This is a genomic window from Sulfurimonas paralvinellae, from assembly GCF_014905135.1.
Taxonomy (GTDB): domain Bacteria; phylum Campylobacterota; class Campylobacteria; order Campylobacterales; family Sulfurimonadaceae; genus Sulfurimonas; species Sulfurimonas paralvinellae.
Window position 1 is genome coordinate 1954150 of record NZ_CP041406.1, and the last position, 57671, is coordinate 2011820.

Consider the following 57671-nt stretch of genomic DNA (forward strand, 5'->3'; position numbering starts at 1 on the left):
TTGTTTGACTCTGTAGCACACGATGTAAAGATGATATCATCATCGTCACTTGCATTGAGTGCCGTATAGACTTGATCAATCGCTTTTTTTAGGTATGGGTGTGTTGCCGTACCGAACTTATGCAGTGAACTCGGATTTCCGTAAAGTTCGCTGAAAAACGGCTGCATTGCTTCTACTACCTGTGGATCACACATCGTAGTAGCATTGTTATCTAAATAAACTTGCATATTCATTTACCTCTTTATAGGGTTCAATTTTTAAATGAGACAATTTTTGTCTTCTTTTACTTTTGACATGATAATAGCTTTGTCATTATGATTTGCTTAAGCCAAACTGAGTTTATATCCTATTTAAGAATTCAGACATGAAAAATGCAGTTTTTTAAAAGAATGCTTATGCTATAATCGCGAAATTATTTATACTATTAAGAGGTTCATCATTATGGCTCAAACTATAACTGAAAAAATATTCTCCGAGCATGTCGGCAAAAAAGTATATGCAGGCGAAATCGTTCGTTCACCGATTGATATGGTTATCGGTAATGACATTACAACACCTATCTCCATCAAAGCATTTGAAGAGAGCGGTGCAGAGAAGCTTGCAAATCCTGACGGATTTTCTATCGTACTCGATCACTTCATTCCTGCAAAAGACATCGCTTCTGCAAATCAGGCAAGAATTTCAAGAGATTTTGCAAAAAAACACAATCTCAAAAATTTCTTCGATGAAAAAGATATGGGAATCGAGCATGCACTGCTTCCTGAAAAAGGACTCGTCGTTCCTGGTGATGTCATCATCGGTGCAGACTCTCACACATGTACACACGGTGCACTTGGAGCCTTTTCAACAGGTATGGGTTCTACCGACCTTGCATTTGCCATGATCACAGGCGGCAACTGGTTTAAAGTGCCTGAGTCTATTAAAGTCGTACTTTCTGGAAGACCCGGAAAATATACAACAGGAAAAGATATCATCCTTGAAATCATCCGCATGATCGGTGTAGACGGTGCACTTTATAAAACTTTGGAGTTCACAGGAAGCACAATCGAGCACTTAAGCATGGATGACAGATTTTCTATGTGTAATATGGCCATTGAAGCGGGTGCGAAAAGCGGTATCGTAGCTGTTGATGATATCACTCGTGAATTCCTCTCAGACAAAGAGCTTGCACGTGAGCCAAAAGAGCACTACTCTGACGCAGATGCCTCTTATTCACAGATACTGGAGATAGATGTTGCCAACCTTGATCCGGTTATTGCCTATCCGTTCTTGCCGTCAAACGGTCACTCTGTTGTTCAGGCAGTGGCTGACAAGATAAAAGTGGACCAGGCTTTCATCGGGAGCTGTACAAATGGCCGTTTAGCTGACTTGAAAGTAGCGGCAGAGATTTTAAAAGGCAAGAAAGTACACCCAGATGTTCGACTTATCGTAACACCGGGAACACAAAAGATCCTGCGTGAGGCAAATCATCTAGGCTACATCGACATCATCGTTGATGCCGGCGGTGTTGTCAGCAACCCGACCTGTGGTGCTTGTCTTGGCGGTTACATGGGAATCTTGGGAGACGGAGAAGTTGCCATCTCTACAACGAACAGAAACTTTGTAGGCCGCATGGGCTCACGCAGTTCAAAAGTCTACCTGGCAAACTCAGCTGTTGCAGCCATCTCTGCAATCACAGGATATATCACAGATCCTAGATAAGAGTGAGCCTTTGCTCATTCTTTTATGATACAATCTCATTATCACTTTTTAAGGACATTTATATGAAACGTTTACTTTTACTTCCCGCACTCCTTTTAGGAACTGCTTCTTTTGCATCAGATGCAAAATATGAAATCTCACCAATGATCGGTTATGACATGGTTGAGGGAAATGTCGGCATTAAAGGCGATGATCACTTTTTAGGCGGCTTAGAACTGCAATACAACTACAAAGACTCAAAGATAGCACCTGAGATCTCTGTGCTTTACTCTCCAAATGCAGATTACGATGGCAGCGGAGATACATCTATTACACGTACACTCTTAAACGGTGTCTACTCATTTGACAAAATCGGTGATATCACACCTTTTGCAAAAGCCGGTCTCGGTTATGAATTTGTCGGTACAGAAGTTAAAAACTACAATGAAGACGGTCTTGTTCTTGATGCAGGTGCCGGAGTGAAAGTTCCTTTTGCAAAATCATGGGCATTTAAAGCCGAAGCGCTGTACTTGGCAAAAGTAAGCAGTGCACATAATGACAATGCTGACAACAACCTCATTGCAATGGTCGGCCTTACATACTCTTTTGGAGCCAAAGCAGAGGAAGCACCGAAGGAAGAGCCAAAAGTTCAAGAAGTTGTAGAAGAAGTTGCTGTTGTCGCAGTAGTTGCTCCTGAAGTTGACAGCGACGGTGACGGTATTTATGACAAACTTGACAAATGCCCAAATACTCCGGCAAACACAACTGTAAATGCAGAGGGATGCCCTGTTTCTATGGATGATGACCATGACGGTGTTCTCAATGCAGACGATATCTGTCCAAATACTCCGGCAGGTGAAGCAGTTAACTCTGATGGTTGTCCTGCGACAGTTGCGCTCAATATCAACTTTGAGAATAATTCTGCTGCAATAAAAGCAGATTCCAATGCACGTCTTGACAAATATGCAGATTTTCTTAAAAAACACACAAACTACTCTGCAAAAATCGTCGGTTACACAGACAGCAGAGGAAGTGAAAGCTACAACAAAAAACTTTCACAAAGAAGAGCTACTGCAGTCATGAGAGCACTTGTTGCACGTGGTGTTAATCCTGAGCAACTCAGTGCTGTAGGAATGGGTGAAGCAAATCCTGTAGCAGACAATTCGACAGCAGAAGGTCGTGCACAAAACAGACGTATAGAAGCGGAACTTACAAGAAAATAATTATGTTCGACATCCCCTGCGTCATCTTTGCAGGTGGCAAAAGTTCGCGAATGGGAGAGGACAAAGCGCTTCTCCCTTTTGCTTCTTACAAAACACTCACCGAATATCAATACACCAGACTCTCCAAGTTCTTTACAAATGTTTATATCTCTTGTAAAAACAGCAAAAATTTTGACTTTAGCGCTCAATTCATTGAAGATAATAAAGCGGTGAAACTCTTTGCACCGACAGCCGGTTTTTTAGCAGCGTTTAAAACCTTGAACACAGATGCCTTTTTCGCTCTCAGCGTTGATGCTCCTTTTGTCGATGAAATAATTATCTCCAAACTAATTCACGCGGATGATCCGGCCGTCGATGCGACGATTGCCAGAACACCAGAAGGGCTGCAACCACTTTGCGGTATTTATCACAGAAGTCTCGAAAATGAGTTTCAAAAAATGCTTGAAGAAGAGAACCACAAGCTTGGATATCTTCTCAAAAATGCACATACCAATACCATCACATTTCATGACACAACACCTTTTTTAAATATGAACCATCCCGATGATTACAAAAAAGCACTCCAGCTCCTAAAAACTTCAAATTATTAACACCTCTTTGCTATAATAGTAAAAAAGCAAAAAGATTTACATATGAACTTAACACATTTAGATGAAAACCAAAGACCGAAGATGGTCGATGTGAGTGATAAAAATGCCACAACAAGGGTTGCTGTTGCCAGCGGTATTATAGAGATGAGTCAAGATGCCTATAATGCGATTGTCAGCGAAAAGACAAAAAAAGGGCCGGTTCTTCAGACTGCCGTTATAGCAGCCATTATGGGAACAAAGCAGACAAGCACACTCATTCCGATGTGCCATCCGCTGAATCTCTCAGGCATCAACTGTGATGTCGAAGAGCTACCCGAACTGCCAGGATTCAAACTGACAGTAACTGCAAAACTGACAGGACAGACAGGTGTGGAGATGGAAGCACTCACCGGTACATCTATAGGGCTGCTTACGATCTACGATATGGTAAAAGCAATAGATAAAGGGATGATTATCCGTAACGTTCAGCTTGAAAGTAAATCAGGAGGCAAAAGTGGAGACTTTAAACGATAAACTCGCAGGGAAAAAACTGGAACTCGAATATCCGTGCAACTGGTGCTATAAAGTCATTGCAAGTGAAAAAGAGACGCTTGAAAAAGCGGTCAAAGATGTTATTGAGGAACGAGAGCATAAGCTGACAACGTCCAATACATCAAAAGGCGGAAAATATGTCAGTATGAATCTTGATCTGCTTGTGCATAACGAGGATGACAGACAGTTCATCTATGATGCCCTCAAACGTCATCAAGATATAAAAATGGTACTTTAAGGAGTAAACGATGCAAAAAGAAGAACTACAGAAAAAACTGCAAGAAGCCTATAACAAAAGATATAAAACGATTGAAAAAAGAGTCAGCAGCGCACTACATGATGCACAATTAGATGAAGAGAATCTCTCGCTTGAAGAGATCAAAACGATTGCAAATCTTTTTATAGAAAAAGAGACTCAGCAGCTTGAAGATGATGTTGAGAAACTCCTTGAACAAAAAGAGGCGATTGAGCGGGCATTAGAGAAAAAATCAGAAGAGCTGCAAGAGAAGAAATATGAAGTCTTTCATGCACTTGAAGAAGAGTTCGCAGCCGATAAAACAGTATTGGTCAAACTGCATCAGATTAAACTACAATCAATTGATCTCTACGATATCCTCTCTGAAATGGTAGAATCTGCCATCATTACCGCACTTGAAAAAGACAGTGATGGCGATATTACAGAACCGACAAAAGAAGTCATCAAAGAGATCACCTTCGAGTCCATTAAAGAAGGTTCTCTCAATACCATACGTGTCAGAAAAATTCTATCGACTATTTTAGCTACAGCCATTGAAGTAGCCGAAGCGACACCAAACAGAGCCGAAGAGATTCTCAGCGCGACGCTCAAAGGAATGCGTTCCGGACTTATTCAATCCATAGACAGATTTAAAAAACGTCTTGCTTATATGCCGGTTGAAGCAAAACATATCCTTATCGAGGATTATGATACCATCATAGAAGATCTCAATCAAACCGATACACTCTTCTCTCAAGTCGTTGTCACGCAGGCGAGTGAAAGCTCACAAATGATCAGAAAGATCCTCATCGATCTTAACAGTGCGATGCAGTATGATCTTGAAGAGCTTGTGCATATATCCAAAGAGACGGCTGAGGTGATGAAGGAGCGTTTCTCATCTCTTGCAAAAATGGCTGTCAAAAAAGCGGATTCCGCACTCAAGTCACCAAAGGCAAAAGAGGCAAAACGCATGGGCATTCAAGCCTTTTCTGTCGCTAAAGAGGCTTTAGGCCAGGCGATTAAGTCTGCAAAAGATGCCATAGATAAAAAGTAGCTTAAAATAATAAATTATAATATATAACTAAAAAGTGATAATTATATTTGTATTATAATTTATTACAAATTCTCGAGTATATTCAAAGGATACACATATGATGTTACACCCAGCTACCGCTCACTTTGCCATGGTTCTTCCAGTCGTCGCTTCTGTTTTTGGAGTGATCTATCTTTTTATAAAAACGGAAGGTATGTCAAAAATATCTTCACGCGCAACACTTATCGCTGCACTTGCAGTCATAGGTGTTTGGTATACCGGAAACCAGGCCGGTCCTCAGATCTTTGAATTTTTAAGTCCTGATGGAAAACATGAACTGTTGGAACACAAAGCACTTGGGCTCTATCTTGCAATTGCAATGGCCGTTATCGCACTTATTAAAATTGCCGGCTGCAAAATGAAAAAGTTTGGCATCGAAGCACTTGCCATTATTCTTTTACTTGGTGCCACAGGAACTATTTTTCTTCAAGGAAAACATGGTGGAGAGATCGTATATAATTACGGAATGCCTTTTAAAGCATATATGATGCAGAGTACACTGAACGAAGCTGCCGCAACTGCTGAAGATACAGATGATGATTCGGAAAAAGTAGAAGCTTATGAAGATGCCATCGATGAGATCAACTCAATCTCTGAAGAAGTAGATGCAGTTTATGGGAACAAGCCTGCTGAAGATAATGAAGGCGAAGACGAGTAATAGCTCATGAGTAAAAACAGCAATATAGATACAGTAGCACAAGAAGCTATGAAAAAAGCACTTGAAGCGTACAAAAAAGACAAAAATTCTGTAAAAGAATTTTATCCATGCAGTCAAGAGATTTCAACTTGGCTACAAACAAAAGCAAAATGATGAATATTTTATGCACAGACACATTTGAAAATCAACTCAAAACACTTCTTGAAGAGTTTGTAGATGAAGATCTTTCAGCATGCAAAAACTTTAAGATGTATCTTGATACTATTATTTTAAATATGCCTACAAAAGTTCAAAAGTTCAAAAAATCCATCTATTTCGATGATGACAATATCAAAGACATTGAACACCAAGGATTGATAATTCCTTTCTACATTGACGAAGACAATGAAAACTATCTCATCTTAGGTATCGTAAAAAAATAAGTTTTTCTCATACTAAATAACTTAAAATTATCATAAAGATTACCATGGGAAATATTTATATTTTTTATATGTTTCCATGGTTACCAATTGAAACATGCGCTTCTATTTATTTCCTCAATATCACATTTTTATCTCATAATTTTGTATAATAAAGTTTGCTATATATTTATGGTTAAACAAAAGACGGCATAATGCCGAAGTAATCAATTCTTTGTAGTGACTTTTTACAAAGAACTAGTAATATAACTATGACAAACAATCTTAATAAGGAGAAATTGTGGATATTAAAAAATCTCAACAAGACTTAGGCTCTTTGAACGAAAAGAGTACAAGTACTGACAGAAGAGACTTTTTAGCAAAATCAGCAGCACTCTCAGTGACTGCTCTTGCTGGAACAGCTCTTCTATCATCAAACGCACAAGCAGATGATCCGGCTATTGTCGAACCAACTACTTGGGGAACAAAATGGGGTGATCCTGTAACAAAAAATCTTTACGGAATGCCTTCAAAATATGAGCATAACGTAACAAGAAGATATACAAAACTTCTTGCTTCTGGAAACTACAGAGCTTCTATCGCAGTTACTCCTATTCAAGAATCAATGGGAATCATCACGCCAAACGGTCTTTTCTTTAGCCGTTGTCACGGTGGTGTTGCTCATATTGATCCAAATGAGCACAGACTGATGATCACCGGCTTGGTAGAAAAACCTCTTGTTCTTACTATGAAAGAACTTAAGCGCTACCCAAGTGTTACACGCACACACTTTATCGAGTGTCCTGCAAATGGTGGTCAAGAGTGGAGAGGTCCTCAATACAACTCAGTGCAATTTGCAAAAGGTTTTATGTCTTGTGCAGAATGGACAGGGGTATATGTTAAAGATATCCTTGCAGACTTAGGTGTAAAACCGGATGCAAGATGGATGCTTGCAGAAGGTGGAGATTCATCTAAAATGGGAAGAACTATTCCTATGGAAAAAGTCCTTGATGATGCAATGATCGTTTGGGGACAAAATGGTGAAGCACTTCGTCCTGAGCAGGGTTATCCTATCCGTCTACTTGTTCCGGGATGGGAAGGAAACCTTTGTGTTAAATGGCTCCGCCGTTTAGATTTCGCAAGTGAACCTTGGTACTGTAAAGAAGAGACTTCTAAATATACGGTCTTAAAGCCTACCGGAAAAGCTATCCAGCACTTCTATGCGAATGAAGTAAACTCAACTGTTACTTCTCCATCTCCAGAAATTGACTGGTCTGATTTAAAAGACGGTGATACTGTAGAGATAGAAGGTCTTGCATGGTCAGGCATGGGAACTATCACGGGTGTTGATATCTCATTTGACGGTGGTAGAAACTACGTTCAAGCTGAACTCAAAGGCTTAGTGCTTCCAAAATGCTGGACACGCTGGAGCTATGTTCATACATACAAAAAAGGTGAAGAACTTCTTCTTACATCTCGTGCTATGGATGATGCAGGCTACATTCAACCTACAATCGATCAAGAAGAGCTTGTAGTTGGTGTAGAGGCAGTTTACCACAGAAATGCGGTTGAGACTTGGAAAGTTGAAAAAGACGGAAAAATAACTCACGTAGAAGTACGCTCTCAATTGGATCGTAAACCAAACGGCGAGCTATTTGTTGAAGGGAAGGCGTAATAATGTTTAAATTAAATAAAAAACTATTAGTATCAATCTCTGCAGCTGCAGCCCTTTCATTAGGACTCTCTGCATGTATGGACAATGCTTCACCTGCAGGTGCAAGTACACCTACAAAAGTTGGCATTGACGGTGGTCTTACATATCCGGTTGTCAATGGGAAAACAGGTCCTTACCATGTAAATGAAAAAGCACATAGCGGTGCTATCAAATTCGGTCGCAAACCGACAGAAAAAGAGTATGAAGAGTGGAATTCAGACGTAATGGCTGACGGTACTGGCTTACCAGAAGGTGAAGGTACGGCAGAAGAAGGTTCTGATATCTATGATGAAAAATGTGTTATGTGTCACGGTGACTTTGGTTCAGGTGGCGGTGGTTATCCATCACTTGCAAAAGGAAATGCTTATGAATTGCATGAAACACTGAAAAACCAAAGAATCAAACCAGATACTGATGGTCCGGTTCGTGTATTTGGTACATACTGGCCACAAGCAAGCACTTTATGGTGGTATATCAAAGATGCTATGCCTCATCCAATGACTGATTCACTTACAGATAATGAAGTTTATGCTCTTGTTGCATACATTTTAAATACAAATGAGATGGAAATCGATGGTCAAGAAGTAGATGACGAGTATGTACTCAATCGTGAGAAATTCTTGAAGATCAAAATGCCAAACAGAGATGGTTTTGAACCAAAAATTGAAGGACCGCAAGGACCGGAAAATGTTCGTAAGTTCTTCGCAAACCCTAAAAATTTCGGTGCTCAAAAAGTAAAACCGAGTGAGCGTTGTATGCATAACTGTCAAGAGCCAACTGCAAAAGTGGTTTACATTCAAAATGGCGGTATCAAAGACTTCCATCCACCACTAAGCGACGTGCGTGATCTTCCAAAAGAAGAAAATAAAGGTTTCGATGCTGCAAAATCATATGAAGCAAACTGTGCAATGTGTCATGGTGCAGAAGGCATGGGTGCTCCTGTCCTTGGAGACAAAGCGGCATGGTCAGCTGTTTTAACTAAAGGAAAAGCTAAAGTTTACTCTAATGGTATTCATGGTATAAATGGTATGCCTCCAAAAGGTGGTGCAAGTTTATCAGATAATGATTTCAAATCTGTTGTTGATTATATTATCAACAAAAGCAAATAAACTCAAACAAAGGAAAAATAATGGAAAGAAGACAATTTTTAAGTATGACTTTAGGTGCTGTAGCTTTAGCTGCAGTTCCGGCAAGCGTAAGAGCGGAAGATTTCAGAAAATCAAAGCCAACTGTATGGACAGCAAAAACTGTTGATGATGCTATCAAAGCTATGTATGGTTCAACTGCATTGACAATGGAAGGTGTTAAACTAAAAGCACCTGATGTTGCAAGTAACGGTGGAGCAATTCCTGTTGATTTTTCAACTGACAAAGATATTACATCTATCGCTGTTTTCCAAGATGCCAACCCAGAAGCAGCTGTAATGGTTGCAGAGTCAACTAAATATAGTGTAAACAAATACTCTATCAAAATCAAAATGGCTAAATCTGGTACTATTACTGTTGTTGCTCAAGGTAAAGACGGTAAGCTTTATGCTGCTAAGAAAACTTTAGATGTTGCTCTTGGTGGATGTGAAGGTTAATCCTTTTCACTTTAAAAATAAAAATAAATATTAAGGAAATAAAATGGCTGGAATTAAAGCAAAAGCAAAATTAAAAAATGGTTCAGTTTCTGTTAAAGCAATGATCAAACACCCTATGATGACATACAACATGGCTGAGAAAAAAACAGGAAGCAGAGATAATGCAAACTTCATTACACACTTAACTGCGACACTTAATGGTGAAGTAGTAGCAGATATGTCAACTTCACAGTTCTTATCTAAAAACCCTATCTTCAAATTCCAATTTAAAGGAATCGGAGCAAAAGGCGATAAAGTAGAGCTAGTAGCAGTTGACCTTAAAGGAAAAACGTACAAAGGTAAAGCTAAAATTAAATAATCTTTGATTTTACCTCTCTAAAGAGGCACTATATACTGCCTCTTTATGCTCTCTTTTTGAAACTTCAAAAATTACATAATAGTATTTCTCTAACACTCTTTTTTCAAATTCTATAAATCATATATAAGATAGTAGATTTTGTAAAAAAAGTATTACAATATAAAACAAATGGATGATATATGCAAGGAAAAGTAGTAAAAATTTTTATTACAAAAGATGATGAAAACAAAACACGTTTAACACCCCAAGAGATTCAAGTAGATCCTGAAGGCATCATAGGTGATAAATTTTACGCAAAAGACAATCAACGGGCTATTTTAATCACTGCAACAGACAGCTACAAACTTACACAGGAAAATAATATTAACTTAGAGACCGGCTCTTTAGGGGAGAACCTTCTTATTGACATAAATCCCTATCATCTCACTCCAGGATCACGTTTTATAGTTGGTGATACAACTCTTGAAATCACACAAAACTGTACACTTTGCAAAGGTCTTTCGACACTTAACGCTCAACTGCCTAAACTTCTTAAAAATGACAGAGGTATTTTTGCAAAGGTTGTCTCCGGTTCTTCAATTATAAAGATTGGTGATACTGTAGAAATCTAGTTTCATTAATATTAATTATAGATAATTGATGTTACAGTATAGCGATTATTTTAATTGAAGGATGAAAAGTGACAAAAGTATTCACACAGTTCACTAGTATACTCGCTATACTTCTAATATTTGTGACGCTAAGCAACGCCAAAACTGTACAGGACGTACAGGTCTTTACGACAGAAAACAAAGATCATAAAGTTACACCCAAGTCAATAGAAGCCGCTTTTGAAGCTGTAGGACTTAGTATAGCCGGAAACAATGACATGAATATCCCTTTCTCAAAGAGATTTGGAAAACTTCATTATAAAATCTATAATCTTGCTATGTTCAGTAATGATGAGCTGACATTCAAACTAATAAAAAAATACCCTGGGTTCGGTGCATTAACACCCCTTACAATGTCAATCTGGGAAGATACAGATGGCAGCATAAACATCTCTACGCTCAATTTTAACGGCATGGCACGAGCAACACAGATTCCTTCTAACGACCCAGATTTAAGATCCTATGCAGCACTTGTTCATAAAGCTCTGAGAAAAGCAATGCCGCAAGGTCACTTCAAAAAACTTTTTTTCAAACCGACACATCAAGGAAAACCTCTACAGGTCAATTTTACAGCTGATGTAGAGCTCGAAGATGATACAACGATAGATGACTTTATTGATGATTTTGAAGCCGAATTTGAGGGAGAGATGGAACCTTTAGGCTTTTTATTCCCAAACTATACAAACCTGCAGGAAGAACTTTTTGAAGATAATGACTATGATGCATATGACTTCTACCATACATATTCCATCTGTAAATTTGATGTGATATATCCTGTATCAAAATTTCATCCTGAAGCAGGAGCATGGGCACCATGTTCATTTTACATATATAAGAAAAAAGGTGAAAATAAAATGCATATGGGATTTTTAGGTGTTGAGAACTGGATTACAACACTTGATATTCATGATAGAGCATCCATCAACGCGCTTAAAGAAGCGCAAGGAATGATTAAAAAAATACTCCAAGAGCAGACAGACTAAAAGTCGTCGTTTTCAAAGGCTCCTGCTGATTCTCTTTCAAATTTTTCATCTTCCTCTTTTTGAAGCTGTGCTTTTGTCAGTACGGCTTCATGTAGAAACTGCCCAAAAAATGTTTTTGATTCCGTTTTTGCAAGAAAGAGATAAATACCTGCAAAAAGAGCAACAGCAGTTACAATAGCGATCGTGGCCTGTATAGGATTGAATCTTTGAATAGGCTCTTTGACACGCATTTCACAGACACCGCCAGGACAATGCTCTGGATTTTTTCTAGTGATCCACTTGTAAATCATACACCCTACACACACACCAAATGCTGTCTCTAAAAACATTAACGTCAGACAAAGGACACACAGCATAACTTTGTAAAAAGTAATATCCCAATGCAGTACGAACCAATTCATCATAAACCATGAAATAAACCAGCCAAGCGACCAAGCAAAGCGTTTTTGCAGGCCACCGACATACTCCGGTTTTTGATTGCGAACGATATATTTTCCAAGTAGCAATGAAGGAGAATAAGTAGGGCTCAGCGTTCTTGCAAAAAAATCGATAAATAAAAATGCCAAATAAACACGTGCAACGATAATATGGTTATAACCGATTCCAACAAAGATAACAATCATCCCAAGTGCAAAAAGAATTCCTGCTGCCGCTCTGGCCTCCCTTTCATTGATGACCGTGACATCATACCCTGGAACTTTTTCTCCATATTCCCATAAAAAACTTTGAAGATTCAAAGCAACTCCTTATTTTTAATGAATGATATCACTTATTTGTAATAGTTTATTAAACCGCTCATGGTAGACCCCATATTGAGCAGCAGCATATCAGCAATAACAAGCGCTGCCATTGCCTCACAGACAATAGTTCCTCGAATCGCAACACATGGATCGTGTCGCCCTTTTAAAGAAAAATCGACCTCCTCATTTGTAGTCGTTACAGTATGCTGTTTCTGGAAGATAGAAGGAGTAGGCTTAAAGTAGACATTGAGCACAATATCATCGCCATTACTGATACCTCCGAGTATTCCGCCGGCATGGTTGGTCTCAAAACCATTTGCACGAATAGCATCATTGTTTGTTGAACCAAGAGCGCGTGCACTCAGGACACCATCACCTATCTCCACTGCTTTGACTGCATTGATACCCATCATTGCATCGGCAAGAACACCGTCAAGTTTATAATAAAGCGGCTGTCCGAGCCCAACCGGTACACCTTTGATAAGTACACGGGAAACACCGCCAACAGAATCATGACGATTTTTAGCTTCCAAAACAGCCTCTTTTTGTGCTGGCTCAATGTCAGGATCAAGCGCATAAATGATACTCTCGTTCACATACGAATAATTATACTTTTGCGCTTTTATACCGTGAATCTCGCTGATACCGCTAAGGACTTCTATGCCTAAAGAGCGCAGCATCAGCTTCGCAATTGCCCCCGCTGCAACACGCGCAGCCGTCTCACGTGCAGAACTTCTTCCGCCTCCGCGATAATCTCTCATACCATACTTATGAAAATAGGTAAAATCCGCATGCCCGGGACGAAAAACATCTTTGATGTTAGAATAATCTTTAGATTTTTGATTTGTATTATAAATAATCATGGCGATTGGTGTACCGGTACTTTTACCTTCAAATACGCCTGAAAGAATCTCTACTTTGTCAGCCTCTTTTCTCGCCGTTTCAAATTCACTCTTTCCCGGTTTTCTTCTGTCAAGTTCACTTTGAATGTATGCTTCGTCTATATCCAAGCCAGCAGGTACACCATCCAAAATACATCCAAGAGCTTTTCCATGAGATTCTCCAAATGTAGAGAATCGCAATTTCATTCCAAAACTGTTCACTATTTTTCCTCTTTCAATATATCAACTGCCAATTTAGCAGCTTCTTGCTGTGCTATCTTTTTACTTTTTCCGACAGCTCTTGCGTATTCTTTATCTTCTATAAATACTGCCACTTCAAACTCTTTTTTATGGTCAGGCCCGCGTGAGGCGATGACCTTATACTCCGGAGTAACACCAAAACGTGCCTGCGTGAGCTCCTGTAGCGTTGTTTTAAAATCTCTAAAGAGAGAATCAAGTGATATCTCTTTATGATTCTCTTCTATCAGACCGATTGCAATGCGCTCTACTGTTTTTAGACCGGCTTCAAGGTATACGGCTCCCATTATCGCTTCAAAAGCATTGGAGAGCAAAGAAGACTTCTCTCTCCCGCCATTGTTATCTTCTGCATTGGAGAGTAAAATATAATCGCCAAGGTTCAAAGCGCGGGCTAGTTTATCAAAACCTGTCTCATTTACCAGAGATGCTCTTATTTTTGATAGTTTTCCCTCATCGGAATGCTGAAATTTCTTAAAAAGATACTCACCAACAACAAGGTCCAAAACAGCGTCTCCCAAAAATTCCAATCGCTCATTATCGTAGGGCTGTTTATAACTTTTATGTGTCAGCGCTTCGATAATGAGCTTTTTGTCATGAAATTCATATCCTAATTTTTTTTCTAACGTTTCTATGTTTTTATGCATATTATTCTCATCCTATTAGAGTAAATCCTTTGCACTTTGGGCTGCATCACGGGCTAGTTTGTCACAGCGCTCATTTTCAACATGCCCGTCATGACCACGCACCCAAATTGCGTGTATCTTATGCGGTTTTGCAACTTCTATGTACTCTTTCCAGAGATCCGGATTCTTAACTTTTTTAAAATCTTTTTTTATCCAACCGTCCAACCATTCATTGATACCTTTAACAACATAAGAAGAGTCCGAGACAATATCGACATCACAAGGCTCTTTTAAAGCCTTTAAGCCTTCTATAACCCCTTTTAACTCCATCCTGTTATTTGTCGTATGATCTTCAGAACCACTGAGTTCTTTTTCCTTGTCGCCATAGCGCAATACAACACCATACCCGCCGGGACCAGGATTGCCCAGGGCACTGCCGTCACTGAAAAGAGTTATTTTCTTCACCAAAATCCTTAGCATAATCCCTGCCGAGACCAAGTTCTACTCTTGCACTGTCAATTGCATGACAAGAACTGCAGCGACTAAATGCAAAAGGAGAAACACTTTTACAGTTGTCGCAGATGTACTCAAAAGTAAGTGTTGCGTGAGCTTTACCTTCTAGTTTTATAAGAATATCCAACTCAAACTGGGAACTGCTCTTTGCAAGTTTCATATCACCGCGGGCACTATAGAGCTCACGCAAGAAAGCACTTTTTGAAATTATATCCAAATCCAGCTCTTTTGTATCGCATCGCCACAGCAGCTCTGTAAGAAGCTCACTTTTTGAAAGATCCAAATGCTGCCATGCTATCTGTACATCCACTCTAAAGATATACTCAAATATCAAATAAGAAAGAGAATGATAAGTTTCATATATTTCAAGCAGTTTTTGTGCTTTTTGCCGCTCATCCGTCTCAGCATCACTCAAGGTCTGCAGTGTAAGTAGATATGCTCTCTCCAAATTGACATCTTCCTCAAGTTCATCAAGCGGCTCAAGCACCTCTAAGGCTGATTTATAATCTTTCATGTATTCGTATACCAAAAGAAGATAATGAAGCGCCTGCGGTGTTCTCGGACTTGCTTTTAGTATCTCTAAAAATATCTGTTTTGAGCGTTCCAAAAAACCTGCTTTGAAGTAGGTCTTTCCAAGTAAAAACATTGTCTCACGGGCATTTGCTTTACTTCCTACATTAAGTATCTCATTATATATCTCTATACTTTTCTCATAATCGCCGTTTTTATAGTAAGAATTTGCCAAGAGCAGCCAGGACTTTTCGGAGAGTTCACCGCTTGATATGAGAACCTGCAGTTCATCTTTTGAAGGCAGCGCACGAAACTGCCGTAAGAACCTATCAAGGTGTTTTGAGTCCTGCGTACGTCTGTAACGTCCCCACCAATAAGAAAAAAAAGTGATGATGAAAATAATGGCAAAGAAGACAATGATGGAAAAAAGAGGATCACGAAACTCTATAAAAAACATATCCATCAGTCATATACCACTATGCCGTAATCATTCTTGAGATTATAGAACCTCGCTTCAGGAGTTATCTCAATATCTTTGAGTCTGCCAAGCTGAATCAACGAATTTCGAGACACATCAATACCGTTTTCACGGAAGAATTTTTTAATATTGACAAACTTTACATCCTCGACAAACTTATACTCAAACTCCCTGTGTAGCTTCATTTTATCACTTGTGAACAGGTGTTCATTGACATGCAGCTGATCAGAAGCATATTTTATCGGCAGGTATCCCGAAAGATCTGTCAGTATCTCCTCGACATGCGCATGTTTTTGCGGCAGTGTCTCTTTTTCAATGAATATGTATTTGTTGTTAAGTTTAAGTGTTTGTGTATTTTTCCAGTATTTGTAAGCAGGATTAGAGACGCCAAGTTTTGCATAAACTTCGCGCCATAGCCAAAAAGAGTTGAGAGTATTTGGAAGTGCTGACATCTCTTTTTGGCTCCTTTAAAAAATCTATTTATATGATTATATAATCTTTTTTCAAATAGTTTTCTAAAGTGCTCAAAAAGAGCTTGTTCTTCTCCTATAAAACCGAAGTTACAAATTTAGTGACTACGAAACCACCGACAACAAGCCACACGAACATTGCACCTGCAGTGTAAAGCGGTGCCAGACCGAGACCTTTAAATTTTGAGAAGATTGTTCCCATACCAAGAGCTGTCATAGCCATAGTTAAAAGGAAAGTATCTATCTGGTTGATTGTTCCGACAATCTCATGAGGAACAAGATCTAAAGAGTTGAATCCTGCCATACCGATGAAATATACCGCAAACCAAGGAATAACAAGTTGCAGTTTATCGCCTGCTTTTCCTGTTTTCTTAGCCTGCATAGAAAGATACAGACCTAAAACAATAAGCATCGGAGCAATCATTATAACACGTGTCATTTTTACAATAACTGCTGAGTTTGCCATTTGGTCATGCAGTGCCTGTGCCGTCATACCAGAAGCAGTAACATCAGCCATAGGGATAGTCGCCGTTGGTACTGATGCAGGAACGGCAACAACCTGTGCTACTTCATGAATAGTTCCTCCGGTATAGATACCAAACTGTTCCGGTGTCATGTGTAAAAATCCGCTTGCATGTGCAATAATGGTAGAATACAGAACAGGATATAAAAACATTGAGATCGTACCAAAAAGAACAACCATAGATACAGCAACTGCTGTTTTATGCCCTTCCGCTTTTAAAACGGGCTCCGTTGCCAGAACTGCTGCTGCACCACATACAGATGCACCGGAAGCTGTCAGCATAGAAGTATCTCTATCCATTTTAAATACCTTAATACCTAAGTATGTTCCAAGTAAAAAAGTTGTTGAAAGCATAATAAGTGAAACAGTAAAACCACTGAGACCTACTTCCATAATTTGTTGAAACGTAATTCTAAAACCATAAAATACGATAGCAAAACGAAGAATCTTTTTCCCTGAAAAAGTAATACCCGTTCCCCATTCACTAGGAATATGATTATGAAGTGTATTTGCATAAAAAATACCAAGTACGATACCGATAACGAGTGGTGATATACCCAGTGATTTAACAAATGAGATTTGCGCGATCGATGTCGCTGCTGCCGCAAAAATTGCAACAAAAATGATACCGTAAATAGTACCTTTTCTATTTTCTGGTGAAAATGCCATAATAGACCTTTTATAGTAATTTTTTATAAATAAGAGGTGCAATTATAGCAAAAAATTATTTATCTGAGCTTTGAACCTCAATATCAAGATTGAGTTTTACGATTTCTTCATCACCCTTATGCAGCTTTTCAAGCTTACCGACAGCCACTCGCTGGGCATTCAATGATTTTTGTTCAATCAAATAATTTTGAATTTTCACAACTCTTTGCTTGGCAAGTGCATTAAGCTCTTCTTCGCTTACCGGTTGAATTTGTGTACACAGTTCAATTAAAGCATTTTGATAGGCACGCTCATATGCTTTGTCATCATCTTTGTACTCTTTTTCAAGTTTCTCCTTGAGTTTCTCCTGCTTATCATCTTCATGCAACTGGGCATAAAGATCTTCCAACATATCAATATTCAAAGCTGTTTTTTTATTCTTAATGTTCTCGTCACCGCTTTTTTGTATCACCATTGCAATAAGTTTTTGACGTTTAAGTGCTTTGAGATCATAAACCTCATCATAAACGGCATTGACCTGCAGAATGAGTTTAGGGCGTTTATTCATAAGTTTTGCCAGTTTATCCAGTTTTTCTCTCTGAGGAGCCATTATGTCACTTTTTCCAAATTCAAAGGCAATAAACTCCAGCTCTTCTCCATCCAATCCCATCATAGAACCCAAAAACTTAAATGGGGATGTGACCGCTTTTGCGATGAGATTACCCAAAGTTTTCCATACGAGTGCACCATATTTAAAATCCGGTTCATCAACATTTCCTTTGATTGGCATATCAATATCTATGATGCCATCACTATCTTCGAGCAGTCCTATAACAAAACCAAGCGGCAGATGATTGACATCATCCCCTTCCATCTCTTTGCCGAGTTTTATCTTTTTAATCATTATGTTATTCGTAGCACTTAACTCTGAATGCATGATCTGATATCCAAGGTCAAGATAGAGTTTCCCCGAGTCAATCGGATAACCTGCAAATGACGCGCTGTAGCCACTCATATTGTGCAAATCGAGATTTTTAAAATTGAAACTCAAATCCGTATACTCTTTGGGGTTAAAACTGTCAACACTGCCGCTTAATTTTGTAGAGCCGTACTTATCCACTTCTCCGTCTATATTTATATACGTCGTGTCTCCCGGTGAGTTTGAAACTGCGTAAACAGCACCATTGAGGTCATGAATATCTGTTTTAAATTTTATAGGCAAAGAAAGATCACTGAACGAAGCACTACCATTTGTTACATTTATCTTTGCAATCTTCACAGGAAAAGATTTCTTCGTTTTTTTAGAAATGTTTTTATCAACTGCAGTCGTTACATTGTTCTCATTTGTCTCAGCGCTTTGCTTCATCAGTTTTGCAAAGTTAATCGTCTTGTTTTCATCGATTTTTGCCGCCACATAAAAAGAATCAACAGCGACATTGTCTATATAGAGCCTATTTGGAAACAACTCTAAAGTAAAAGGTTTAATGCGAAGCTCATTTAATGAAAACAGTGAACTGTTTACGTCATTTGTGTTACTGATAAAGAGAGAATCCAACGCTGCTTCACCATGTACTCTCACATCCGGATATTTTTTTGATTTGCTGTAACTTTCATCTACCCGTAAGGAAAAACGCCCATCATCTATACTGACATAGCTTTGCTCCTGCAGATAGGGGGTCAGCTCTTTCAGTGAAAGTCGCTGCAAAGAGAGTGTTCCTGATTGTTTTAGCGGTGTATGTTGTAGCTTTCCACTCGCAGTAAGCTTTCCTTTGCGATTTATCCTCATAGAAGCTTTGTATCGTAGCCAACTCCTTTTTTGAATGTCAAAATCATGAACAATGACATTTATTTTATCAAGTCTCTGTTTTTGTACCTTGCTGATTGCTCTATCTTCTACAAGTACTTTTGCATTGTTCATCGCTATGTGCTTTATCTTTACGCGAAAAGGTTTTTCTGCTTTGGCTGATTTTGGCTGTTTTTGACCTTGTTTTGCCTCTTTCGCAACAACAACATCTGCGACATTGAGCTTTGCATCTTTATAGCGGACCACATTCGTCGTAAAATCATTCAATGCCACATCCGCAACTTGCAACTCTTTTGCTTCACTGTCCAGCACTATTCCCTTGATTGTAAAATCTTTAAACTGCGCAAGTTTCTCTTTTGTGCTTGTTTTATCTAAAAACAACTTTTTGAGAGACAAATTGGCATCATTGACATTTATCGCAAGTGTATTGTTATGCTCTTGAACTTGTGCAGCAGCTTCTAGGTCGAGTAGAGCATGTTCTAAAGAGAGATCATATTTTTTCAGATTTTTCTTGGCAGCTTTATCGATGTAAGGTCTGTAATGGGCAATATCCAGATTTTTACAGACGGCATACGTTGCCAAGTTTAGTTTTTTATGTGCAAGCGTTCCATTGATATCACACATACCGCTCTCATTTAGCTGCAATTTGATCTGATATGAAAACGGTTTCTCACCTGCAAGCGTAAGATCATCTGCATAGATATCAAGTCTCTTCACTGTCGTTGTCACATTCGGAACAATCGATTCATCCTTAAACTCTAAGAAAATTTTCTCCAAAGCAAGCGATTGTAGAGTAACATTCCATGGCTTTGAGGTATTGTCCCCCTGCGGTGTTTGTTGCGTTGCATTTATTTCACTATCTGGCATCTTAGTGAGTTCAAGCCAGTCTATCGAACCATTTTTATACCGCTTTGCTTTTACTTTCAAGCCATGTAATCCGACTTTTTTAACTTGTACATTTTGCTGCATCGGCAGTATGAGAGCATTTTTCACATACAGGCTGTCCAAATTGAGTATATCTCTATCTTCATCTTTTGGTTTTATGCGAAGTTTATCCACTGCGAGATTAAGATCATCTATTTTTGTTGCATTGATATCATCTAGATTCAACATGTATTTCGTATGAAAAGAGACTTTTCCATCCGCAACTTCAAGTTTTAAAACATCCTGCATATACTTCCACTCAGTATAAAGTTTACTCGCCTGAAAATCCAATGTACCTTTTATTTTAAAAGGTACAATACTGAGAATCTGACTCTGAAAATCAACAAAACCACCATCACCAAGCTTAGAATAAAGCCGCAGGCCCGCACTGTTTTTTGTAATGTTCTTTGTATCGAAATCATTTAATGCAAATCCGATATTTTCCAGTGAAAATTCAAAAGGTGTCTTGCGAGTGAAATCCGTATAATAGAGACGTCCGTTTTCAAGTTTGATTTTATCGACGATGATTCTAGGCAGTTCACTCTTTTTACTCTCTTTGTGTAATATTTTTGTTTGATTGTTCTCTTTGATTACATTGAGAAGATTTATACTTTTATCTTTATTGTAAACAAGGTGCACTTCAGGCATCACTAACGATAGCTCTTTTAAATGTACTGCTCCATACAGCAAAGAACTTGGATTGAGATTGATTTCCAGCCTTTTTAAAGCAAAAAGTGGCTTATCATCAAGAGCTTTCAAATGAATGTTTGAAGCTTTCAGCGTAAATATCAGAGGATTAAATGAGAGAGATTCTATGGTTACTTTTGTTCTGGTTTGATATTCTATAGTTTTTACAAGTTGTGGTTTTAAAACAAAAGGAAGGATGAAAAAACCTATAAACAGATAGGCAACAAAGAGATAAAAGAGATATTTTATTATTTTTTTAAGCAAAACCAAACTCCATTAAATAAAATAGTATTTAATGAAGCTTAGCCTTTTTTAGGTTAAAGTATGGTTATTGCTTTTTCACTCCTAAAACACTCTCTTTTGGGAAAACAAAGATAGTATCTCTGTATACAGAGATTTTTTTACTTGGCTTGCCATCTTTATCAAGTGCAAATGCATGAATCTTTATAGGGATAATCGTATCTTTTCTTGGATTATCAGCCAGCATTTCTGTCGTTGAAAGCGTTACGATTTTTTTCTTTTTCACATCAGGAACAACTCTAAACGGTTTGGATGGTTTTACAATTCTTATTTTTCCTTCCATTCCTTTTGGCGGTATTACATCAAAGTAAAATTTCATCGGCTTATCCTGCGTATTTTGCAGTAAGAAGACATATGAATTATCTACTACGAATTTATCAGCCGTTGGATGCTTCACAGCATAAAGTCTTGTCTCTTTATTGATATTTAAAAGCATATACTCTTTCTTTGACGCCATGAAACCAAGCATAATTGTAATGATGATCAAAACAGCGATATAACCTATAATTTTAGGTCTGAAAAGTTTTGTTTTTCCTTTTCTTTCTACTACTTCATATTCACTCGACCATTGCACAAGCGATGGTTTTCCAAGTTTACCCATTACGGTTGTACACGCATCAACACACTCAAGGCAGTTGATACACTCTAACTGTAAACCTTCACGAATATCAATATGCGTCGGACAGACCGTCACACATTTTTCACAGGTCGTACACTCGGCATTTGGATCAATTTCTTTAAGATCTTTTTGCTTGTTAACAAGCTTTATATGATCGCCGTGTCCATCATCTTCATATATTTTACCACCACGATGCTCATCATAGATCGCCATAACGGTATGGTCATCATAGAGCACTGATTGAACACGAGAATAAGGACAGACATAGATACAAAAGTTCTCTTTTAGAAAAACAATATCATAGATAAGAAAAGCTGCAATTCCGACAACAAATCCTATCATAGTCATGTGTTCACTAGGGTTTTGCAGATATTTGAAGAAATCTTCCGGCGGAACGAAATACCACATAAAATCCGCTCCTGCGATAAGCGCTAATACTGTCCATATTAATATAGCAATTAATTTCTTTGCTTTATTTTCAGGCTTGGACATATCCGGCTCTTGTTGCTTGTTGCCGATTCTTTTACGAAGATGCAGTAATTTTGTCTCTATCAGGTCACGATATATGACACGAAATACAGTTTGCGGACATACCCAGCCACAAAAAACACGTCCACCCATTACCGTCATCCCAAAAATTGTAATGAACATCAACATTAATAAAAACGGCATAAGATACATCTCTTGCATATCGAATTGAACAAAAGCAAGATCAAGTTTCATTTTGTCAAAACTCAATAGAAAGAAATGGTGCCCATTTACTTCAATCCATGGTAAAACCAAAGCAACAATCGTTGCCATTGTGTAGACATAATAGCGCTTTATCCTCCATGGAGTCGGTATCTTAATACCTTTTTTTTCTTCACTCATATATAATTCTCCCATTTAATTAATTTGGACAGGTAATGGTATTGATTACCTGTTCTTCTGCATCCTTTGGTGCTGTCATTAACAGTGATCCAAATGCGACCTGCTTGAGTTCACGTGACTCTATGTAGTCTTTTAGTGAACTTCTGCTCACATTTAAAAGGCGTGCCATTTCACTCACACTTTTACCCTCTCGTATAAATGCAATAATTTCATTTATATAAACATCAAATTTTGAGTTCGAACGACTCCCTTTAGGTCGGCCAATAACCCTTTTGGAATCGTTTTGAAGTCTCTGACGAAGCTGATCCATCAATCCTAAAACAAGCATCACACTGCTCTGTTGTGTCATTATAACAGATTGTTTTATAAAATGTACTGCGAACTCATTTTTCAACAAACAGGAAAACATCTGAATAAGATCTTCCATATTTGTTGTGAGCACCCATACATCATAGATTAAAAGTGTCGCTTGATTTTTAGACTGAAAATATTGTGTCACATCTTTTCGATCTTCGAGACGTTTGTTTTGTGACGTATAGTCAACGAACTCATCATCAATAATAAGGTCATTTGCAACAGCGTAAGAATTTATTAACTGTAACTGTTCATGAACAGGAGCAAAATTCTTATCTGGTCTTATGTATGCAATTACCATTTAACGATTAAACCTCACTAATTATTGATTTTCATCGTCATTATACACTTTTTTGACGAATTAAGTCAATAGTTTTTCAACTTATTTCGTCATTAAACCTCTATTTTGACTTAAAAGATTGTTTTTAAAACTACAATACAGCAGTTTTTATGTGGTAACAAGGTAAAATGTAGCATTAGATTATTAAAAAAGTAAAAGATTTCTTATATGACGACAAAACAATACCTTTTAAAAACAATCAACAAACGCCCCCTTATCATCGATGGTGCCATAGGTACCCAACTGCAGCAGCGTGATGATCAGATTCCAGAAGATGCTTGGGAAGGCAATGAAGGTTGTAATGAGCTGTTAAATGTGACAGCACCGGAGATCATGAACGATATCTTCTCTGCCTATCTGACAGCCGGGGCAGATCTCATTACCACCAATACCTTTGGCTCGTTTTCATGGGTACTTGATGAGTATCAGATCGGCGATCGTGCTTATGAGCTCACAAAAGCCGGGGCAGAGCTGGTTAAAAAACAGTGCGAAAAGTTCTCTACCCCAGAACATCCCCGTTTTTGTCTGGGTTCCATCGGACCGGGGACAAAACTGCCATCACTCGGTCACATCAGCTATGATGAGATGTATGCAGGTTATACAGAGTTTTGTCTTGGACTTATCGACGGCGGTGCCGATATATTCTTGCTTGAGACATGTCAGGATCCTCTGCAGATCAAAGCAGCCCTGCATGCCTGTCAGGAAGCCTGTCGTCAAAGAGATGTAGAAATTCCAATTATGGTATCCGTTACTATCGAGCTTAGCGGTTCTATGCTCATTGGTACAGATGCACAGACAATTGCCACCATTATGGAGCCATTTGATATTCTCTCTCTTGGTTTTAACTGTGGGACAGGACCCGATCAGGTTGAAAAACATGTTAAAACACTCTCTGAACTCTGGGGTAAACCGATCTCGGTTCATGCCAATGCAGGTCTTCCTCAAAACAGAGGCGGCTACACCTACTACCCTATGGGACCTGATGAGTTCGCCGACAAACAGGAAAACTTTCTAAAGTATGACGGAGTAAGCTTTTTAGGCGGTTGTTGTGGAACGACACCTCAACATATTCGTGCCCTCGTTGACAGAGTTGCCAGCATCACACCACGACCTCCAAGCGGTTCGCAGGAAAACTCTCTTGCTTCACTCTTCTCTACAGTCCCTCTGATGCAAGAACCAGCACCTCTGCTTATGGGAGAGCGAAGCAATGCAACAGGCTCCAAAGCCTTTCGTGAACTTCTCTTGGCAGAAGATTATGAAGGTACGCTTTCTGTAGCACAGCAGCAGGTTCGCGCAGGCGCCCATGTCCTTGATGTCAATGTCGGTTTTGCAGGACGTGACGAGACAAAGGACATGAATGCGGTTATGGGCATGTACAACCAAAAGATATCCATACCGCTTATGCCTGACTCCACGCAAACAAAGGGGCTTGAAACTGCACTCAAAAACATCGGTGGACGCCCGATACTCAACTCTGTCAACCTCGAAGACGGTGAAGAGAAATTCGATGCTGTCTGCCAACTTGCCAAAAAGTTCGGTACAGCCTTGGTCTGCCTGACAATCGATGAAGTCGGTATGGCAAAGACCGTCGAAAATAAAATTGCAGTTGCCGAACGCATCATTGATCTAGCAACACAGAGACACGGTCTGAAAAAAGAGGATCTGGTATTTGATGTACTTACCTTTACACTCGGAAGTGGAGATGAAGAGTATCTTGATGCCGGTATCAACACCATAGAAGCGATCCGCGAACTTCGCAAGCGCCACCCTGAAGTAGGAACGACACTCGGACTTTCCAACATCTCTTTTGGTCTTGATAAAGATGCCCGTCCATACCTCAACTCAATGTTCCTGCACCACTGTCTTGAAGCAGGGCTGACTTCAGTCATCATCAATGTAAAACATATCATCCCTATCAACAAAATAAGTAAAGAAGATCAGGAGATATGCGACAACCTCATATTCAACCGTGGTGAAGAACCTCTTTTCAAATTCATTGAACACTTCAGCACAAAAGAGGCAGTTGATAATGAAGCCGAAGATGCCGAATATCTTGCAATGAGTGATGAAGAGAAGATTGCGAAACTACTCATGGATGGGGACAAAGAGAGGATGATTCCGCTTGTCGAAGAGGTTCGCCACCGCATTCCTGCAGAAAAAATCGTCAATGAGATTCTTATCGATGCGATGAAGGTCATCGGTGAACTTTTTGGAAGCGGGCAAATGCAGCTGCCTTTTGTTCTGCAATCAGCTGAGACTATGAAAAAGACCGTTGATTTTCTTAACCCCTACCTGCCAAAGATCGAAAAAGCGGTTGATACAACCCTTGTATTAGGTACCGTAAAAGGAGATGTTCATGATGTCGGTAAAAATCTTGTCGATATCATTCTATCAAACAATGGCTACAAAGTACAAAATCTCGGTATCAAAGTAGAACTCGAGCAGTTCCTAGACGCAATGGAAAAAGATGCCAATATCTCAGCAATAGGTATGAGTGGACTCCTTGTAAAATCAACACAGGTTATGCTTGAAAACCTGACGACACTTGAAGAAAAAGGAATAAAAATTCCTGTTTTACTCGGCGGTGCCGCACTTACCCGCTCTTTTATCGATGATTTCTGTCGAAAAGCCTACAGCGGACCTATCTTCTACTGTAGAGATGCTTTTGACGGTGTAACTGCTATGAGCAGAATCGAAGCAGGCAATATGGACACCAATCTCCATCCGGATGCTCCCCAAATTGAAAAGAAAGAGGAAAAAGAGGTCGTCATTCCTCCTTTTGAAGAGATAAAGATGCCTTCACGTGATGTAGAGGTACCGACGCCGCCGTTTTGGGGAAGACGGGAACTCAAGCTCACGCAGCAACAGGTGGAGCTTGCCTTTGAATGGATCAACCATAAACTACTCTTTAAATCGCGCTGGGGCTACAGCTCAAAAGGCATGAGCAAAGAGGCATACCAAAAACAGCTTGATGAAGTTGTCTGGCCTGCCTATGAAAAGCTAAAAGCGAGATTTTTAGAGGAGCAGCTCTTTGAGCCGACCATACTCTACGGCTATTGGCCATGTAGAAGTGATGATACCTCACTGCTTATCTTTCCTGAAAATGAAGGATGGTTCAGTGAAGATGAGATAAACAGAGAACCTCTTGAGCAGATTATTGGACGTGCAGAAGAAGTTTTTACCTTCCCAAGACAGCGAAGAAAACCACACAGAGCACTGAGTGACTTCTTTCATGCCGATCGTCACGATGTCGTTGCCTTGACCTGCGTGAGCGCCGGAAGTAAGCTGAGTGAAGTCGAACATGAGATATACGAACGCGGTGATTATACAGAATATTATCAATTCCATGGCCTTGGTGTTGAGCTTGCCGAAGCCCTTGCCGAAATAGCTCATAAGCAGATTCGACTCGATCTTAACATTGCAAAAGATGAGGGAAATACCCTTGCTGATGTAAGAATGAATCGTTATCAGGGGAGCCGATACTCTTTTGGTTATGCAGCCTGTCCTGATCTTGAACTCAACCGACCGCTCTTTAATCTTTTAAAGCCTGAAGAGTTTGGCATAGAATTAAGCGAGACATTCCAAATTCATCCGGAGCAGAGTACTTCTGCACTTGTTGTCTATCATCCTGATGCGACTTACTATAATGTCTAACGTCTTCTATAAGAGAGTGCCTCAAGCAGGTGCTCTTTTTCTATAACACTGCTTTCAACCAGATCAGCGATTGTTCGGGAGACCTTTTGCACCTTTTTAATGCTGCGAAAAGAGAGTTTAAAACGATCTATCGCCATTGCAAGTGTTTCACTTGCTGCTTCACTCATAATACAGTGTTTCTCTATCTCAGCATCACTCATCTTTGCATTGAAATTCTGCTGTTTTCTTTTTTGACGGAAAATATTTGCAGCAACCACCTTTTTATGCAGCTCTTTTGAACCCACGCTCGCCTTGTCATCATTCTTTACATTCTGCATCACGACATTAATGTCAATACGATCCAAAAATGGCTCAGAAAGACGATTTTTATACTTCTGAATTTCAAGCTCGTTGCATCTGCACTCTTTATACTCATCCAATAGATTTCCGCAGGGACAAGGATTCATTGCGCCGATAAAAAGAAAATTTGCCGGATACTCTACTTTTGCATTGACACGTGAAATGTGTATCTTATTGTCCTGCATCGGCTCACGCAAAGCCTCTAAAACCGACTTTGAAAAGTAAGGCAGTTCATCGAAGAACAAAACTCCATTGTTCGCTAGTCCCACTTCGCCTATACGGGCTTTATGACTTCCACCGCCAAATACCGAAGCGAGTGTCGAGGAGTGATGCGGCGATTTAAAGGGACGATGCGGCTTAAAAAGCGGTTCTTTCCCTTCTAATATCTGCAGCTTCGCCATATCAAGAATCTCCGGCATCTGCATCGGCGGTAAGATATAACGAAGTCGTGAAGAGATCATACTCTTTCCTGATCCTGGACTTCCTTCGAGTAAGATATTATGAAATCCGGCAGCAGCAATGAGTGCTGCTCTTTTAGCGATTTCTTGTCCTTTTACATCTTTAAAGTCCTCTATATACTCTTTTACATAGTAGTATTTTGCATTGCCAAGTTCATAAAACGGATACTCTATAGAGCTGTTTTGCTGCACAGGCTCTGCATTTGCCTGATCTTTTAAAAGTTTTACTGCTTCATTGAGCGTGGAAACACCGTAAAATGAGACATCAGGAATTTTTGAGAGTTTCTCCAGCGACTCTTTAGGGACAATTGCCTTTTGAATTACACCCTGATTGGCTAAGGAGAGGATGAGCGGATAGAGCTGTATATTCTCTTTGACATCACCCGAAAGGCCAAGTTCACCAAATACGAACCACTCCGAAAAATCTTCTTCACTCTCATTGAGCAGTATCAAAAGAGCGATGCTAAGATCGAAATGAGAACCCGATTTAGAAAGTTCACTAGGAGAGAGGTTCAGCGTTATCCGCTTGGGAGGAAAAGAAAAATCATTACTTAAAAGAGCAGACTTCACTCTCTCACGCGCCTCTGAAATGGCAGTCGAGACCATTCCGACAATGGAGAAAGAAGGTAAGCCTTTTGTTAGTGTTGCCTCTACGGCAACTACTCTCGCATCGATTCCTTCATTTGTCGCACATTGAATTTTTTTCATAAAGCAGCCTCTCTTTCGTTGCTGCTATAGTAATATTTTTTGAATTTAAAAAGGAAGAATATGACAAAACGTCATATTATTTGGATTTTTTACGCTCTTTTTGCATTCTTTTATACTCTTTTTCAAACTTTTTACGACGAGCATAGGAGAGATGGTCGATAAACAAGATACCCTCCAGATGATCCATCTCGTGTTGAATGGCTATAGCTAAAAGGCCATCTGCATCAAGTGTTTTCGTGTTGCCTTCTCTGTCTTGATAATTGATCGTTATCATATCATGGCGCTTCACATCTTCATAAAACTGGGGAACACTCAAACAACCCTCCTGATAAGTTGTCTCTCCCGCTTTGGATACAATGACGGGGTTGATGATCTCAAGAAGATTTTCAGGGTGCTGTTCACCCTCTTCATCTGGCAGATTGATAACAAGTGCCCGAATCGGATGAGCGACCTGAATAGCGGCAAGTCCGATACCATTCGTCTCTATCATAAACGGGTGCATCGCATCAAGCAATTCATGTAGTTTTTCATCAAAAACTTTTACCTCTTGGGATTTTTGACGCAGTCTTTTATCTGGATATTCGACTATTTGTAACTTCATTTTCTTTAAATATATTCCTATTTTCTCAGTGACACTGCATAGTCTGTATTTTTCAATTCATACGCTTTTTCAATTCCGTCAAGCGCGCTTACCACAATCTCTTCAACAGAAAATTCCGGATCAATATCTGTCACACCGATAGAGATTTTCAACTGTATCTCACGGTCAGCCAAAAAGAAGTTAGAATTTGAAACAAGCTCGCAAAGACGCTCACTCGCTTTTTTCGCACTCTCTATATCTGTATGTTTTAAAAGCATTGAAAAGACACCGTTGCCGTAATGCGCGACAATATCACTTCTGCGTGAAGTTTTTAACAACAATCGTGCAATTGTTCGTATCATCAAAAGAACCGCTTTGTCATTTTTAACGCTCTTTTTAAGTTCACGGGAGAGTTCTATCATGATCAAAGAACTTTTATGATGAAACTCTTTGATAAGTCCCATCTCCTGTTCGATTTTCGTTAAGAGGTAGCGTTTATTATAAACGCCGAACTGATTGTCAAAGATAGTTTCATTTTCAACGTTTTTAACAATCTTGGCAGTATCGTCGTAGATGGAACGCATCTGCGTACTTTGCGTTTTTAAAATGGAGTTGAGTTTTGTGACATCGTTTTCCAAGGTGGAGATAATCGCTAAAGCCTCTTTCGCTTCAGGTTTATCTGCAAGCTCCTCTTTTCTCTTCTCCAAGATCTTTGTCATAAGTGACATATTCTTGTAAAGATTCGCCGTAACACCCAAGATGCCTTTTATCGAACTAAATCCCTGTTTTAAACTTTGTTCAAGTGCGATGGTGTTTTCATCGTCATTATTCTCTTCAAGTTCCAAAATAGAGTGAATCTGTTTACGAAGGTTTTCACTTTTATCTTCTAAAAGTCTGTCAAAGTAAAGTGAAAAGTTATTTGGTGTCGGAGGAAGATTATCGGCTATGAGTGCATTTAAGACCTCTTTGGCATAAATCTCTATATCACTTGACGGATTATCCATATCAAGAGCACTAATGACAGGCATATCTACTTCAGAACTCGTTTCATCAATATTTCTACGACTTTTCTTTCTCTTTAGTGTACCTGCCATTATTAAATCCTTTACTCTTTATCGCTCTTTGTAAGAACTTCGTCAATCATTCCGTACTCCTGTGCTTCTGCTGCACTCATGAAATTGTCACGGTCTGTATCGGCTTCGATTGTTTTGATATCCTGTCCTGTATTTTTTGACAAAATCTCATTGAGTTCTTTTTTCATACGAAGAATCTCTTCTGCCTGAATTGCGATATCAGTCGCCTGACCCTGTGCACCGCCAAGTGGCTGGTGAATCATAATACGGGCATGCGGCAGCGCATAACGCTTGCCTTTCTCTCCTGATGACAGCAAGAACGCACCCATAGATGCCGCTTGACCAATACAGATAGTTGCGACATGAGGACGGATGTAATTCATAGTATCATAGATCGCCATTCCTGCTGTTACAACACCGCCCGGAGAGTTGATGTAGAAGTAGATATCTTTCTCAGGATCTTCCGCTTCAAGGAACAAGAACTGCGCAACAATAGTCGAAGCGACAGCATCATTCACTTCACCGCTGAGCATAACGATGCGATCTTTTAAAAGACGTGAATAGATATCGTAAGAACGCTCACCGCGCCCTGTTTTTTCAACTACATAAGGAATATAACTCATATTACTCTTCTATCTTCTTGTTTAAAAGTGTGCTTAACACTCTGTCTTCTACCATAGACATTTGAATAGCCGGAAGGTATCCTGCATCTTTGTAGCTTTCATATGCTTTTTGCGGATCTTGACCCATTTGCATTGCTTCAAAGTAGATAGTCTGCATAACTTCCTGTTCTTCGACTTTTACACCAAGCTTTTGAGCAAGTGCGTCAATGATAAATGTAGCTTTTACACTTTTTTCTGCATCTGCTCTAAATGTTTCACGAAGTTCTTCTAATTTCTTAGGGTTTTCACGAAGCTCTTTAATCTCATCTTCGCTCATTTCAGAAGCTTTTTTGTTTACAGCCATGTCAATCTCTTGTTCTACAACGAACTCTGGAAGATCAAAGTCAAGTTTTTCAACCATCGCTTCTAAAAGTTTAGGTTTTAGCTCATCATTGTAAAGTTTTGCAAGTTTCTCCTGCTCGATCGCTTTTTTCACTTCAGCTTTTAACTCATCTAAAGTAGCGTCCTCTTTTTGTAAAAGTTTTTGTGCAAGTTCGTCATTTACTTCCACCTCATCTTTTACTTTTACCTGATTAACTTTTACTTTGAACATCGCTTCTTTACCGGCAAGTTCTTTTGAACCGTAGTTCTCAGGGAAAGTTACGTTAAGTTCAACTTCTTCGTCACGTTTTACGCCGATAAGCTGGTCTTCAAAACCTGGAATGAACTGACCTGAACCTAAAAGAAGCTCGAATCCTTCAGCTTTTCCGCCTTCGAATGCTTTTCCGTCAACAAAACCTTCAAAGTCGATAACAGCAGTATCACCTTCTTTCATTTTACGGTTACGTTTGATGTTTACAAGCGGTGCCTGACCTTCAGCGATCTCTTTGATTCTCTCTTCAACCTCTTTGTCGCTTACTTCGGGTTTTTTAAAGTCTGGAACCAAAGCATCAACATCGTCCAAATTGATTTCAGGACGCATAGCAACTTTTACAGCTACTTCGATTTTGTCATCGCTTTTGTCAAATTTTGAGATAGTCGGCTCACCGATTAGTGACTCGTTAGCGATTTTTAATTCATCAAGCCCTTTTGAGAGCACCTCACGCAATGCTTCTGCTTCTGCATCTTCAACAAGTTTTTGTCCATACTGTTTTTTGATGATTGCAACAGGAACTTTCCCTTTTCTAAACCCTTGAACATTAGCAGTTTTAGAAAGTTGTTTTGCAATTTTCTCTACGTTAGCGTTTACCTCATCTGTTGAGATTGTCGCTTCGATTTCAGCATTTGCGCCATTAATTTTGTTTGCTTTGATTTCCATCAATTTCCTTCGCACTATATTATTTTGGGCAATTATACCAAAATTGAACTAACTTTTACATAACTGTGGTTTAAAGTTTAAAATAAGCAGCCATACAACAGCCAAATCTATCATCACATCGGCAAAATTAAAGACAGCAAAATTAAAACCGCAGTGCCAGTAGACCATATCGACCACACCTTCGTGAATGAAACGGTCGTAAATGTTCGAAAAAGCACCGCCGAGCAAAATACCCACAGGCATCGCATAACAAATTTTTCGCAGGTAAATAACATAAATGAGGACACCGGAAACCAAAACAAGCTGAATATATTTTAAATACTCCTGCAAAAAAGCGAACATAGAAAAAGCAACACCCTTATTATATACAAGGATGAGATCGATACACTCCGTATAGTAGCGAAAGCCATCCACAAAGAGTGCTTTGATGTTTTGGTCAATGATGAAAATACCCGCAAGCGAAAAAAGCAGTATTGCTAGCAGTCGCAGTGTATGATTAGTCATTGAGCGCTTTTTTAAAAAAAGAGACAAGGGCATCCATTCGCTCTTGCATCAGTTTGTCATCTTTGGCTTCGAGTAAAACTCTCAGTTTATTCTCTGTTCCCGAGTAGCGGATAAGCTGGCGAATACCCTCTGCTTCTAAAGCATCGAGCTGCTCACGCAGATCGGCAATGTTTTCAAGCGGTTTTTTCTCTTTTACATTCAGATTCACAAGTTTTTGCGGATAGAGGCTAAAAGGTCGCAACACCTCGGAGGCTTTTTTCTTTTTATCGATAATGAGCGCCAAAACAGCAAGCGCTGAGACAAGCCCGTCACCCGTCTTCGCAAAATCATGCATAATGACATGTCCGCTCTGCTCACCACCAAAATTAATACCCTCTTTTTTCATAATCTCAAGCACATTTTTATCACCGACATCTGAACGATGCAGTAAAAGGCCAAAAGATTGCAGATAATCATCCAGCCCTTTGTTGCTCATCACGGTAGCGACGATGCCGTTACCTTTGAGCACACCTCGCTCATGCATATAAACACCAAGCACGCCAAGCAGCTGATCGCCATCGACGACAGCACCCTGTTCATCGACGATGACAACACGGTCTGCATCTCCGTCAAGCGCTATCCCAAGATCGGCTCTGTATTTCACAACGGCATTTTGCAGATCTTTTGTATGCAGCGCTCCACAGTTTTCATTGATGTTGAAACCATCCGGCTGATCATGCAGTACAATCACTTCCGCACCCAGCTCTTCCAAAACGGTAGGCCCTACCTTATACGCCGCTCCATTTGCTGTATCGAGTACAATGCGCATACCCTGTAGCGTCATCTCCACTGGAAACGAGTTTTTGAGCTGAACTATATAACGCCCGATAACATCATCGATGCGTTTTGCCTTTCCTATCTGTTTTCCTGTAACCTGTGCCTCACGCAGTTGATCATCATCAAAAAAGATCGCTTCTATTCTCTCTTCTGTCTCTTTGGAAAACTTATCTCCATGACCGTCAAAAAATTTAATACCATTGTCTTCAAAAGAGTTATGCGAAGCAGAGATCATGATCCCCGCATCACAACGCATATTTTCAGTAATAAAAGCAATGGCAGGAGTAGGCATCGGCCCAACCTCTATTACATCAAAACCAACGGCCGTTAATCCGCTCACAAGTGCATTTTCTATCATGTAGCCGCTGCGACGCGTATCTTTACCGACAAGAATCCTGTTCGTCACAGCCGTTTTTTTCAGGTAAATCCCAGCCGCCATCGCCAGCTTCATAGCAACCTCTGCCCGTAAAAATGAACCCGCCTCACCTCTCACGCCATCAGTACCAAATAGTTTCATATCCACTCCATTTAAAATATTCGATTTGCAGTGCATTTTATAAGATTTACAAAAAGAGACTCAGACCGCAGGGAGGATTTGCTCTCTTTTTGTGAAGCTTATCAAATGCTTATTCCGCAAATTCGACATATTTTACCACCCTTTAACTTAATTTTAATTATCTTTAAGCTATTATTGCGCACTTAAATTCCCAAGAAGGACTAAATAAATGGCAAATCACAAGTCATCAATTAAGAGAATTCGCCAGACTATCGTTCGTACAGAGCGTAATCGTTTCTATAGAACTCGTCTTAAAAACATTGTAAAAGCAGTACGTTCAGCTATCGAAGCTGGTAACAAAGAAGAAGCACAAGCAGCATTCCAAATCGCTAACAAACAAATTCATAAATTCGTTAGCAAAGGTATTCTTAAAAAAGAAACTGCAGCTAGAAAAGTAAGCCGTCTTCACAGAGCTGTAAACGCTATATAAGGCTAACAGCATATGTTAGCAGATAAACTTACCCCGTTTATCAACCGCTATAATGAACTTAGCGATCTGCTAAGTTCTCCTGATATCACCTCTAACATCAAAAAGATGACAGAACTCTCCAAAGAACAATCTTCCCTTTTACCGATCGTTGAAAAAGCAAAAGAGTATAAAGCCCTCATCGAAGAGATAGCAGACTCAAAAGAGATGCTTGGCGATCCGGAGATGGCGGACATGGCAAAAGAGGAACTCAAAGACCTTGAGCCGCAGCTGCCAGAGATTGAAGAGGAGATAAAAATGCTCCTTCTCCCAAAAGATCCAAATGATGATCGTAATATTATCGTCGAACTACGTGCCGGTGCAGGTGGTGATGAAGCAGCTATCTTCGTTGGGGATCTATTTGGTGCATACACTCGATATGCCGATCTCAAAGGATGGAATATCGAGATAATGAGCAGTTCACCGTCAGATGCCGGCGGATACAAAGAGATCATTGCCCTTATCAAAGGTGAACAGGTTTACAGTCGGTTGAAATACGAAGGCGGAACACACCGTGTTCAGCGTGTACCACAAACAGAAAGTCAGGGGCGTGTCCATACATCGGCAATTACCGTAGCGGTTATGCCGGAGGTCGATGATGTTGAGATTGAAATCAATGAAAATGACCTCAAGATAGATGTTATGCGTTCAAGCGGTTGTGGCGGTCAATCGGTCAACACAACAGACTCCGCTGTCCGTATCACACACCTGCCAAGCGGCATCGTTGTAACCAACCAAGACCAAAAATCACAGCACAAAAATAAAGAAAAAGCGATGAAAGTCTTAAAAGCGAGACTTTTTGATCTGCAGATGCAAGAACAACAGTCTGAAAATGCAGCAGAACGTGCGGCACAGGTTGGAACAGGTGATAGAAGCGGTCGTATTCGAACCTACAACTACCCGCAAAACCGCATAAGCGATCACAGAATAAATTTAACGCTTTACCGCTTGAATGAAATTATGAGCGGTGGTCTTTTTGACGAGATCATCGATCCGCTCATAGCGGACCATCAAGCAAAAATAGTAGAAGCAGCAGGGCTATAAGCCTCCGCTTCTTACTTTCTTTTAAGTTTCCCACTCCGTTTCAAACGTTTTTTTCACACGACCTTTAAATGTTATCGTTCTCTCATTCACGCCAAGATAGAGCGTATCACCACTTGTCGGATAAACTTCTATGTTGTTTTGTACCTTTCCCTCTTTGTATGCTCTGTAAAAAGAGGCTGCCATACCCGTTCCGCATGCTAAGGTCTCATCTTCAACACCGCGCTCATATGTTCTCACGCGAAGATTACCGTCAACGACATGCATTACATTGACATTGGCATTGTAAACATAACGCAGCTCACGCGCCTCTTCAATGTCAAACGCTTCAATATTTTCCGTAAAACGCACAAGATGCGGCACACCAGTGTTTATGAGCCACCAGTTGTGCCCATTAAATTCTATAGAGTCATCGATTATCTCAGGCGGTGTGAGTTCTGAGAGTACCATGCCGCTTCTTGGTGTATTGTCCGTCACTTCGGCATTGATAATACCTGCTCCCGTTAAAAAGCTCATCTTTGCAGGAGCAAGATTGTTGTTGTAAGCATAATGTGCACAGGCACGACTGCCGTTACCGCACATATCTGCGTGAGAGCCGTCAGAGTTGTAAAACTCCCACTCGAAATCATACTCTGCGTGAGGCACGACTACTATCAAACCATCAGCACCAATGCCTTCTTGACGATGACAGATCTCTTTTGCAAGATCATAACGCTCTGCTTTTTCATTGGCATGAAAAATTACAAAATCGTTTCCGTTAGCACTGTATTTAGCTACTCGCATCATACTCTCCTACTTTTTATAAATCTTTTTGATTTTATCTACAAACAGTTCCACTTCATTTTGCAAATGTTTGAGATCTTTTGAATTGTCAATAACCCAAGTCGAGCGCTCTTTTTTCTCATCTATCGGCAGCTGTGAAGCGATACGTTTCAATGACTCCTCTTCAGAGTAGCCGTTACGTTTCATAAAACGCTCCAGCTGAATATCTGCAGGGGTATAGACAACGACAGACTCTTGTATGGGATAGTTGGCATTTTCAAAAAAGAGGGGAATATCAATGAGATAGGGGAATTTGAACTTATCCTGCTCCTCACTTCGCTTTTCTATCTCCGCTTTAATTTTTGGATGCAGAAAATCTTCAAGGAGTTTTTTGGCCTCAGGATGAGAAAAGATGTAAGCACCGAGTTTCGCTCTGTCGACTTTGCCAGCTGAAGTTATATACTCTTCTCCAAACGTCTCACGCACCCACTCTTTCGAAGATTCTAATATCTCATGAGAAATAGTATCGGCATCAATGACCCGCATGCCGTTTAAAGCAAGCAAAGAAGCAACGGTGCTTTTACCCGTTGCAATAGAGCCGGTTAGCGCGATAGCATACTCATAAGCCATTAGTTTTTAATGATACCTTTGTAGTTCTTGCGAACATCATTCCCCATTGCAAACGATGCAGGGTGAATGTCAGAGTTGTAATACTCCAGAGAGTCAAGCAGATCCGCACGGTTTAAGATGATATCAGCCGTTGGATGGTACTCTTTGGAAGCAAGCACCGCCGTTGTACAGCCGCCTGAACGAAACGGCATAACAATCTTCGCATATTTTCCTAAAATACTAAAAGTTGTACTATTCTCATCCACATTTTTTAGCGGTGAAACAGGAAGCACTACCAATCCCTCTTCATTAAGAACGCGACTGATGTGTGCAAGCACTGCCGCATCATGCTCAAGCTCTGAGATGACAACATCATATTTATTGTCTTCTACCTCACGTAGAGCATTTGCATCTGCAGAGATCACATCACAACTAATGTCATCGATGTGTTTTTGCACTTCAGCAACAAGCGGTGCTGCATCACTGCTGATAATAAGTACGTTGTTTGGCTCTTTATGTGTACATAATGGCACATGAACCATCATTTCGTTATATCTAAAATCTTTCATTTTTTCCTAATCCTTGTTGGTTTAAACTTATTAACTAGCTCTAACAAGAGGCTCAGAGTGAAGCGAGGATTTGTCCTCGTTTAGAGTTAGCTAATAAGTTGTTTAAGTTGAAAAGGATTTTAGCCACTTTTGGATTAATTTTACTTAATTATAGATATAATTACAACAAATTAATATAAATCTAAAGGTATCACAATGGATTTCAATAAAATCAGAAAGTTCTGTAGAGTATTTCGCATCTTCTTTGGTACTGCACTTATCATTGCAGGCATAGTTACCGGTATCTACTGGTTCTATTTGGGAATCATTCCTCTTATTGCAGGAATTGCGAACTTCTGCCCACTTTGTATTATTTCAAAAAAATGTGATTTACCTCAAGATTCGGAGCAAAAATAATGAGTCAAATTTCCTATAAAGATGCCGGTGTCGATATTGACGCGGGAAACAGTTTTGTTGAAAACATCAAGCCTTTCGTAAAAAAAACAAAAATTCCGGGTGTTCTCGGCGGTATCGGTTCTTTTGCCGGTGCATTTGAACTGCCAAAAAGCTTTAATGAGCCTGTTATGCTGGCAGCAACTGATGGTGTGGGTACAAAACTCAAACTCGCAATCGACAGCGGTATTCATAACACTGTGGGAATCGACCTCGTTGCAATGTGTGTCAATGACCTTATCTGTAACTTTGGAACACCGAGCTTCTTTCTAGATTATTACGCAACAGGTAAACTCGATGTCAATGTCGCTACAAATGTTGTAGCCGGCATTGCAGAGGGCTGCGTGAGAAGTGAATGTGCACTTATCGGCGGTGAAACTGCTGAGATGCCTGGAATGTACTCCGAAGATGATTATGACCTTGCCGGTTTTGCCGTAGGTGTTGCTGAGAAATCTGAAATGGATAGGGTTAGTCTTGTAAAACCAGGACATAAACTTATAGCACTTCCGAGTTCAGGTCTTCACTCAAACGGTTTTTCACTTGCACGAAAAGTTCTTTTTGAAAAAATGGGCATGAAGTTTGAAGATGATTTCAATGGAAAACCATTAATAGAAACACTTTTAACACCTACAAATATCTATGTCAAAACATTCAAAGCTCTCAAAAACGAGATCGTAGCGATGGCACACATAACAGGCGGTGGTATAGTTGAAAACCTTCCACGTGTACTTCCTGAGAATTTAATGGCAGAAGTAAAAGAAGATGCTGTTAAAGTGCTTCCTATCTTCGAGCTGATGAGCAAACATGTTGCACGGGATGAAATGTTTAGAGCATTCAATATGGGTGTCGGTATGATTCTTGTCGTTGATGAAAAAGACGTTGAAAAAGTTCTCGCTACTGCAGAAGGTTCTTATCTTATTGGTGAGATTAAAGAAGGCAAACACCAAGCAAAAATGATTTAATATACAGGCAAGGTTACACAGCCTTGCTTCTAAAAATAACCGCACTTAAAAAATACTTCCAACAAAAATAGACAATTTATTCCACAATCAAAAGCAATATTTTACATTTATTAAAAACTACCAAAGAGTAAGAAGTAAATTTTTTGTTAAAAAGACTCTATTTGAAAAGAAAAGATAAAAAGGTAGAAAAATACCGCCGAAAGGCGGTATTAAAGAAAGGAGAATTATTAACTATTGCTTACTAGAAGTCGTAATTTAACTGAAGACTCACACCTGTTTGAGAGTGTTTTGTAGTAATATCTTGAGCTGCAAAGTTAGTATATGTATTAGTCTCTTCGGCTGCATATGTAAATGCCGCATCTACAGATGCTTTATCACTTACATTATAAGTACCACCAATTGCATAGTGAGATTGAACAATTGCAGGGAAACCTAAAAGATTGAAAGTATTAATTACACCACCTGTTAAACCAGCACTATTTGGAGTAGCATTTTTTTGCTCACTAATTGGGCTTGAAGCATAGTTATAACCTGCACGAGCAGCCCAGTTTTTTGTTTTATATTCATAACCAATTGAAATTACATCTTGGTCATCCCATGCAAAATCTTCATAACCCTTTGCATCTGACCATTTAATTCTTTTATAATCAAGGGCAACTGTACTTTCACCAAATGCATAACTTGCACCTAAGCCAATTTGAGCTGGTGTTGACAGTTTGTCATTATCATAAGCACCAGCACTAAAGTTGCCGATTACATCTGAAAAACCTTTATATTCCATATCAATAGCGGATGTATAAACTGCACCTATCGTTAAAGCATCAAAAGTATATGCTGCACCGATGTTATATCCAAATGCTAAATCCTGAGCTACACCCATTCCAGTAGCCATTGGTGCTCCAGTATAAACATAATTAATATCTAGAGAACCATATTGTAAGATAGGAGTAATAGCTACGCTGAATCCATCAGTTGTATATGCCAAAGGTACACCAAATTGCATTAACTGAAGATTAGTAACCATGTTAAGTTGAGTTCCACCAGCCGTATCAATTTTAGCATCACGATAATCAACACCCATACCGCCTGTTCCCCACATACCTACACCTACATAAAAATTATCATTAATTTTAGTAGCTAAAGATATTTCAGGAATAACGTTTATGTCTGCATCACTGTCAGAACTTGAAGCCCCACCACCAAGATTATTTTCATTTTTAACATCCGGCATAAAAATAGTACCACCAAAAGAAATCTCGGTAGATTTAACAGTAGTAATTAAAGCCGGGTTAGTTAATGCGGATTCAGCACCATGGCTCATACCGATTCCAGTACCAGCCATACCACGTGCTTTAGCACCCATACCGATTAATGCTGCACCGTTTGTTGCGAATGCAGAAGTTGCACCTAAAGCTAAAGCAGCTACAACTGCTAATTTAATTGTTTTTTTCATTTTCTCTCCTCAGAGTTATCAAAATATTGAGATAGCAAAAGCTATTTCGATTGCAAGCATTATAGGAGATAAAAATTTAAGTGAATCTTAAATGAAAAGTAAATGATATAAAAAAATATTATAATTGCAATAAAAATAGTTAGTATTATAGTCTATAGTATTTTTGTACATAAATATAATTAATAATAGTGGCTTTTTCGGGTGAAATATCAATAATTATGATAAAAAACATCATATTTAGTAGGAAAGTCAGTAAAAAAAGAATTGTGATAAAAAAATAACAATGTGCAGATTTGTAACATTTTTCTCACAATATCATCACAGAAATGTATGTTGACAGTATAATCTGAAAGTGTAAAAAGAGTATAAATTATTTTTAGTTAAATGTAAAAGTGATTGTAAATAAATAAAAGTAGAAAGAAATTGATCAACTAGGCAGCGACCTACATTCCCACACCTGAAAGATGCAGTATTATCAGCGATGAGAGGCTTAGCTTCTGGGTTCGGAATGGGACCAGGCGTTTCCCTCTCTCTATAGCCACCTAGACAAGATCAAGTATAAATTCATTGGAGTAATGAACTTATATTTGACCTTGAAGGATCATAAGAGTTGAAGTAACTCATTAAATATCAATCGTTCTGCGGCTAAACCGCGATACCCCCGTTGCTAAAGCATAAGTGGGGTAAAAGTCAACATACTAAAGAACTTGTTTCAAGATTCTTCTTATTTGTGTAATCTATTCGTACACTAAATAAGGTAGTGAAGCAACAGCGTTCGTAAGAACATAAAAAAAGACAAACGACCTATTAGTACTGGTCAGCTAAACGCATTGCTGCGCGTACACATCCAGCCTATCAAGCTTGTAGTCTTCAAGCGGTCTTCAGGGATTGTTCATCTTGGAGTTGGCTTCCCGCTTAGATGCTTTCAGCGGTTATCTCATCCGAACGTAGCTACCCAGCTATGCCCTTGGCAGGACAACTGGTGCACCAGTGGTTCGTCCAACCCGGTCCTCTCGTACTAGGGTCAGCTCTCCTCAACAATCCTACGCCCACGGAAGATAGGGACCGAACTGTCTCACGACGTTCTGAACCCAGCTCGCGTACCGCTTTAAATGGCGAACAGCCATACCCTTGGGACCTGCTCCAGCCCCAGGATGCGATGAGCCGACATCGAGGTGCCAAACCTCCCCGTCGATGTGAGCTCTTGGGGAGATCAGCCTGTTATCCCCGGCGTACCTTTTATCCTTTGAGCGATGGCCCTTCCACACAGAACCACCGGATCACTATGACCGTCTTTCGACTCTGCTCGACTTGTATGTCTCACAGTCAGGCTGGCTTATGCCATTATACTCTACGGTGGATTTCCAACCCACCTGAGCCAACCTTTGTAAGCCTCCGTTACTTTTTAGGAGGCGACCGCCCCAGTCAAACTACCCACCAGACATTGTCCTCGCACGAGATAATCGTACGGAGTTAGCTATCAGAATATTCAAGGGTGGTATCTCAAGGATGCCTCATCATAATCTGGCGACTATGAATCAAAGGCTCCCACCTATCCTGCACATGAATATCCCAATAGCAGTGTCAAGCTATAGTAAAGGTGCACGGGGTCTTTCCGTCTTTCCGCGGGTAGGAGGAATTTTCACCTCCACTACAATTTCACTGGATCCCTTGTTGAGACAGCTCCCATCTCGTTACGCCATTCATGCAGGTCGGTATTTAACCGACAAGGAATTTCGCTACCTTAGGACCGTTATAGTTACGGCCGCCGTTTACTCGGGCTTCAATTCATGCCTTCGCTAATGCTAAGCAATCCTTTTAACCTTCGAGCACCGGGCAGGCGTCACACCCTATACATCCACTTACGTGTTAGCAGAGTGCTGTGTTTTTGGTAAACAGTCGGGAGGGACTCTTTGCTGCGACCCAGAGATGCTTTGGAGAGTAAATCTCCTAACATCAAGGGCACACCTTATACCGAAGATACGGTGCTAGTTTGCAGAGTTCCTTAACAAGGGTTCATCCACGCGCCTTAGAATACTCATCTCACCCACCTGTGTCGGTTTACGGTACGGGCGACATACCATCTCGTTTAGAGGCTTTTCTCGGCACGACAGTATCGACGATTCAGTTCGCTCTCCGAAGAGATTGAACTGCCTGTCGGGTCTCGGTCGAATGTGAAGCGGATTTGCCTACTTCACAACCTACACCCTTCGAGCCACTATTCCATCAGTGACCTCGTCTAACTCTATGCGTCCCCCCATCACTCAAATGATGATATGTCGGTATCGGAATATTAACCGATTTGCCATCGTCTACCCCTTTCGGACTCGACTTAGGTCCCGACTAACCCTACGATGACGAGCATCGCGTAGGAAACCTTGGGTTTTCGGCGAAGAAGATTCTCACTTCTTTTCTCGCTACTCATGCCTGCATGCTCACTTCCATCCGCTCCAGTGCTCCTTACCGGTACACCTTCAACGCTGAATGGAACGCTCTCCTACCACTCATAGTAAACTATGAATCTAGAGCTTCGGTGCGTATCTTAGCCCCGTTATATTTTCGGCGCAGAATCGCTAGACCAGTGAGCTGTTACGCTTTCTTTAAAGGATGGCTGCTTCTAAGCCAACCTCCTGGTTGTCACAGCAACTCCACATCCTTTTCCACTTAGATACGACTTTGGGACCTTAGCTGCTAGTCTGGGTTGTTCCCCTCTCGACATAGGATTTTATCACCCTACGCCTGACTCCCGAGGTTACACGTATAGTATTCGGAGTTTGATAGGGTTTGGTACCGCGGTAAGCAGCCCTAGCCCTGTCAGTGCTCTACCCCTATACGCTAATGCTCGAGGCTATACCTAAATATATTTCGGAGAGAACCAGCTATCACTGAGTTTGATTGGCCTTTCACCCCTATCCACAAGTCATCCGAGGAATTTTCAACTTCCACCGGTTCGGTCCTCCACTGGCTCTTACACCAGCTTCAACCTGCTCATGGATAGATCACTCAGTTTCGGGTCTGCAGCATCTGACTATGTCGCCCTATTAAGACTCGCTTTCGCTACGGCTTCTCGTTCGATTAACCTTGCCAGATACCACAACTCGCAGGCTCATTATGCAAAAGGCAGTCCGTCACACTTATTTAATAGTGCTCCGAATGATTGTAAGCCATAGGTTTCAGGTTCTATTTCACTCCGCTCACCGCGGTCCTTTTCACCTTTCCCTCACGGTACTTGTTCGCTATCGGTCTAGTAGTAGTATTTAGGGTTGGAGGGTGGTCCCCCATATTCAGTCAAGATAACACGTGTCCCGACCTACTCATTCCTTACCTTAGTTCCACACAAATGTTTTCGCTTACGGGAGTATCACCCTCTATGCTCTGACTTTCCAGACAGTTCTGCTAACAAATGTGCTAAATGTAAGTGCCCTATTCCAATTTCGCTCGCCGCTACTCTCGGAATCTCGTTTGATTTCTTTTCCTGCAGGTACTGAGATGTTTCACTTCCCTGCGTTCGCCCCCGAAGGTGACATGACTCGCGCCATGCCGGGTTGCCCCATTCAGAAATCCCCGGATCAAAGCTTCTTGGCAGCTCCCCGAGGCTTTTCGCAGCCTAGTACGTCTTTCATCGCCTCTACTAGCCAAGGCATCCACCTATGGCCCTTAATATCTTTTATTCTATATTGCGTTCACTACCTTATTTAATGTACTATCTCTAATACAACAAACAAGATTGAATGAATCCATTTTTTTGTAGTTATTTAGTTTATAATTAAATCTCTTTAATTATATGTTGTTGACTTTAACAATTGTAATTTAATGAACTTTTGGTTTAAAAACCAAATATAAACTTTCTAACTTTGAAAGCTTATATTTAGTTTTAGCAAAAACTTGTTTTTGTGCTAGTTGTATTTGAAAAGGTGACGAAGCGTACTAAAGTACGTGAGTTAACTTTTCAGATGCAAATAGTGCAAAAATGGTGGGCCTACCAGGACTTGAACCTGGGACCTCACCCTTATCAGGGGTGCACTCTAACCAGCTGAGCTATAGGCCCTTGATATAATCGAATGTCAAATGAACACAGATCACTGAAAACTAAGCAAGCAAGCAGACTGAAGTAACTAATATCTCTGTGAGATTCTTTTGTGTTGAGCCGATCAAACGAATGATCGCTCTTTACTCTAGAAAGGAGGTGATCCAACCGCAGGTTCTCCTACGGTTACCTTGTTACGACTTCACCCCAGTCGCTAATTCCACCGTAAGCGGTAGCCCCCCGAAGGTTGGCTTCCCGATTTCGGGTGAAATCAACTCCCATGGTGTGACGGGCGGTGAGTACAAGACCCGGGAACGTATTCACCGTAGCATTGCTGATCTACGATTACTAGTGATTCCAGCTTCATGGAGTCGAGTTGCAGACTCCAATCCGAACTGAGAGACGCTTTAAGTGATTAGCTCCACCTCGCGGTATCGCAACACTCTGTACGCCCCATTGTAGCACGTGTGTAGCCCTAGCCATAAGGGCCATGATGACTTGACGTCGTCCTCACCTTCCTCCTCCTTGCGAAGGCAGTCTCCTTAGAGTGCTCAGCCGAACTGCTAGCAACTAAGGACGAGGGTTGCGCTCGTTGCGGGACTTAACCCAACATCTCACGACACGAGCTGACGACAGCCGTGCAGCACCTGTTTTCGAGTTCCCCGAAGGGCACCCCGCCATCTCTGGCAGGTTCTCTCAATGTCAAGGCTAGGTAAGGTTCTTCGCGTATCTTCGAATTAAACCACATGCTCCACCACTTGTGCGGGTCCCCGTCTATTCCTTTGAGTTTTAATCTTGCGACCGTACTCCCCAGGCGGAACACTTAATCTGTTAAGTGCATCACCGAGATGACTAGCATCCCGACGACTAGTGTTCATCGTTTAGGGCGTGGACTACCAGGGTATCTAATCCTGTTTGCTCCCCACGCTTTCACGCCTTAGCGTCAGTTATGTTCCAGCAGATCGCCTTCGCTTTCGGTATTCCTAGTGATATCTACGGATTTTACCCCTACACCACTAATTCCATCTGCCCCTCCCATACTCTAGGTTAGTAGTTTCAAATGCAGTTCTACAGTTAAGCTGTAGGATTTCACATCTGACTTACCAACCCGCCTACGCGTCCTTTACGCCCAGTGATTCCGAATAACGCTTGCACCCTCCGTATTACCGCGGCTGCTGGCACGGAGTTAGCCGGTGCTTATTCATATGCTACCGTCATTTTCTTGACATATAAAAGGAGTTTACACACCGAAATGCGTCATCCTCCACGCGGCGTTGCTGCATCAGGGTTTCCCCCATTGTGCAATATTCCTCACTGCTGCCTCCCGTAGGAGTCTGGTCCGTGTCTCAGTACCAGTGTGGCGGATCATCCTCTCAAACCCGCTACCCGTCATCGCCTTGGTGAGCTCTTACCTCACCAACTAGCTGATAGGATATAGGCCGATCCCTTGGCGGAATCCATTTCCCGATTCATCTTTTGATGAAAAGGAGTATCCAGTATTAATCACCGTTTCCAGTGGCTATCCCGGTCCAAGGGGCACATTACCTATATATTACTCACCCGTGCGCCACTCGTCAGCAGAGAAGCAAGCTTCTCTCTGTTACCGTTCGACTTGCATGTGTTAAGCACGCCGCCAGCGTTCATTCTGAGCCAGGATCAAACTCTCCATAATTGTTTATGAAAAGATAAATAAATTTAATTACTGATCTTTGCCCAAGATTTAAAAATCATTGGCTTTGTTAAGACATTAAGAGTGCTTAAGCTCTTAATGAATATAGTTATCTATTACTATAGGGAAACTAACTATATCAATAGCTAGAATTCAAATAGAATAGACGGTTGTTGTTTTATTAGTTATTTCTAAATAAGATTTAACTGATAGTTACATCAGTCTCTCTTACTTGCTTAGTTTTCAATGATCTCAAACTGATTCAAGCGGCTTCAACTCGAAGTCTCTCTAGGCCTTTAAACAAGGTCTCTCTGTTTGTGGATGGGAATTATAGGAGATTTTAACTTCAATGTCAATAGTTTTTCAAAAGAATTTCAAATTTCTTTCAAACCTGTTTCTTATGGAATTTGTTTTCCTTATCATACGATTCATAATATACATATATTATATATTGTAAGCACTGTAGTTTACCAAACGTTGCTATCTATTAACTATTTATCTATAAAATTCATCTAAATAAAAATATCTATTGATTTTAAATCTTTAGAAAAAGGAATACAATATGGGACTTTATGATCGTGATTATGCAAGAGGAAACTCTTACATGTATGAAACTGCACATCGCTCTGAAGCACAGATTGTCTCTTTTGTAAAAGAGACATATAAGCTTTTTGCCGCATCTATGATGGCAGGAGCTGTTGGTGCTTATGTTGGTGTGCCTTTGGCAGCCAGTATATCTGGTATGATATGGCCGCTCTTCTTTTTGGAGATCGGCCTTTTAATAGGACTACAGTTTGCAAAGAACAAGCCGGGAATTAACCTGCTTGTTATGTTTGCTTTCGTTTTTGTTACAGGCATCACTACCGCACCGTTATTGGCATATACACTCGGGATGGCCGGTGGAGGTATTATCATCGGTAATGCCTTTGCTATGACAGCTGTTGTTTTTGGTGCAATGAGTTTCTTTGCTATCAAAAGTACAAAAGATTTCAGTGGATATGGAAAACCTTTAATGATCGCTCTTTTTGTGATCATCGGTTTTTCAATACTAAACATGTTTCTTGGTAACCCAATGCTGCAAATCATCATTGCCGGTGCAGTGGTCATTCTCTTTAGCATCTTGGTTATCTACGATACACAAAATATTATGAATGGAGCGTATGAGACTCCAATTGACGGTGCAATCGCTCTTTATTTAGACTTTCTAAATATCTTCATTGCACTTTTACAACTCTTCGGCATCTTTGGAAATGAAGAGTAACCTTCTTTCACCTGAGATCTATCGGGTGATCGATGCCAACCTCAACCGTCTCAAAGAGGGCATACGTGTCGTTGAAGACATCATGCGATACAGAGACAACAACAAAGAACTTTCAAAAAAACTCAAATCACTTCGCCATCAAGCAAGAATTACAGAAACAAAAGAACTCTTAAAAAATCGTGACAGTATAAATGACGTACTGCGCTCTTCAACAAAAAGTGAGCAGACACGTTCTGATATCCAAAGTATTTTAAGCGCAAACTTTAAAAGAGCAGAAGAATCGGCACGGGTTTTAGAAGAGATATTTAAACTCGAAGATATAGAGCGTAGCGAAAACTTCAAAACAATCCGCTATGAGCTCTATAATTTAGAAAAAGAGATAATCCTCAGTGAGCAATAAAAGCCACTTCAAACTCTAAATAATCCAATGGATACTCTGCCATCAGTTTTTTAGTTTCTTTATAGCTAAGAAGTTTGCGTGAGCCACTGACACCGCTTTTTTTGATATAACGAAACATCTCACGTACACTTTCAAACGCAAGTCTGTATTGCACCACTTCGAACGCTGCATCAGGAAAATATTTTTTCTGCAATTGTTTTATCTCTTTGCGTGAGCGCAGCAGTGGTTCAAGTCCTGCGGTATCATTGAGTGTCTGAAAAGTACCTGCCGTAAATATTGCCAAAGCAACAGGTGTATGCAAAGTGCTAATATTTCTAAATACATTGTCAAGATCATCCGCCCACTGAAGCGCTGATGCGGAGAGGACATAATCAAAAACATACGTACGCAGATGCTCAAAAAGCATTGCATCGTTGAAATTACCGTAAATACACTCTACATGTTCTGCTTTTGGATGCAACTCCAGCATACCTGGTGCAAAATCAACTCCAACAAAATGTTTTACTTTCCACTCTATCTTTTTAAAAAGCGCACCGCTACCACAGCCAAGATCAAGAATTTTCTTTGGTTTTTGCTTTACAAACTCCAGCAGTTTGTCGGCTACCTGTTCCTGAATAACATTATACTTCCCATAATGGGCGGCATATTTTGAAAATTCTGTTGATATTTTCATTTTTTGTTTATAATCAGTGAAATAACGAAGACAACGATCACTGAAAGAACTATCGTTGCACCCGAAGGCAGAGAGTAGTAATACGAAAGGCTCATACCGAAGATCACGCTAAAAAGCGCAAAGAAGAGAGAGATGAGCATCGTATTTCTAAAGCCGACTCTATACTGCAAAGCGGCAACTGTTGGGATCACCATCAATGCACCTATAAGCAAAGACCCAACAACGCGAATAGAGAGTGCAATAATAATGGCAACGACAGTAACAAGTAAAAAGTTTAGAAATTTGACCTTTATACCACTTGTTTTTGCCACCTCTTCATCATAGGCGATAAAATAGAGTTCTTTTGAGAAAAGAAGTAAGAACAGCAATGAGATGGAGCCAAAAATGATAATAGTAATAACATCGCTGTCACTTACAGATAAGATAGAACCAAACAGATAAGAAAAAAGCGAGTTGTTAAAAGCACCACCGAGCGAGACAATAATGACAGCAAGAGCCAAAGAACCAGATAGAAGGATTGCCAAAATCGCATCAGAGTAAAGTTCAAAAGAGCTTCTAAGGTATTCTATAAGCCATGCAGAAGCTATCGCTACAACAACAGCAACCCAAAGAGGATTATAACCTGCAACCAAACCGACAGCGACACCGACTAAAGCCGAATGCGCCAAAGTCTCACTAATGAGAGAGTATCTGCGAAGCACGACAAAGGTACCGCTTAGTGACGCAAGGATGGCTATAAAAACTCCTGCTATGAAAGCTCTTTGCATAAACTCGTATGAAAACATCTCAATCATTTTTTATCCTAGTGCTCATGCTTGTGATTATGTATCAAATGGGCATCAATACCGTAAAGTTCACTCATCTCTTCACAGGAGAGTGCCTTTTTTGGATCATTGCAGATCGTCGCTTTTTGATTGATAGTGAACAGTCTGCCAATATCATCGGCAATAACACCGATATCATGGGTAATAAAAAGGATTGTCATCCCATCTTCTTTGTTCAGCTTGGCAAGCAGTTTGTAAAAACGCTGCTGTGAGACCACATCAACTCCTGTATTTGGTTCATCAAGAATGAGTATCTCAGGTGATGATGCAAGAGCGCGGGCTATCATAACACGCTGACGCTGCCCGCCGGAGAGTGTACCTACCATTTTATCTTTAAGATCCAGAATATCCATCTTGAGCATGGCATCTTCTACGACATGCTTGTCTTCCTGACTTGTGCCGGCAAAGATGCCTCTCTTGGCAATGCGTCCCATTTTAACGATATCTTCCACTGTTGCCGGAAAATTGGCATCGACATGAGAAGCACGCTGTGGGACATAGCCTATTTTATACCACTCTTTAAAAGATCTGAGTTTTTTTCCAAAAAGGCGTATCTCACCGGATGTTGGTTTCTCCAAGCCCAAAAGCATACGAATGAGTGTTGTCTTTCCACCGCCGTTTGGCCCGATGATAGCTATATACTCACCATTAAAAATTTGAAAATTGATATTTTGCAAAACACTCTGCCCATGAACAATGAAGCTGAGATTTTTGACATCAAAGATAGGGACTTTGAACTTTAGTTGCACACAAGAGCCTTAGAGAGTTTGTCAAGATTTCTGTACATGATATCTTCATAGCTTAGATGTGCTGCAGCTTCATCTTTCGTGATATTGCCAAGCGGCTGAAAAACTTCAAGGTCGATATGCGTATCCTTGGCTATTCTTTTTATGACTTTGTCATTGACAAAATGCTCAAAAAAGATAGTTCTCACGCCCTCTTTTTGAATGTCATCCATAATTCTTGTCACATCTTTTGCACTCGGCTGCGCTTCAGGAGATAATCCCGTTAAAGACTCCACATGAAAACCATAGTTGCGTGAGAGGTAACCAAGGGCATTGTGACTTACAACGACAGTATCGGCTTTGCATGACGAAAGTTTTGTTCTATATGCTTTATCAAGCTTTTGAAGCATTGCGATATAGCGTTTTTTATTTTCTTCATAATACGCTTTATTCTCCGGAAGCAGTTTTGACAATGCTGCTGTTATCACAACGGTCATGCGCTGCATATTTGCAAAGTCCAGCCAATAATGCGGATCGGTCATATTGTGAATGCAGTCCGGACCATGATGGTCATGCAGTTCATGTTCGTCTTCTCCAAGCTTGCGTAGTCTGACATACTTACTCATGTCAATCATCTTATCTCTGTTTTTAAAGCCGTGCACCCATGGCTCAAGTCCTGCTCCACTGTAAATAAGAAGAGAACTCTTTTCTATTTTTGCCATAAGACGTGGTGTGGGCTCAAAGCTGTGCGGATCGACACCAAAAGGAAGTATATGTACTACTTCCACGGTATCACCTGCAATATGTTTGGTGATATCGTATAAAGCGAATGTCGTTACAGCGACGATCGGCTTTTTATTTTTCTCTTTGCCTGTGTCATATGAGATAAAAAGAAGCAAAACCGCAATAGCTGTAACAAGAACAATTCCAATAATCTTCAAATTTTTCACGCAGACATCCTCAACATAAGTTCTTCGTTATTATACCCAAGATAAGCTATAGTTTGATAATATAAGTTTTTTTAGATATAATTCGCCACTTTATTATAGGAAATATATATGACCACAAGTCTTTTACTTATCGTTCAGATCGTACTCGTCATCATCTTGGTGATCGCTGTACTTTTACAAAAGAGCTCAAGCATTGGTTTAGGTGCTTACAGCGGTTCGAATGAATCTGTTTTCGGTGCAAAAGGTCCAAACAGCTTCTTAGCCAAAGCTACATTCACGATTGGATTTTTATTTGTTCTCAATACAATCACACTTGGGTACATGTACTCAAAAGCAGCACAGTCCTCTGTCGTTGACGAGGTTGTAGAAAATACAAATGTTGCAGCACCGACACTGCCAACAATGCCTGCCAAAGAAACAAATAGTTCAAAATAGGGAGAAAAAGAGTATGCTAGAAGAGATATTTAACGAATGTGAAACAAAGATGCAAGGTGCTATAGAGCACATGCAAAGAGAGTTCAAAACACTTAGAACAGGGAAGGTTACAACCTCTGTTTTAGATAATGTAAAAATCGACTACTATGGTACTCCGACTCCGCTTGATCAGGTTGGATCAGTGATTGCGACAGATGCGACGACTATCGTTGTCAATCCATGGGAGAAAAATCTTCTTGGTGATATCGAATCTGCAATACAAGCTGCAAACATCGGTGTCAATCCCAACAATGACGGTGATGTCATCAAACTTTTCTTCCCGCCAATGACTGTTGAACAGCGTCAAGAAGCTGTAAAACAGATGAAAGGCATGGGTGAAAAAGCAAAAGTTTCTATAAGAAATGACAGACGTGACGCTAACGACAAGATCAAAAAACTTGAAAAAGATAAAGAGATCACACAAGATGATTCCAAATCTGCTCAAGACAACGTTCAAAAAATCACTGACAAATACATCGCAAAAGTTGACGGCATCTTAAAAGATAAAGAAGCTGAAATTCTAAAGGTTTAATCACGCCAAAGGAAGTAATTCCTTTGCCTACGCTAACGCTTGGTTCTCTTCGGCAGAGAGCCCTCGCACCATAGGTGCTCTTAAAAAACTATACAATTAGGAAAAAAATGAACATCAAACAAATATATATGGATGCAGATGCTCTTTTAGAGGGGCATTTTAAACTCAGCAGCGGTAATCATTCACAATTTTATCTTCAGTCTGCAAAAGTTTTGGAAGATCCTAAGACAGCAAAACTTTTAGCCGATGAACTTGCAAAGCAGATCAAAGCTAGCGGTCTTGAGATAGATACTGTTTGTGCGCCTGCTCTTGGCGGGCTTATCGCCGGCTTTGCACTTGCAACCGCTCTTGATGTCCGCAGCATTTTTGCAGAAAGAGTTGATGGTAAAATGACAATTCGCCGCGGTTTTGAGATAAAACCGGGTGAAAAAGTGCTTATGTGTGAAGATATCATTACAACCGGCGGCAGCGCAATGGAAGCGGCAGCCGTTGTCAAAGAGCTTGGTGGAGAGATCGTCGGTGTAGCAGCACTTGCAAATCGTGGTTTTTGCCACAGAGAAGGCAGTGACGTTGAAACAAAACCTAACTGTAAGCTACCGCAGGATATTCCATTTTTCGCTCTGGCTGACTTTACTTTTGAGATGTATTCACCTGATGAATGTCCACTTTGTAAAGATGGCAGCGAAGCTATCAAACCGGGTTCAAGAGGCAACTAAGACCTCTTTGACCTTAGAACTTGAGCTGACAGCTCATTGCCCTCTCGACCAACACTCTCGCTATCTCTACTTTTCCATCGACGATTAGCGGACTTTTTAATTTTTTGAGCCTTACTCTTTCTTCTTTTGATATCACTTTTACTATGATATTGGCCTCTTTTGTCTGTTCTATAATTGCTTCGCAGATCAGTTGTTTCTTCTCCGGATTATCCAGCGTTACAATGACCGCTGCCGAATCCTTTACATGAAGCGCTTCAATAATGGAACGTTTTGACATATCCCCAAGATAGGCTTCTATGCCCTTTTTAAGCGCCTCTTTTACATGTTTTGGAGAATTGTCTATAACAATATATTCCATTCCGTACTCATCTAAATGTTTTGCGACAAATTTTCCTACTACACCGTATCCACACACAATAATATGATCTTTGCGCTCATGCATATCCACTACTTCAGGGATAGAGGATTTGGAACGGATAATAATCTCCGCTATTTTTTTAACGTGTGGAATAAAAAACGGAGTGACGATCATTGAAAATATTACGACAAGCACCATCAGTGATGCCAATTGCTCATCCATAAGTTGATTTGCACTTGCAAGAGCAAAAATAACAAAAGAGAACTCACCGACCTGTGCAAGTGCCAACCCTGTTTTTAAACCTGTCAAAGGTTTATATGTCAAAGCAACGACAAGAAAAGTCACGAAAGTCTTTAAAATGAACACCATGATAAATACAAGAACAATCGTAGAGAAATTGTCATAAAGCATCTGAAGGTCAATCTTCATACCGACAACAACAAAGAATGTTCCCAAAAGAAGATCTTTAAACGGCGCAATATCTGCCTCTACCTTATAGTGATAACGTGTTTCGGCGATGATCATTCCGGAGATAAAGGCACCCAAAGAGTATGTAAATCCCATAAAATCAGCAAGCAGTGATGTAGCAGTCACTATAAAAAGAACGGAAGCCATAAAAAGCTCATCAAGCTCACTTGTTGCCGAAAAATGTAAAAGCCACTCGATAAGCTTGCGTCCTATGGTAAACATAAAGGCTAAAACGATAAAAGCACTGATAAAGGTATATAATAAAATTGTGCTGATATCTTGATCCGCTTTATTTGACAAAAAACCTATGAGAATGAGAATAGGGATGACCGCAATATCCTGAAAGATCAGTATTCCTGTCGCTCTTTGTCCGTAAGAGGTGTATATCTCTTTAGACTGTTTCAAATAGGTAAGCACTACAGCCGTTGATGAGAGTGCAAAAGCCAAAGCTATCATCAAAGCAGACCGTAAATCAATGTTGAAAATATAGTGTGAAACAGTAAAAACAGCAACAGCGGTTAAAACAACCTGAGCAATACCGTTGCCAAAAATAAGCATTTTCATCGTTCTCATTTTACTTAGCGATATCTCCAAACCTATGGTAAACATCAAAAAAACAATACCAAACTCACTAATAAATTCAAGTTCGTGGGAATGAGCAGCGTGCTGCAGATGGAATAGATAGCTGATAAATGTACCTGTAAAGATATACCCTATGATAAGTGATATCTTTAATTTTTTAAACACTATGTTTAAAATCGTTGATAAACCAAGGGCAGCTACCAAATACAAGAGAACATTATCCAAATTTTTTCCTTGCTGTTTTCTTTTTGTCATTATATACTATATTTTAAGTGATGTTAGAATATAATCGCATAAATATTTATCGACGAGGTTTTGGTATGACGAAGTACATTTTTGTGACCGGAGGGGTTTTAAGTTCTCTTGGAAAAGGGATAACAGCTGCAAGTGTTGGTACACTTTTAAAACATTCCGGTAAGAATGTAGGGATGTTGAAAATCGATCCATACATCAATGTCGATCCTGGAACAATGTCACCACTGGAACATGGTGAGGTCTTTGTCACAAAAGACGGTGCAGAGACCGATCTTGACATCGGAAACTATGAACGTTTCTTAGATACTTCATTCTTAAAAAGTTCAAACTTCACAACAGGTCAGGTCTACTCAAGTGTTATCGAGCGTGAGCGTGCCGGCGGTTATCTCGGACAGACCATCCAGGTCATTCCTCATATCGTCGGTGAGATCGTAAAACGCATCAAAGAGGCCGGTGAAGGTCATGATATCCTTGTTGTCGAGCTCGGTGGAACGGTTGGCGATATCGAAGGTCTTCCTTTTATGGAAGCCATTCGCCAGATGAAACATGATGATGAAGTTGCAGGAACATTTTTCATCCATGTAACACTCATTCCTTACATTAAAGCCGCAGGTGAATTAAAATCGAAACCGACTCAGCACTCTGTTCAGGAGCTTCGCCGTATCGGAATCACACCGCAGATGATAATTGCCCGTAGTGAAAACGCACTGCCAAAAACATTCAAGAAAAAACTTGCAATGAGCTGTGATGTAAGTTCTGACAGTGTTGTCGAAGCACTTGATGCAGCAAGCATCTATGATGTTCCAATGAGCTTTTTACGTCAAAACATCCTCAAACCAATAGCAAAAGAGCTTGAACTCGGTGAAGTAGAGCCGGATATGACCGAGTGGGATTCTCTTGTCAAAAAGATAGTTCAGCCAAAAGGCCGGGTTGTCATTGGCTTTGTAGGAAAATATCTCGCGCTTAAAGAGTCTTACAAATCGCTTACAGAAGCACTCATTCATGCAGGAGCTCACTTAGACAGCCGTGTAGAGATCTGCTGGGTAGATTCTGAAGAGATAGAAGAGCGTGGGGCTGAGGAGCTTTTACGTGACTGTGACGGTATACTTGTTGCAGGAGGTTTTGGCTCACGCGGTGTTGAAGGAAAGATCCAGGCGATTGAATATGCCCGTGTGAACAAAGTACCGTATCTTGGTATATGTCTTGGTATGCAGCTCACACTTGTTGAATATGCCAGAAATGTTCTTGGATATGAAGGCGCAAATTCAGTTGAGTTCGATGAGGAGACACCATACCCGATGATCTATCTTATCGACAACTTTTTAGACCAAAGCGGCGGTATGCAGTTGCGAACGCACCAATCTCCAATGGGTGGAACACTTCGTCTTGGAGAGTACCCTTGTGATACAAAAGAAGGCTCACTTCTGCGTGAAGCATACCATGGTGCAAAAACAATCTATGAGCGTCATCGCCACCGTTATGAAGCAAATCCTGCCTACAGAGAAGCACTTGAAAATGCCGGCATGATAGTAACAGGTGAGTCTAACGGTCTCATCGAGACTGTTGAAGTAAAAGATCACCCTTGGTTCTTAGGCGTGCAGTTTCATCCGGAATTCACATCACGTCTACAGACTCCAAATCCATCGATCTTAGCGTTTGTAAACGCAGCGCTCAGTGCTGAATAGTACGCCGCATATAACCAAATCAGATCTTTATAACATTCTTGCATCGAGATTCGATGCAGAAAAAAAACTCTCACAAATCCCAAACCCTTCACTGCTTCATGATGCAGACAAGGCTGCCAAAAGAATCGCTCGTGCAATTACCAATAAAGAACGCATAACACTCGTGGGAGACTATGATGTTGACGGCGTCAGCTCTACTGCCATTATGGTTGAATTTTTCAGACAGATTCCCTATCCGCTTGAAGCTATCATTCCCAACCGTTTCAATGACGGCTATGGCGTCAATCCTACTGTTTTGCAGCGTGTCGATGCCGACTTGGTCATTACTGTCGATAACGGTATTACCGCTGTAGCTGCTGCAGATATCTGTAAAGAACGTGGCATTGATCTCATCATTACCGACCACCATACACCTTCAGAAACACTGCCTGATGCCTACGCAATCGTTGACCCTAAACTTCCTGAATGTGAGTATCCTTTTAAAGATATATGCGGTGCTCAGGTTGCCTGGCTGTTACTGGCACTTGTAAAAAAAGAGTTGGAGCTTGCCATTGATATGCGGCAGTTTTTAGATCTGCTGGCCATTGCCATTATTGCCGATGTTATGCCGCTTGTTGACATCAACAGAACGCTTGTCAAAGAAGGGCTCAAGCTCATTACTACCTCACGCAGACCGGCTTCTATCATCATACGAGATTTTTTAGACAAAACAAACATCAGTAGTGAAGATATCGCTTTTATGATAGCACCGCGGATCAACTCTGCGGGAAGACTCGAAGATGCATCCCTTGCCTTGGAGTTTTATACGGCATCCGATACGCACACGGCATATAAACAGTTTGAGCTTTTAGGGCAGCTCAATGAATTGAGAAAAGAGACTGAAGCACAGACAACGAAAGAGGCGACTGAGTACGTTCAAGAACAAGATAAAATCATCGTCGTTGCAGGTGAAAGTTGGCATGAAGGTATTGTCGGCATCACTGCCTCACGCCTTGTCGATCGATTTGAAAAACCTGCGATTGTCTTGAGTATCAATGAAAATGAGGCAAAAGGGAGTGCCCGAAGTATCGGAAACGTTAGTATCTATAAGCTTATAAAAGAAAATGAACACTTGTTAACAAAGTTTGGCGGACATAAAATGGCAGCAGGGCTAGGGCTATTGCGTGAGGATATCGATGCTTTTCGAGAAGCGATCAACAAAAGTGCACAAACTGTGCCCACAGAAGATTTTTTACCTCTTGAGCAACTTACCGGCATCCTTAAAACAGATGAAATAGATCTGGAACTTTTAGAACTTTTAGAGCAATTTGAACCGTATGGAGAAGCGAACCTACGGCCTAGTTTTTTGCTTCATGAAGCCGAAGTTGTCACTGTAAAACTTATGGGAGCAGACAAATCTCACTCACGCATAGAGATACGGCAATACCCGCATCAGCGAAAAACAGTCGAACTTATCGCCTTTCGAACCGTTTTTGAAATGCCTGCGGACAGGAAGATAACCTGTTCGTATTCTATTGCCAAAAATGAGTTTAACGGCAGAGTTTCGCCACAGCTATTAGTGAAGAAAATTTATAATGCAGCAAACTAAATGTTTACAATTTCGTAGAGATGTTTTTGAAATCAATACTCTTGACAAACACTTTATAGCGCTTGCAAGCAGTTCTCAAAACATTAAAATCATTGACCCATATAAATGCAAAGTACTTCATAACATATACTCTGAACTACTCTGTGAAAAGACGACAGCCGTTGCCTTTCACCCCACACAAGAGATTATGGCTCTTGCAAACGAATCAACGCTCTTTATTTTAGATACGACCCACCGAAATATCATGCAAACAATCAGCACCCATGAAGGAACCATAGATATGCTTCTCTTTCTAGAGAATACGCCTTATCTTATCTGCAGTACACAAAATGGCAGAGTCCTGCA

The 57671-nt window shown here is 40.3% G+C and carries 55 protein-coding genes, 1 tRNA gene and 3 rRNA genes (2 of these 59 only partly in view); 28 read left to right on the forward strand and 31 right to left on the reverse strand.

The genetic code is table 11. The annotated features are described in order from the left end of the window. A protein-coding gene (locus tag FM071_RS10035) for a NifS family cysteine desulfurase (RefSeq protein WP_193112079.1) crosses the window boundary here: on the reverse strand, positions 1-227 show its 5' end (the start). It extends 997 nt beyond the left edge of the window; the window shows 227 of its 1224 coding nt (coding positions 1-227); the start codon lies at positions 225-227; its stop codon lies off the left edge, out of view. A 214-nt stretch (positions 228-441) separates the two neighbouring features. On the opposite strand from FM071_RS10035, the gene FM071_RS10040 reads away from it, so the two are divergent. From FM071_RS10040 to FM071_RS10110, 15 genes are all read left to right on the forward strand, one after another. Then, entirely contained in the window at positions 442-1701 is a 1260-nt protein-coding gene (locus FM071_RS10040) for a 3-isopropylmalate dehydratase large subunit (protein WP_193110856.1), read from the forward strand. Positions 1702-1763: 62 nt separating this feature from the next. After that, entirely contained in the window at positions 1764-2903 is a 1140-nt protein-coding gene (locus FM071_RS10045; RefSeq protein WP_193110857.1) for an OmpA family protein, read from the forward strand. A 2-nt stretch (positions 2904-2905) separates the two neighbouring features. Continuing rightward, on the forward strand, positions 2906-3493 hold the full coding sequence (gene mobA, locus FM071_RS10050; RefSeq protein ID WP_193110858.1) for a molybdenum cofactor guanylyltransferase MobA: 588 nt from the start codon (positions 2906-2908) through the stop codon (positions 3491-3493). A gap of 42 nt (positions 3494-3535) precedes the next feature. Continuing rightward, positions 3536-4006, forward strand: a complete 471-nt coding sequence (moaC, locus tag FM071_RS10055; protein WP_193110859.1) for a cyclic pyranopterin monophosphate synthase MoaC — start codon at positions 3536-3538, stop codon at positions 4004-4006. After that, positions 3987-4262, forward strand: a complete 276-nt coding sequence (locus FM071_RS10060) for an HP0495 family protein (protein ID WP_193110860.1) — start codon at positions 3987-3989, stop codon at positions 4260-4262. The genes moaC and FM071_RS10060 overlap by 20 nt, the downstream gene beginning before the upstream one ends. A gap of 10 nt (positions 4263-4272) precedes the next feature. Continuing rightward, positions 4273-5313, forward strand: a complete 1041-nt coding sequence (locus tag FM071_RS10065) for a DUF6781 family protein (protein ID WP_193110861.1) — start codon at positions 4273-4275, stop codon at positions 5311-5313. A 97-nt stretch (positions 5314-5410) separates the two neighbouring features. Next, positions 5411-6010, forward strand: a complete 600-nt coding sequence (locus tag FM071_RS10070) for a DUF2231 domain-containing protein (protein ID WP_193110862.1) — start codon at positions 5411-5413, stop codon at positions 6008-6010. A 6-nt stretch (positions 6011-6016) separates the two neighbouring features. Further along, positions 6017-6163 (forward strand): hypothetical protein, encoded by a 147-nt coding sequence (locus tag FM071_RS10075; RefSeq protein ID WP_193110863.1) that lies wholly within the window; start codon positions 6017-6019, stop codon positions 6161-6163. Further along, entirely contained in the window at positions 6163-6432 is a 270-nt protein-coding gene (locus FM071_RS10080) for a hypothetical protein (protein ID WP_193110864.1), read from the forward strand. Before FM071_RS10075 ends, FM071_RS10080 begins: the two co-directional genes overlap by 1 nt. A gap of 277 nt (positions 6433-6709) precedes the next feature. Beyond that, positions 6710-8083 (forward strand): sulfite dehydrogenase, encoded by a 1374-nt coding sequence (gene soxC / locus FM071_RS10085; RefSeq protein ID WP_193110865.1) that lies wholly within the window; start codon positions 6710-6712, stop codon positions 8081-8083. A gap of 2 nt (positions 8084-8085) precedes the next feature. Beyond that, entirely contained in the window at positions 8086-9231 is a 1146-nt protein-coding gene (locus FM071_RS10090) for a c-type cytochrome (RefSeq protein ID WP_193110866.1), read from the forward strand. 20 nt (positions 9232-9251) lie between these two features. Then, complete coding sequence (locus tag FM071_RS10095) at positions 9252-9704, forward strand: thiosulfate oxidation carrier protein SoxY (RefSeq protein WP_193110867.1); 453 nt, start codon at positions 9252-9254, stop codon at positions 9702-9704. A 43-nt stretch (positions 9705-9747) separates the two neighbouring features. Next, a complete protein-coding gene (gene soxZ / locus FM071_RS10100) occupies positions 9748-10062 on the forward strand; it encodes a thiosulfate oxidation carrier complex protein SoxZ (protein WP_193110868.1) in 315 nt (104 codons plus the stop codon). A 179-nt stretch (positions 10063-10241) separates the two neighbouring features. Further along, positions 10242-10673 (forward strand): MOSC domain-containing protein, encoded by a 432-nt coding sequence (locus tag FM071_RS10105; RefSeq protein ID WP_193110869.1) that lies wholly within the window; start codon positions 10242-10244, stop codon positions 10671-10673. Between the two features lie 122 nt (positions 10674-10795). Then, entirely contained in the window at positions 10796-11695 is a 900-nt protein-coding gene (locus FM071_RS10110; RefSeq protein WP_193110870.1) for a DUF302 domain-containing protein, read from the forward strand. Here FM071_RS10110 and FM071_RS10115 read toward each other — a convergent pair. The 10 genes from FM071_RS10115 to FM071_RS10160 all read right to left on the reverse strand — a co-directional run bounded on the left by FM071_RS10115 (position 11692) and on the right by FM071_RS10160 (position 23198). Further along, positions 11692-12432, reverse strand: a complete 741-nt coding sequence (locus FM071_RS10115; RefSeq protein ID WP_193110871.1) for a DUF4395 domain-containing protein — start codon at positions 12430-12432, stop codon at positions 11692-11694. The two genes, FM071_RS10110 and FM071_RS10115, sit on opposite strands and share 4 nt — an antisense overlap. A gap of 32 nt (positions 12433-12464) precedes the next feature. After that, positions 12465-13538 (reverse strand): chorismate synthase, encoded by a 1074-nt coding sequence (aroC, locus tag FM071_RS10120; protein ID WP_193110872.1) that lies wholly within the window; start codon positions 13536-13538, stop codon positions 12465-12467. Beyond that, on the reverse strand, positions 13538-14218 hold the full coding sequence (rnc, locus tag FM071_RS10125) for a ribonuclease III (RefSeq protein WP_193110873.1): 681 nt from the start codon (positions 14216-14218) through the stop codon (positions 13538-13540). The genes aroC and rnc overlap by 1 nt, the downstream gene beginning before the upstream one ends. 15 nt (positions 14219-14233) lie before the next feature. Further along, entirely contained in the window at positions 14234-14662 is a 429-nt protein-coding gene (gene rnhA, locus FM071_RS10130) for a ribonuclease HI (protein WP_193110874.1), read from the reverse strand. Next, entirely contained in the window at positions 14637-15683 is a 1047-nt protein-coding gene (locus tag FM071_RS10135) for a tetratricopeptide repeat protein (RefSeq protein ID WP_193110875.1), read from the reverse strand. Before FM071_RS10135 ends, rnhA begins: the two co-directional genes overlap by 26 nt. Further along, positions 15683-16150 carry a hypothetical protein gene (locus FM071_RS10140; RefSeq protein WP_193110876.1) on the reverse strand — a complete coding sequence of 156 codons (468 nt, stop codon included), beginning with the start codon at positions 16148-16150 and terminating at the stop codon, positions 15683-15685. Before FM071_RS10140 ends, FM071_RS10135 begins: the two co-directional genes overlap by 1 nt. A gap of 94 nt (positions 16151-16244) precedes the next feature. Continuing rightward, positions 16245-17360, reverse strand: coding sequence for a YeiH family protein (locus FM071_RS10145; protein WP_193110877.1), 1116 nt, complete (start codon positions 17358-17360; stop codon positions 16245-16247). Positions 17361-17415: 55 nt separating this feature from the next. Continuing rightward, entirely contained in the window at positions 17416-21018 is a 3603-nt protein-coding gene (locus FM071_RS10150; RefSeq protein ID WP_193110878.1) for a DUF748 domain-containing protein, read from the reverse strand. Between the two features lie 64 nt (positions 21019-21082). Then, positions 21083-22543 carry a cytochrome c oxidase accessory protein CcoG gene (ccoG, locus tag FM071_RS10155; protein ID WP_193110879.1) on the reverse strand — a complete coding sequence of 487 codons (1461 nt, stop codon included), beginning with the start codon at positions 22541-22543 and terminating at the stop codon, positions 21083-21085. 19 nt (positions 22544-22562) lie between these two features. After that, entirely contained in the window at positions 22563-23198 is a 636-nt protein-coding gene (locus FM071_RS10160) for a recombinase family protein (protein WP_193110880.1), read from the reverse strand. Between the two features lie 207 nt (positions 23199-23405). On the opposite strand from FM071_RS10160, the gene metH reads away from it, so the two are divergent. Next, on the forward strand, positions 23406-26891 hold the full coding sequence (gene metH / locus FM071_RS10165) for a methionine synthase (RefSeq protein ID WP_193110881.1): 3486 nt from the start codon (positions 23406-23408) through the stop codon (positions 26889-26891). On the opposite strand, the gene FM071_RS10170 is transcribed toward metH, so the two are convergent. The 7 genes from FM071_RS10170 to glmM form a co-directional block, all read right to left on the reverse strand. Beyond that, a complete protein-coding gene (locus FM071_RS10170; RefSeq protein ID WP_193110882.1) occupies positions 26888-28396 on the reverse strand; it encodes a YifB family Mg chelatase-like AAA ATPase in 1509 nt (502 codons plus the stop codon). The genes metH and FM071_RS10170 overlap by 4 nt on opposite strands. A gap of 76 nt (positions 28397-28472) precedes the next feature. Next, positions 28473-28997 (reverse strand): peptide deformylase, encoded by a 525-nt coding sequence (gene def / locus FM071_RS10175; protein WP_193110883.1) that lies wholly within the window; start codon positions 28995-28997, stop codon positions 28473-28475. Between the two features lie 17 nt (positions 28998-29014). Beyond that, positions 29015-30070, reverse strand: coding sequence for a GGDEF domain-containing protein (locus FM071_RS10180; protein WP_193110884.1), 1056 nt, complete (start codon positions 30068-30070; stop codon positions 29015-29017). Between the two features lie 11 nt (positions 30071-30081). Next, the gene (gene clpP / locus FM071_RS10185; RefSeq protein WP_193110885.1) at positions 30082-30672 is read right to left on the reverse strand and encodes an ATP-dependent Clp endopeptidase proteolytic subunit ClpP; all 591 of its coding nucleotides are present in this window, start codon (positions 30670-30672) and stop codon (positions 30082-30084) included. Position 30673: 1 nt separating this feature from the next. Then, complete coding sequence (gene tig, locus FM071_RS10190; RefSeq protein ID WP_193110886.1) at positions 30674-31969, reverse strand: trigger factor; 1296 nt, start codon at positions 31967-31969, stop codon at positions 30674-30676. A gap of 48 nt (positions 31970-32017) precedes the next feature. Next, on the reverse strand, positions 32018-32473 hold the full coding sequence (lspA, locus tag FM071_RS10195; protein WP_193110887.1) for a signal peptidase II: 456 nt from the start codon (positions 32471-32473) through the stop codon (positions 32018-32020). After that, on the reverse strand, positions 32466-33806 hold the full coding sequence (glmM, locus tag FM071_RS10200) for a phosphoglucosamine mutase (protein ID WP_193110888.1): 1341 nt from the start codon (positions 33804-33806) through the stop codon (positions 32466-32468). The genes lspA and glmM overlap by 8 nt, the downstream gene beginning before the upstream one ends. Before the next feature lie 208 nt (positions 33807-34014). Between glmM and rpsT the strand changes: the two genes are divergently transcribed. Together rpsT and prfA are read left to right on the forward strand one after the other, a co-directional pair. After that, the gene (gene rpsT, locus FM071_RS10205; RefSeq protein WP_193110889.1) at positions 34015-34275 is read left to right on the forward strand and encodes a 30S ribosomal protein S20; all 261 of its coding nucleotides are present in this window, start codon (positions 34015-34017) and stop codon (positions 34273-34275) included. Positions 34276-34287: 12 nt separating this feature from the next. Beyond that, complete coding sequence (prfA, locus tag FM071_RS10210; RefSeq protein WP_193110890.1) at positions 34288-35355, forward strand: peptide chain release factor 1; 1068 nt, start codon at positions 34288-34290, stop codon at positions 35353-35355. 21 nt (positions 35356-35376) lie between these two features. On the opposite strand, the gene dapF is transcribed toward prfA, so the two are convergent. From dapF to FM071_RS10225, 3 genes are read right to left on the reverse strand one after another with little or no spacing between them, the layout of a single operon-like run. After that, positions 35377-36135 (reverse strand): diaminopimelate epimerase, encoded by a 759-nt coding sequence (gene dapF, locus FM071_RS10215; protein ID WP_193110891.1) that lies wholly within the window; start codon positions 36133-36135, stop codon positions 35377-35379. A 9-nt stretch (positions 36136-36144) separates the two neighbouring features. Further along, complete coding sequence (coaE, locus tag FM071_RS10220) at positions 36145-36744, reverse strand: dephospho-CoA kinase (RefSeq protein WP_193110892.1); 600 nt, start codon at positions 36742-36744, stop codon at positions 36145-36147. Next, positions 36744-37292: a spermine/spermidine synthase domain-containing protein gene (locus FM071_RS10225; protein ID WP_193110893.1), complete on the reverse strand. Its 549-nt coding sequence runs from the start codon at positions 37290-37292 to the stop codon at positions 36744-36746. Before FM071_RS10225 ends, coaE begins: the two co-directional genes overlap by 1 nt. Before the next feature lie 195 nt (positions 37293-37487). On the opposite strand from FM071_RS10225, the gene FM071_RS10230 reads away from it, so the two are divergent. Next, on the forward strand, positions 37488-37688 hold the full coding sequence (locus FM071_RS10230) for a YgaP family membrane protein (protein ID WP_193110894.1): 201 nt from the start codon (positions 37488-37490) through the stop codon (positions 37686-37688). Then, on the forward strand, positions 37688-38686 hold the full coding sequence (gene purM / locus FM071_RS10235; RefSeq protein ID WP_193110895.1) for a phosphoribosylformylglycinamidine cyclo-ligase: 999 nt from the start codon (positions 37688-37690) through the stop codon (positions 38684-38686). Before FM071_RS10230 ends, purM begins: the two co-directional genes overlap by 1 nt. Positions 38687-38927: 241 nt before the next feature. Here the strand turns inward: purM and FM071_RS10240 are convergent, their stop codons facing one another. The 5 genes from FM071_RS10240 to FM071_RS10260 form a co-directional block, all read right to left on the reverse strand. Further along, positions 38928-40139: an OmpP1/FadL family transporter gene (locus FM071_RS10240; protein ID WP_193110896.1), complete on the reverse strand. Its 1212-nt coding sequence runs from the start codon at positions 40137-40139 to the stop codon at positions 38928-38930. A gap of 430 nt (positions 40140-40569) precedes the next feature. Then, positions 40570-40685, reverse strand: a 5S ribosomal RNA gene (rrf, locus tag FM071_RS10245). A 240-nt stretch (positions 40686-40925) separates the two neighbouring features. Further along, positions 40926-43810 (reverse strand): 23S ribosomal RNA (locus FM071_RS10250). A 300-nt stretch (positions 43811-44110) separates the two neighbouring features. Next, positions 44111-44187 (reverse strand) — tRNA-Ile (locus FM071_RS10255). Between the two features lie 131 nt (positions 44188-44318). Next, a 16S ribosomal RNA gene (locus FM071_RS10260) occupies positions 44319-45838 on the reverse strand. Together the 16S, 23S and 5S rRNA genes with 1 tRNA gene alongside form the textbook arrangement of a ribosomal RNA operon. 559 nt (positions 45839-46397) lie before the next feature. Between FM071_RS10260 and FM071_RS10265 the strand changes: the two genes are divergently transcribed. Beyond that, complete coding sequence (locus FM071_RS10265) at positions 46398-47096, forward strand: Bax inhibitor-1/YccA family protein (protein WP_193110897.1); 699 nt, start codon at positions 46398-46400, stop codon at positions 47094-47096. Continuing rightward, complete coding sequence (locus FM071_RS10270) at positions 47086-47496, forward strand: thiamine-phosphate pyrophosphorylase (protein ID WP_193110898.1); 411 nt, start codon at positions 47086-47088, stop codon at positions 47494-47496. Before FM071_RS10265 ends, FM071_RS10270 begins: the two co-directional genes overlap by 11 nt. Here FM071_RS10270 and FM071_RS10275 read toward each other — a convergent pair. Genes FM071_RS10275 through FM071_RS10290 form a run of 4 tightly spaced genes read right to left on the reverse strand, consistent with a single transcriptional unit; the run spans position 47483 to position 50668 of the window. Further along, positions 47483-48169: a methyltransferase domain-containing protein gene (locus tag FM071_RS10275; protein ID WP_193110899.1), complete on the reverse strand. Its 687-nt coding sequence runs from the start codon at positions 48167-48169 to the stop codon at positions 47483-47485. The two genes, FM071_RS10270 and FM071_RS10275, sit on opposite strands and share 14 nt — an antisense overlap. Further along, the gene (locus FM071_RS10280; RefSeq protein ID WP_193110900.1) at positions 48166-48963 is read right to left on the reverse strand and encodes a metal ABC transporter permease; all 798 of its coding nucleotides are present in this window, start codon (positions 48961-48963) and stop codon (positions 48166-48168) included. Before FM071_RS10280 ends, FM071_RS10275 begins: the two co-directional genes overlap by 4 nt. Before the next feature lie 8 nt (positions 48964-48971). Next, positions 48972-49742 carry a metal ABC transporter ATP-binding protein gene (locus FM071_RS10285; RefSeq protein ID WP_193110901.1) on the reverse strand — a complete coding sequence of 257 codons (771 nt, stop codon included), beginning with the start codon at positions 49740-49742 and terminating at the stop codon, positions 48972-48974. Continuing rightward, positions 49733-50668 (reverse strand): metal ABC transporter substrate-binding protein, encoded by a 936-nt coding sequence (locus tag FM071_RS10290; protein ID WP_193110902.1) that lies wholly within the window; start codon positions 50666-50668, stop codon positions 49733-49735. Before FM071_RS10290 ends, FM071_RS10285 begins: the two co-directional genes overlap by 10 nt. A 108-nt stretch (positions 50669-50776) precedes the next feature. Here FM071_RS10290 and secG point away from each other — a divergent pair, with 108 nt between their 5' ends. From secG to pyrE, 3 genes are all read left to right on the forward strand, one after another. Next, positions 50777-51103 carry a preprotein translocase subunit SecG gene (secG, locus tag FM071_RS10295; RefSeq protein WP_193110903.1) on the forward strand — a complete coding sequence of 109 codons (327 nt, stop codon included), beginning with the start codon at positions 50777-50779 and terminating at the stop codon, positions 51101-51103. A gap of 13 nt (positions 51104-51116) precedes the next feature. After that, complete coding sequence (gene frr / locus FM071_RS10300; RefSeq protein WP_193110904.1) at positions 51117-51674, forward strand: ribosome recycling factor; 558 nt, start codon at positions 51117-51119, stop codon at positions 51672-51674. A 107-nt stretch (positions 51675-51781) separates the two neighbouring features. Continuing rightward, a complete protein-coding gene (gene pyrE, locus FM071_RS10305; RefSeq protein WP_193110905.1) occupies positions 51782-52390 on the forward strand; it encodes an orotate phosphoribosyltransferase in 609 nt (202 codons plus the stop codon). A gap of 13 nt (positions 52391-52403) precedes the next feature. Here pyrE and FM071_RS10310 read toward each other — a convergent pair whose 3' ends face one another. Further along, positions 52404-54053, reverse strand: coding sequence for a cation:proton antiporter (locus FM071_RS10310; RefSeq protein ID WP_226960534.1), 1650 nt, complete (start codon positions 54051-54053; stop codon positions 52404-52406). A 65-nt stretch (positions 54054-54118) separates the two neighbouring features. On the opposite strand from FM071_RS10310, the gene pyrG reads away from it, so the two are divergent. The 3 genes in view from pyrG to FM071_RS10325 are tightly spaced (each overlapping or abutting the next) and all read left to right on the forward strand, a layout consistent with a single transcriptional unit that may run on beyond the window. Continuing rightward, complete coding sequence (pyrG, locus tag FM071_RS10315) at positions 54119-55738, forward strand: CTP synthase (protein WP_193110906.1); 1620 nt, start codon at positions 54119-54121, stop codon at positions 55736-55738. After that, a complete protein-coding gene (recJ, locus tag FM071_RS10320) occupies positions 55728-57326 on the forward strand; it encodes a single-stranded-DNA-specific exonuclease RecJ (protein ID WP_193110907.1) in 1599 nt (532 codons plus the stop codon). The genes pyrG and recJ overlap by 11 nt, the downstream gene beginning before the upstream one ends. After that, positions 57313-57671 carry the 5' end (the start) of a WD40 repeat domain-containing protein gene (locus tag FM071_RS10325; RefSeq protein WP_193110908.1) on the forward strand. The gene runs 1762 nt beyond the window's last position, so only the first 359 of its 2121 coding nucleotides appear in the window; the start codon lies at positions 57313-57315; its stop codon lies off the right edge, out of view. The genes recJ and FM071_RS10325 overlap by 14 nt, the downstream gene beginning before the upstream one ends.

Coding starts and splice junctions, on each gene's coding strand:
- FM071_RS10310 (WP_226960534.1), bottom strand. CDS start 54,053: ATGACAAAAAGAAAACAGCAAGGAAAAAATTTGGATAATGTTCTCTTG.
- soxZ (WP_193110868.1), top strand. CDS start 9,748: ATGGCTGGAATTAAAGCAAAAGCAAAATTAAAAAATGGTTCAGTTTCT.
- purM (WP_193110895.1), top strand. CDS start 37,688: ATGAGTCAAATTTCCTATAAAGATGCCGGTGTCGATATTGACGCGGGA.
- dapF (WP_193110891.1), bottom strand. CDS start 36,135: ATGCGAGTAGCTAAATACAGTGCTAACGGAAACGATTTTGTAATTTTT.
- FM071_RS10140 (WP_193110876.1), bottom strand. CDS start 16,150: ATGTCAGCACTTCCAAATACTCTCAACTCTTTTTGGCTATGGCGCGAA.
- FM071_RS10105 (WP_193110869.1), top strand. CDS start 10,242: ATGCAAGGAAAAGTAGTAAAAATTTTTATTACAAAAGATGATGAAAAC.
- FM071_RS10270 (WP_193110898.1), top strand. CDS start 47,086: ATGAAGAGTAACCTTCTTTCACCTGAGATCTATCGGGTGATCGATGCC.
- FM071_RS10065 (WP_193110861.1), top strand. CDS start 4,273: ATGCAAAAAGAAGAACTACAGAAAAAACTGCAAGAAGCCTATAACAAA.
- FM071_RS10075 (WP_193110863.1), top strand. CDS start 6,017: ATGAGTAAAAACAGCAATATAGATACAGTAGCACAAGAAGCTATGAAA.
- metH (WP_193110881.1), top strand. CDS start 23,406: ATGACGACAAAACAATACCTTTTAAAAACAATCAACAAACGCCCCCTT.
- FM071_RS10095 (WP_193110867.1), top strand. CDS start 9,252: ATGGAAAGAAGACAATTTTTAAGTATGACTTTAGGTGCTGTAGCTTTA.
- FM071_RS10275 (WP_193110899.1), bottom strand. CDS start 48,169: ATGAAAATATCAACAGAATTTTCAAAATATGCCGCCCATTATGGGAAG.
- FM071_RS10045 (WP_193110857.1), top strand. CDS start 1,764: ATGAAACGTTTACTTTTACTTCCCGCACTCCTTTTAGGAACTGCTTCT.
- FM071_RS10230 (WP_193110894.1), top strand. CDS start 37,488: ATGGATTTCAATAAAATCAGAAAGTTCTGTAGAGTATTTCGCATCTTC.
- pyrE (WP_193110905.1), top strand. CDS start 51,782: ATGAACATCAAACAAATATATATGGATGCAGATGCTCTTTTAGAGGGG.
- def (WP_193110883.1), bottom strand. CDS start 28,997: ATGAAGTTACAAATAGTCGAATATCCAGATAAAAGACTGCGTCAAAAA.
- rpsT (WP_193110889.1), top strand. CDS start 34,015: ATGGCAAATCACAAGTCATCAATTAAGAGAATTCGCCAGACTATCGTT.
- glmM (WP_193110888.1), bottom strand. CDS start 33,806: ATGAAACTATTTGGTACTGATGGCGTGAGAGGTGAGGCGGGTTCATTT.
- clpP (WP_193110885.1), bottom strand. CDS start 30,672: ATGAGTTATATTCCTTATGTAGTTGAAAAAACAGGGCGCGGTGAGCGT.
- FM071_RS10070 (WP_193110862.1), top strand. CDS start 5,411: ATGATGTTACACCCAGCTACCGCTCACTTTGCCATGGTTCTTCCAGTC.
- FM071_RS10040 (WP_193110856.1), top strand. CDS start 442: ATGGCTCAAACTATAACTGAAAAAATATTCTCCGAGCATGTCGGCAAA.
- ccoG (WP_193110879.1), bottom strand. CDS start 22,543: ATGAGTGAAGAAAAAAAAGGTATTAAGATACCGACTCCATGGAGGATA.
- prfA (WP_193110890.1), top strand. CDS start 34,288: ATGTTAGCAGATAAACTTACCCCGTTTATCAACCGCTATAATGAACTT.
- frr (WP_193110904.1), top strand. CDS start 51,117: ATGCTAGAAGAGATATTTAACGAATGTGAAACAAAGATGCAAGGTGCT.
- FM071_RS10225 (WP_193110893.1), bottom strand. CDS start 37,292: ATGAAAGATTTTAGATATAACGAAATGATGGTTCATGTGCCATTATGT.
- FM071_RS10135 (WP_193110875.1), bottom strand. CDS start 15,683: ATGGATATGTTTTTTATAGAGTTTCGTGATCCTCTTTTTTCCATCATT.
- secG (WP_193110903.1), top strand. CDS start 50,777: ATGACCACAAGTCTTTTACTTATCGTTCAGATCGTACTCGTCATCATC.
- FM071_RS10170 (WP_193110882.1), bottom strand. CDS start 28,396: ATGAAAAAAATTCAATGTGCGACAAATGAAGGAATCGATGCGAGAGTA.
- FM071_RS10145 (WP_193110877.1), bottom strand. CDS start 17,360: ATGGCATTTTCACCAGAAAATAGAAAAGGTACTATTTACGGTATCATT.
- tig (WP_193110886.1), bottom strand. CDS start 31,969: ATGGAAATCAAAGCAAACAAAATTAATGGCGCAAATGCTGAAATCGAA.
- mobA (WP_193110858.1), top strand. CDS start 2,906: ATGTTCGACATCCCCTGCGTCATCTTTGCAGGTGGCAAAAGTTCGCGA.
- FM071_RS10280 (WP_193110900.1), bottom strand. CDS start 48,963: ATGATTGAGATGTTTTCATACGAGTTTATGCAAAGAGCTTTCATAGCA.
- lspA (WP_193110887.1), bottom strand. CDS start 32,473: ATGACTAATCATACACTGCGACTGCTAGCAATACTGCTTTTTTCGCTT.
- FM071_RS10265 (WP_193110897.1), top strand. CDS start 46,398: ATGGGACTTTATGATCGTGATTATGCAAGAGGAAACTCTTACATGTAT.
- moaC (WP_193110859.1), top strand. CDS start 3,536: ATGAACTTAACACATTTAGATGAAAACCAAAGACCGAAGATGGTCGAT.
- pyrG (WP_193110906.1), top strand. CDS start 54,119: ATGACGAAGTACATTTTTGTGACCGGAGGGGTTTTAAGTTCTCTTGGA.
- coaE (WP_193110892.1), bottom strand. CDS start 36,744: ATGGCTTATGAGTATGCTATCGCGCTAACCGGCTCTATTGCAACGGGT.
- FM071_RS10160 (WP_193110880.1), bottom strand. CDS start 23,198: ATGGTAATTGCATACATAAGACCAGATAAGAATTTTGCTCCTGTTCAT.
- FM071_RS10180 (WP_193110884.1), bottom strand. CDS start 30,070: ATGGCAGGTACACTAAAGAGAAAGAAAAGTCGTAGAAATATTGATGAA.
- FM071_RS10240 (WP_193110896.1), bottom strand. CDS start 40,139: ATGAAAAAAACAATTAAATTAGCAGTTGTAGCTGCTTTAGCTTTAGGT.
- FM071_RS10090 (WP_193110866.1), top strand. CDS start 8,086: ATGTTTAAATTAAATAAAAAACTATTAGTATCAATCTCTGCAGCTGCA.
- FM071_RS10080 (WP_193110864.1), top strand. CDS start 6,163: ATGAATATTTTATGCACAGACACATTTGAAAATCAACTCAAAACACTT.
- rnc (WP_193110873.1), bottom strand. CDS start 14,218: ATGCATAAAAACATAGAAACGTTAGAAAAAAAATTAGGATATGAATTT.